The organism is Paenibacillus artemisiicola, from assembly GCF_017652985.1.
In the GTDB taxonomy this organism is placed as follows: Bacteria; Bacillota; Bacilli; order Paenibacillales; family Paenibacillaceae; genus Paenibacillus_Z; species Paenibacillus_Z artemisiicola.
Window position 1 is genome coordinate 1 of the sequence record NZ_JAGGDJ010000037.1, and the last position, 56,983, is coordinate 56,983.

Here is a 56,983-nt window from a genome sequence, read left to right on the forward strand (position 1 = left end):
TTAGGCGCGCCGGGTCCAGCGGCTCCGCCTGCCGGCCGCCCCGGCGCACGCCGGAGCCGAAATGCACGGCGCGGACGCCCGTCTCCCGCGCGAAGCCGGCCGCCGTCTCCGGCGTCAGCCCGCTGCCGGCCATGACGGCCGGTCCCGCGGCGCCCGCGAGCCGGACCAGCCGGGCGATCTCGCGCCCCGCCTCCAGGACGCTCGGCATGCCGCCGGACGTCAGCACCGCGCGGATCAACGGGTACCGCGCCAGCGTCTCGTAAGCCTCTTCCAAGTCGCGCGTCTCGTCGAACGCCCGATGGAACGTGACGGGCAGCCCGTCCGCCGCGTCGAGCAGCCGCTTCAGCTTCTCCTCGTCGACCGTGCGCGCCGGGGTCAGCGTCCCGAGCACGAACGCGCTTGCGCCCGCCAGCCGCAGCGACCGCATATCGCGCATCATGCGCTTCATGTCCGCTTCATCGTAGTCGAACGATCGGCTGTGGGAACGAATCATGACGTGCACGGGTATCCCCGCCTCAGCCGCGGCTTGCTCGACGTCCGCGGCCGCCGGCGTCAGCCCGCCTTCCTCCATCGCCGAGACGAACTCGACGCGGTCCGCCCCGTGCGCGGCGGCGATCGCCGCGTCTTCCGGCGTCAATGCAATCACTTCGAGCAGCATGCCGCAGCTCCTTTCGTCTCCGTCTCGCAATGCTCATTCCCTCTCATTATAGGGGACGGGGCCGGCGGCGCCAACGAACGAACGCGGCGCAGGATAGAATTTTTCCGATCCGGCCATTCTAAGGGAAATAAAGCCAAGGGAGGAAAACCGCGGTGTTCAGGCATGCGATCTCGGGGAAACGACAGCATCAGCCCTTCATAGACAGCGAGCCGATGCCGCCGCTCGGCAGCCGCGCCGAGGACAACGCCGCCGCCATCCGGCAGCTCCTCGGCGCGCCGTCGGATTTGGCCGTCCGCACGTTCTCGATCGGCGCCGGCAAGCATATCTGCGTCCTGCTGTGCCTCGACGGACTCGTCGATAAACAGCTAATCAACGAACAGGTGCTGAAGCCCCTCATGCGGCGCTTCGAGGGCGAGCCGACGCCCGAACCGGACGGGCTGACCGCGATGATCGAGCAGGAAGTGCTCTCCGTCATCGAGGTCCGCCGCGAAGACGCGATGGACGAGATCGTCCTCGGCATCCTGTCGGGCGACACCGCCCTGTTCGTCGACGGCAGCCGCACGGGCATCCTGCTCGACAGCAAAGGCTGGGAATGCCGGGGCGTCGAAGAGCCGCAAACGGAATCGATCATCCGCGGCTCCAGGGAAGGCTTCAACGAAATCATCCGGACCAACACCGCGCTCATCCGGCGCATCCTGCGCGACAGCCGCCTCCGGTTCGAGTCGTTCAAGCTGGGGCGCCGGACGAAGCGCGACGTCGTGCTCATCTATATCGAAGGCATCTGCAACCCGACGCTGAAGGATGAGGCGGTCCGGAGGCTTAAGAGCATCGACATCGACGACGTCGCCGGCTCCGGCACGGTCGAGCACCTCATCACGGACAGCTTTCTGTCGCCGTTTCCGCTCATGCTGAACAGCGAACGGCCGGACAAGGTGACGGGCGGCCTGCTGCAGGGGCGGCTCGCCATTCTGGTGGACGGAGACCCGTTCGCGCTGATCTTTCCGATCACGTTCGCCTCGAACATTCATTCGCCGGAAGATTATTACCAGCACTGGATCATCACGTCGGCCACGCGGATGCTTCGCATGCTCGCCACGTTCATCGCGACGTTCCTGCCGGCCATCTACATCGCGCTGCTGGAGTTCCATCACGGCATGATCCCGTCTACGCTCGCCTTCTCGATCGCCGGCGCGCGGGAGGGCGTGCCGTTCCCCGCCGTCGTCGAAGCGTTCGTGATGGAGAGCACCCTGGAGCTGCTGCGCGAAGCCGGCATCCGGCTGCCGAAGCCGATCGGCCAGACGATCGGCATCGTCGGCGGCCTTGTCATCGGCGAAGCGGCCGTGGCCGCGGGCATCGTCAGCCCGATCATGGTCATCGTCGTGGCGGTAACGGCCATCTCGTCGTTTTCGTTTCCGTCGTATTCGTTCGCGATCGCGCTGCGTCTCATCCGGTTCGCGACCATGCTGGCGGCCGCGTTCTTCGGTCTATACGGCATTATTCTCGCCTTCATCGCGATCAACATCCATTTCGTCAATCTGAAGAGCTTCGGCGTGCCGTATTCGGCGCCGCTCGCGCCGTTCTTCTCGCGCGATTGGAAAGACCTCTTCGTTCGGGCGCCCGCGAGCATGACGAGGGAGCGCCCCGAACATCTCAACCCGCTGGACCGCTACCTGGCGGACGACAGCCAAAGTGGTGACGACAATGAAATGGTTTGAGTACGGCAACGACCGCGCCGGCACGGTCGAGGTAGCCGCCAGCGTCGCGTCGATCGTCGTCGGCGTCGGCATCTTGACCTTGCCCCGGCTCGTCGCCCAGACGACCGAATCGTCGGACGGCTGGATCTCCATCGCGGCCGCCGGCGCGGTCGCCATCTTCCTGGGCTGGGTGATGGCCCGTTACTGCGGGCTCCTGCACGACCAAGGCTTCTACGCCTTCAACGCGAAGCTCGTGTCCGCGCCGGTGTCGGCGTGCTTCACGACCCTGATCGCGCTCTACTTTATCCTGTATACCGCCTACGAGGTCCGGGCGATCGCCAACATCTCGAAGCAATACTTGTTCGAACGCACGCCCGTGGAATTCATCGCGCTCGCCTTCCTGCTCGTCGTTGCCTACGCCGTCGCCGGCTCGCGGGAAGGCATTCTCCGGCTCAACTTGATCTTCCTGCCTCCGGTCATCGTCATCGCGGCGGCGGTGCTCGTGTTCAGCATCGGCATTTTCAATATTCACGACCTCCGGCCGTTCTTCGTCACGGATTGGAAAGGCCTCGCCGCCGGCACGAAAAACAGCATTTTCTCGCTGATCGGCTTCGAATCGATCCTGTTTTACAGCACCATGATGAAGTACCCCAAGGCGGCGCCGCGCGCGGTGGCGATCGGGCTCTCCATTCCGGTGATGTTCTATCTGCTCCTGTATCTCGTCTGCGTCGGCGTCTTCACGCAGCCGGCGCTTATGGAAATCACGTATCCGGCGGTCGAACTGGCGAAGGAAGCGCAAATTCCCGGCGAGTTCTTCGAACGGTTCGAATCGCTCTTCTTCGCGATCTGGATCATGACGATCTTCAATACCGCATCGATGTCCTTCGACGTCTGCGTGCACGCCTTGGACAGCATGATGCCGCGGACGGGACGGATCAAGTGGGTCATCGGGATCAGCCCGGTCATCTACCTCGTCTGCATGTATCCGAAAAATCCCGGCGAGGTCGGCAAGCTCGGCGATCTCATCAGCTACAGCGGCCTCACCGTGGCGATTCTGGTGCCGATCCTGCTGTACCTGTACGCGCTGATGCGAGGCGCGAGGGCGGCCGCATGAGCCGCCGCAAAGCCTTTCTTGCCGGCTTCTCCGCATTCGCCCTGCTTGCGCTGACCGGCTGCTGGGACCGGGTCGAGATCGACAAGCGGGGCTTCGTCGTCGGCGTCGCCATCGACAAGGCTAAGGGCGGCCAAAACAAGGATCGAAGCCGCAGCCCCGGCTCGCTGATCAGCGGGACATTCCAGTTCATCGTGCCCGCGGGGCTGAAATCCTCCTCCGGCAGCTCCGGCCGCGATTCGAATGCCGGCCGAAGCTACTTCAATATCGGCGTCGAGGAGAGCTCCGTGGCCGCGCTCACCGCCAAGACGGCGGCCAGGACCAGCCGTTCGCCCTATTACGAGCATTTGAAGCTGATCCTGATCTCCGAGGATATCGCGCGGGACGATTCGAAGTTCTCCGACGCGCTCGACTTCTTCCTGCGGGGCAAGGAAATGCGGCGCGACATGCACGTGCTCATCGCCGCCGGCAAGGCGCGCGAGATCTTGAACGTCCGCCCGTACAACGAGAACTACCCCGTCGCGTATCTCGAATCGACGATCGCCAACACGATGAAAACCAACTACATGCTCAAATCGTCCCGGCTCGGGGATATCCATGAGCATTTGCTGCGCGACCAGAGCTTCACCATCCAGCTCGTCCGCAAACGCGGAGACGGCATCGCGCTGACGGGCGCCGCGCTGTTCGACGGAACCGAACACCGGCTGATCGGCGAATTGAACGGCGAGACGACGCAAGGGCTTAATTTTCTGACCGGCCAAATCAAGGGCGGCGTGATCGAAACGGCGTACAAAAACACCGCGATCACCGCCGAACTCGAACGGGCCGTCCGCAAAATCAAGCTGACGGGCGGCGACGGACGGCGAATGAAGTTCACGATCGCGGTCGAAGCCGAAGGGACGATGGTCAAGTCGGTGAAAAACCTCGATTTGAACGACCCCGCCGTTTTCCGGGGCATCGAGCGGCAGTTCGAAGACGAAATCCGTCGGGTTGCCGGGAAGACGCTCCAAACGCTGCAGCATAAGTACAAGAAGGATGTCATCGGGCTGAACCGATTCCTGTACCAAAATCATTACCGCGCCTGGAAGCGCGTCGCGCCGGATTGGGAGCGGGGCGCGAATCTATTCGCGGCCGCCGACATTGAAGTCACGGTCCGCATGAACATCCGCCGCATCGGCGACATCAACGAATCGGAGAGGGGGTAGCGCGATGTGGAGCAAGCTCGCGGGGTCGGTTCCTTCGGGTACGATCTTGTTCTGCGCCTTCCTGTCCGCCGCGATCCCGTATCTGATCTATTCGATCAACCAGGCGCTGCATCGGCACGGCGATCCGCCGTGGATGCGGGCCGGCGCGCGGGCGGCGCAAGGTTCGCCGGGCAAGCCGGCCGCGAGCGGCGCGTCGGTAACGCGAGCGGCGCTAGGCGGTTCGGGCGCGTCGGGCAAGCAAGGCGGACAGACCGCGGAGCGCGCGAATAGGCAAGGCGGACAAGCTCCCGGGAACGCGCCGCAAACGCAAGGCGAGCCGCCTGCCTGGAGCGCCAACGCGCAAGGCGGGCAACCTGCCGATAACGCAAAGCCGCAAAACGCGCAGGCCGCGGGGAACGCAAACACCCAAGGCGGGCAGCCTGCGGGCAGCGCCAACGCGCAAGGCCATCAGGACGGTCAAAACCAGAACGGACCGGCGGACGCGCAAACGTCCGCGGCCGGCAATCCGCCCGGCGAAGCACCTCCTGCAGCATCCGGATCATCCGGATCATCCGGATCATCCGGATCAAACAACAAGCCTTGACGGCCGATGGGCCGCCAAGGCTTGTTTGGTCTTTTCGTTCCAAGAGGCTACGCCCGCTCCGCCAGCTTCGCGTTCACCCATTCCCGCTTGGCGAGCAGCCAGGCGGCGTCCCGCGGATAGCGGCTGAACGTAATCGGCTCGTCCAGCCCTTCCTCCAACCCCGCGATGACGAATTCCCGGCCATACTTCTCCTCCAGCAGCCGGAGCGCCCTCATATCCTGCAGCGCTTCGCGGAGCACTTCGAGCCGGATCGACTCCACCGGCCCGCCGTCCGCGCCCGGGTAGACGAGGAAGGCGTCGCCCGAAGGAAACGCGAGGCTCGCGTCCGTGACCCGGTACGGATCGATCGGGCCGACCGAGTACTGCGCGTACCAGAAGTTGAAGCCCCAGTGCAGGAAGCCCGCGAGATCGAATTTATACAGCTGGATGCCTAAGATCCGGTTGCGCGCGGAAGGCATGCTGAAGAAGCGATTCGCGACCTCCTTGTACTGCCCGCAGCAATAATACGTCCACAGGCCTTCGACCCCGTGATCCAGAAACGGCTCGATATGGTTGCTGGCCGGAATCGGGTTCTTGACCAGTCCTTTCTCGTAGAACGCGAAATCCGACAGCGCGTCGATGACCGGGTAGTCCCCCAGCAGCTCGCCGACCAGCCGGCTCGCGCGCGCATACGCGTCGATGTCCCGAAGCGACGGTTCGTCCGAGACATGGAACAGGCAGCGGTCCTGCAGGCCGTTCGCTTCGATCCATGCCAGCAGCGCGGGCACGAACTGCCGCAGGAACGCTTCGTACGCTTCGCCGCCCGCGTCCGTCTCCCAGCCGAAGATCCGCCGCTCCTCGCCGCCGACATCGGCCACGATCTTGGGCGCGTGCTTCGCCCCCCACTGCGTGAACAGATGCGAGAATTCGAAGCGCTCGATCCCTTCGCGCCGGCACAGCGCCACCCACCGCTCCAGCTTGGCGAAGCCGAACCGATAGCTTCCGTCCGCCTCGGCGCGGACGTCGACGAGCTGGACGGTCGGCCGTTCCCCGCCGACCCGCGTATCGAGCGGCGGCGTGAAGATCGGCGTCAGGATCACGTTCACGCCGTGCCTTGCCGCGGTGCGGACGTAGCGGCCGACGATCTCCCAGTGCCGCTCGCCGAACGCGTCGACGCCGTAATGGGTCGCCAGGCAATCGGCATGGAACCATTCCGTATGCAGCAGCTGCTGCTCCGGCAGCCGCAGCGGGACAATGTCGAGCTCGAAGTCCGTCTCCCCGAGCGGCTCGCCCTCCGCCGTCGCGAAGGCGACCGCGATCGCATGAACGCCCGGCCGCACGCCGGCGCGCGGCTCGACCGTCACCCAGACGGAGCGCCATTGCCCGGGAAGCGCAGCCGCGCCGGCCCCGTCCGGCAGCTCGAACAGCGGATCGGGATACAGGCCCGGGGCCGTTCGCAGGACGCCATCGTCGTGATCCGCGTAGACCGGCAGCTCGGACGGCGCCAAGCCGACCGCCCGGAGCGTAATATCGGCCTCGATATCCGCGCGGACGGATACCCGCATGCCTTTGATCAGCGCGTCCGCCCGGTAAGCGACCTGGAAGGACGCGACCTCGTTCTCCAGCGCGCTCGCCCGCCGATAAGGCGCTTCCCGCAAGGGCTCGTCGGCGAATACCTTCGCGAGCGAGCTGACGCACCGCAGTTCAAGCTTCGTTTCATTCTCGTTCATATCCGTTAGGCCTCCTCGTTCTTGTCCGGTCCGCCCGCGAACAGCAGCGTGCCGAAGCGCTGCGGGACGTGGTAGTCCACGGCTCCCGTCGGGCGCCAAGCCCAGTAGCGGCGCTCGCCCGACCGGTCTTCGTCGATCCGGTAGGCGTTCCAGCGCCAATACGTGCCGTCCGCGGGCAGCCGGCCGAAGTTCGCGAGCGGCAGCCGGATCTCGTAGATCCGGCGCGCGCCGTCTTCGCGGACGGCCGTTGCCATGCCGGCGGCATGCCACTCCGGCTCGATCGTCTTCGAGCCCCGCAAATCGTTGCGGATCCGCGCGTCGAACACGACGTTCCGCGGGCTGACCTCGAGCTCGTAATACATCGTGCCCGTCCCGTGCTCGTCCAGAAACAATTCCACGACGTCCTCTTCGTACAGCGGGTCGTCATGATTGCTCATCGTCGCGACGACATGGTCGTCCTCGCATTCGAACCGGAACCAGAGGTCGCTCCCGGTCCAGCAAGCCTGCACGGTCGTCCGCAGCGCCGGGGCGGCCCCCGTCACGACGTCCGTCAGCAAGGCGGGCGCGACGCCGTCCCATGGGACGGAGCCGTCGGGCGCCGGTTCGACGTACCCGCAGCGATAGAGGCCGAGCTCCGCATCCGAACGGTTCATCGCCTCGCCGCCCCTTTCGCACCCGCGGCCGCCTTCGCCTCTGAGCTCCGCGTTCGTTTGCCGCTTCGCCTTCCCGGCGGCCTGCGTTCGATTCGATGTTGCATGGCGCTCGCGCTCCTTCGCTCGGGGTCGCTTTCGGCTAATCGATTCTATTATAGAAGGCGGGCGGCGAAGAAGATTTACCGAATCGGCCGGATTATTTGCACGCGCCGGTCCGGCGCCGGGCGCCGATCGAAGACCGCTCGCCCCCGCGCGCGCCGCGGCGAAAAGCCCCCTATCCGCGTTCCGGATAGAGGGCTTTCGCTTGGCGCGGCAGGCCGATTATCGTCCGATCGGCAAGCCTCGCGTCAAATAAGGCTCGCGGCCGAAAGCAATTGGTAGAGCACTTTCGCGGCCGCTTCGCGCGTGGTCGGCTGAGCCGGGTCGAAGTAGAACCGTCCCTGCCGTTCGCTTCCCTGCATCAAGCCGGCCGCGGTCACGGCGTCGATGCTGGCTTGCGCGTACGCGCCGAACGACGAAGCGTCCGCGTAAGGACGATTCGGAGCGCCGTCCGCCGGCTCTACGCCAAGCAGCTTCATGGCTCTCGCCAGCATCACGGTCAGGTCTTGGCGCGACACCGCGTCGTTCGGACGGAACGCGCCGCCGCTGCCCGTGATCAGGCCGGCCGCATACGCCGCGGCCACGTCCCGCGCGAACCATTCCGTGCCTTTGACGTCGGCGAACGGCGCCTTCGGCGCGTCCTTGTCCAAGCCGGCCGCGTTGACCAGCATCGACGCCAGCTGCGCGCGCGTGACGGCGCTCTTCGGCGAGAACGCCGCCGCGGAGGTCCCGTTCAGCAGGAACTTGTCCGCGAGCGTCTGAATCGCTTCGGCCGCCCAGGACGTCTTCGCGTCCGCGAACGACGCGCGCCGTTCGGCGGCGGCATACGTCGAGAAGCCCGGACGCGCGACGGTCACGATCGTGCGTCCGTCCGCCGCCTTCTTGAACGCGGCCGGAACCGGATAAGCATGGCCCCCGTCCGCGTACAGCGCGCCGGCGCGGCCGGCGTCGATGCCCGCGTCCAGCGCGAACGCCTTGCGGATCGTCCGATCCGGAGCCGGCGCCAGCGGCGTCTCCTTGCCGTCCGCGAGCGAATACGCCGCGAACGAATACGGCGTGCCGAGCACGGCCGCTTCCGGATAGTCGGCGGCGAACAGCGCCTTGCCGTCCGCGGCGGGCGCGATGTCGACCGCAAGGCCGGCCTCGTCCTTCAGCGCCGCGAGCGGAATCGCGACCGACGCTCCGTTCCAGGCGAACGCGACGGCGCTGCCGGCCGGCGCGGACGCGAGCAGCTTCGTCTGCCCGGCGGTCAGCGTCAGGCGGGCGCCCGCTCCGCGCTCCGCGCCGTTCCCGGCGTCGATGCCGAAGACGGCCGGCTTGCCCTGCGCTTGGCTCAGCGCCTGCCGGAGCGCGTCGTCCGGGACGGTCACGACCGTCTTCCCGTCGCTTGCGGCGGCGCTGCCCGTCAAGGCAATGACGTTCTGGTGCGCCGCGGCAACGGCCGCCAGCGTAACCGGAGGCAGGGAATCGCCGTTATCCGGCCCGCCGGCCGGAGGCGCTCCGCCGCCTTGACCCGGATCGGACGGGTTGCCCGGATTGCCCGGATTGCCGGGGTTGCCCGGATCGCCCGGATCGCCCGGATCGCCCGGATCGCCCGGAGCAGACCCGTCGTCGTCCGCTTCTTCCTGCACGTACACCATCGAGCCGAGCGACTGGAAGGCATCGGCATCGTTCTGTTCGTTGATATGCGCGACCACCAGCGAAATCATGTACTGGCCTTCGGGCAGCTGCCTGACGACGTCGAACCCGTATTCGTCGACGTCTCCGTCCGCATGATAGCTGCCGTCCAGCTTCTCGAACTTGATCGGACCGGCTCCGAACGGCAGGCGCGTCTGTCCCGCTTCGTCGAGGCTGTTCGTGAAGGCCAGCGTGCCCACATAGTCCTGATCGAGGTTGAACACGTCGACCTCGGCGTAGTTCATGGAACCGTCGAGCAGGGTCGCCGTCGCGTCGATCGGCGCGCCCGGTACGATCCGCTGGCCCGACAACGCGAAATCCTTCAGGGCGAAATCGTTATCCCCGGCGTCGTCGCCGACGTGAACGACGAACGGCAGGTGCAGCGTCGGCAGCCCTTCGGCCGTCAGCCGGACTTCGCCTTCGTACACGCCTTGCGCCGCGCCGTCCGCGGCCGTCGCCGACAGCGAGAAGGCTTGGCTGGCTCCGGCTTCCGCCGTTACGGTATCGCCTTCGCCGAGCCCGCCCAGCGTCATGACGAGATTGCCGACGTCCGGCGTCGGCACCGGATCGTGCGGATCCGACGTGACGCTCGGATGGAGCACGACGGAGGCCGCGTACGTCACCGGCGCGTCCGACAAGTTCTTCACGCGAAGCGGCTTGACGACCGGCTCGCCCGCCGGTTCGATCGCGCCGAAGCTGACGCTGCTCGCCTCGCTCTCGATGATCTTCTCGTTCATCTTCTCGTCGTAGACCTTGATCGGATCCATCGCTTCGATGACGGCCGGGGTCAGGACGGCGTTCGCCGCGTTCGCCCGTCCGGCGCCTTGCGAGTAGACGTCGTACTGCGTCCCGCCGAGGTCGTGCAGCGTATCCGCCGTATTGGCAAGCGCCGCGCGCACGTCGCGCGGGGACCAGCCGGGATGCTCCTGCTTCATGAGCAGCGCGAGGCCCGCGACGTGCGGGGACGCCATGCTCGTGCCGCTGAGCCGGTAATAGGCGGTGTCGTAATCGGGCCGCGGCTCGATGCCGTAATCGATCTCGCCGTAAGCCGGCACGGTCGAGCGGATGTTCACGCCCGGGGCGCTGATATCGGGCTTAATGCCGTAGTTGCCGTCGGAGTTCGGGCCGCGGGAGCTGAATTCCGCGATCGTGTCGCCCGGCACGACGGTTTCCGGGAAATCCGCCCCGAACGTGAACCGCAGCGGCGCCCCCGCTCCGGCGGAATCGAGAATCCGCCGGGCCAGCGCGCGGCCTTCGGCGCCGGACATGTCGAACGCGGGAATATAGTCGCTGTTCTCGCCGAGGAAGGCGGCGGAGCCGATCTTGCCGTCCCGGTCCTCGACATGCTCGGACAGGTCGGCCGCGGCCGCGTCGTCCTTCAGCGCGTTGCCGTTGAAAATAATAATGGCTTTCGCCCCGCGCTGCATGGCGGTCTTGATCTTGTCCACGAACGCCAGCGTGCCCCGCGAGACGAGCACGACCTTGCCCGCTACGTCCGTCGTGTAATCCTCGTTCGCTCCGAGGCCGACGTACGCGGCATCCAGCGGTTCCGTGCCCAGCTCGGCGGCAAAATCGCTGCCGCCGAGCGGCCACGCCATAGCGTCTAGCGAATAGGCCGGATGCTCCGCCGTCAGCGAATCGGCGAAGCTGCCGCTGTAATGGCTGCTGACGCTCGTCGCCGCGGCGACGGAAATCGCCAGCTGCGCGCTTGCCGGCGAGCCCATGGAATAATAGTACGGCCCCGTATCGGCGGCATTGCCGCTCGCCACGACGGCGGTCACGCCCGCGAGCACGGCGTTGTTGACGGCGATGGAATCGGGCGAGGTCGGGCTCTTCTCGCCGTCCGACCCCAAGGACAGGTTAATGACGTCCATATGGTCCTCGATCGCGTGCTCGATGCCGTCGATGACCTGCGCGGAGGTGCCGGTAACGTCGACCTCGAGCGTCTGCGGGTTCATCTTGGCGCCGAGCACCTTGTACGCGTACAGGTCGGCTTCGTACGCGATCCCCTTCTGCACCGTCTCCGCGTTCGGATTGGCCGCGCGGCCAACGATCGTCCCGGAGACGTGGGTGCCGTGCTCGGAGCCCGCGAAGCCGAAGCTGGGGTTCGGCACGTCTTCGTACGGATCGTAATCCTTGTTGACGGAGTCGTATCCGCCCTTGTAGGCGCCTTTCAGGTCCGGGTGGTCGTAGTCGACGCCCGTATCGATGACGCCGACCTTCAGCCCTTTGCCCGTCAGTCCCTTCGCCCAGGCGGCGTCGGCCCCGATCTGGCGGATGGGATCGATATCGAAGTTCGGATCGGCCGCGATCTCTTCCGCGGAAGCGGCGGGCGGCAGCGGAATCGCGCGATACGTCAGGTTCTTGCTGATGGACTTCACGCCGCCCATGGCCGCGAGCTGCGGAATCCGGTCCGCGGGGACGGTCACTTCCATGCCGTTCAGCACCGTGTCGTACTTGTAGTTCACGTTAAGGTCGATGCCCTTGCCGGCCGCGGCGGACACGAAGGTCGACTGCTCCGCGTTCACCGCGCGCTCGGCCGATTCGGCCGAGAAGGAGCCGCGCGCCAGCTCGGAGGCGTGCCGGGCGGCGGCGACGGGCGGCTCGCTCAGCTGCACGATGACGTTGATGTCCGCCTTCGAAGACGTGTCGATGCCGGGGTCGACGACGGCGGGCTCCTTCGCGGCGCCCGCAGCCGCGCGGCCGCCGCCGGCGGCCATCAGCGCGAGCAGCTGCGCCGTTTCCGGCTTGCCGAGCGAAGGATTCGTCAGACCGGCGGACTGCGGTTCGCCGGCGGATCCGGCCGCGGAGCCGGCCGCTTCGCCGGTGCCGCCGAGCGGCGCCGTCAGAAGCATGGAGGCCGCGAGTAGAGCGGCCGTGCGTTGCAAGATAAGGGTGGATTTAGCCAAGTGCGATTCCTCTTTTCGTAAGATGGTCGGCTTCTATTCGGCGGCGATCGCCACGGCATCGAGCGAAACGACCGTTCCGCGCGACAGCGGGTTCTTCTGGCCCAAGTTGACGATTTTCAGCGTATGCTTGCCCGGAGACAGCGTCCCCGACTCGAAGACGACGGCGCGATCGCGGTCCGCGGCTTCGTACAGATCGATCGCGTCCGGCGTCGCCAGCTCGCCGTCGATATAGACGTTGGCCTTGCCCCGGTCTTTGCCGACGTTCGCGTAGACCGTCGCTTTCGTGCCCTCGAACGCCACCGTCGCGCTGCTGCCCGTTTGCGTCGAGTAGGCGGACTTGCCGCCGAAATGCTTCGCGCCGTACGTCATCGTCCACTGTCCCGCGAACGCGACGCCGTAATCGCTCTCCTGCAGCAGGCGCTTCACGTCGAAGGCGTCGACGTTGATGAACGTCGGGTCGGATTTTTTGGCCTTCGGATCGTGCTTGCCGGTCCACACGATCTTGACCGCGTGCCGCCCGTCCGGCAGCTGCTTCTCGAACACGGTCTGCTTGTCGAGCGGCTTGGCGGCGTACAGCGACGGCGATGCCGCCAGCTTGCCGTCCACGTACACGTCTGCGATGCCCTGCTGCGGATTCTTCGAGCCGATCCAGGCGAAATAGCTGCCGTCGAACGCGAATTCCACGCTGCCCTCCGCGTCGATCCGCTTCATGCTGCCGCCCGTGTAGGCGCCGCCCGTCATGGACGTCCAATTGCCGGCGAACGCCAGCGACTTGCTCGTATCCTCGTATCCGCCGATGCCGTTGTCCGTCGCGAACGTCAACGCGTACGCGCCTTTGCCTTTATGCGCATAGACGTCGACGTAATACGTTCCGCTTCGCGTCACCTTGTAGGCGATCGACTCCTTGGACGTCTTCTCGTTCTCCGAATACGCCAGCAGATTCGCGTTCGACTCGACGGTCGCCGCTTCCGGGGCATACAGATACAGATCGAAATCGGTGCCCGCGTCGCCCGTCAGCGCGAGGCTGACCTCCTCGCCGGCGTGGAGCTCCACCGCGAATACGTCGTTCCGGTCGGCCGCGTCGTCGAGCCGGTTGGATACGCTGCCCCCCGGGAAAGGCGTGCCCGGCACGTCGTCGTCGGTCAGCGCTTGATACGCGTCGATCAGGCGCCCGCTCGCCGTCTTGCCCGTGAGCGAGCTGAGGCGCGTGCCGCTGTTGACGACCCGCTGCTTCGCCGCGAGCGCGCTCAGCGATTCGTCCTGGCTCAGCACGAGCGCCGCCGCTCCCGCCGCTTGCGCGGCCGCGATGTCCGTGCCCCGCGCATAGGCATAGCTGCTGCCCTCGAAATCTTCCGCGATGCTCATCAAGTCGATTTTGGCAATCGAAGGATCGCGCGAAATGATCCAGTTGTAGCTGTCCTTGTCCTCGTCCAGCGGGTACTCCTTGTACGCGTAAATCGTATCCGGCAAGCCGACCGCTTTGTCGTAGAAGTACTGGTTCACGAACGCCAAATGCAGCACGTCCTTGACGAATGGGGTATCGATGATGCTCGAGGCCTCTTCGCCGCCCTCCTCCGTCGGGCCGTTCAAGACGTTGGTGCCCGTCAGCATCAGATGGCCGCCGCCTTGGATGAAATCGGTCAAGCTGCCGCGGTCGTTCTCGGTCAGATTGGAGACGTAGTACCGGTCCGCCATGCCCGTGAACCAAATGACCGCGTCATAGTCCCGCATCTGCCCCGCGGAAGGGCCGTCCCCGCCGTCCGGCGCGGACTGCACGACATCCACTTGACCGGCGTAATCCGCCAGCAGGTCCGTGTATTTCGCCAGCTTGCTGGAGCTCGGGATCTCCGTGTAGTTGGACAGATCGTCCTGCACGAGCAAGATCTTCTTGTCCGGGTCGTACTTGGACGCCCCGAGGTAATCCATGGCCGCGTCGAACGCGTCCTGGCGGTAGTCGTAGTCCGCGTCCTCGTCGTCGAGGATATTCTCGAACGCGATGCCGTTGAAGATCACCTTGGAGCCGTTCGCGGGGTCCGCGATCTCCGCGGCGAGGCCCGGATTCGACACCGGCACGGTCGCCGCGACCGCTTCGCCCGGAGCGGCGACGTCGACGGACTTGTAGCCGGTATTGGCGTAAGCCGCGAGGCGGCCTTCGTTGTCGATGCCGGTGACCGAGAGGATGTTCGGGCTGTCGAAGGACGCCGGGTAGGACGGAATGCCGTCCGTATTCACGCCGTAATCGCCGGAGCCGGCGACGAAGAGCATGGACGAGGCGTCGATGGCGTCCTTGAGCGCCTGGCTGTAGTCGTACGATTCCGCGTTCAGGTAGGCGATCTGCGCGCCGTTCGTCTCCGCGTAGGCGATGGCCTTGATCAGATCCGAGACGTAGCCGTATCCCCCGCCGACGTACTTCACGGGCATGATCGTCACGTCCGGCGCGACGCCCGCCAAGCCGGTGCCGTTATTCGCGGCGGCCGAGATGAGGCCGGCCACGGCCGTGCCGTGCGCGTCGCCGTCGATCTCGCTGTACGTCTCGTTGCTGCCGCCCGCGAAGTTCCAACCGTGGACGTCGTCGACGAATCCGTTGCCGTCGTCGTCGATCCCGTTGCCGGCCCGCTCCTTCGGATTGGTCCAGATGCTGCCCGTCAAGTCCGGATGGTCGGGCTGCACGCCGGTGTCGATGACGGCGACCGTGACGTCCGGGCTTCCCTGCGACACGGTCCAGGCTTCCGGAGCCTTGACGTCGAGTCCGGCCGGGCCGGGATGTCCCTCCAGCAGCGGATCGTTGTAGTTGAACGGCGGGACTTGCCCCGTGTTGCGGAGCGCCCACTGCAGCGGGAAGTATGTATCGTCGGGCGAGCCGGATTCCGGCGCTTTAACCGCCTTGGCCGCCTTGGCCGTCTTCGCGTCCTTCGCGTCTTTCGATTCTTTCGCGTCCTTCGCCGGTGCGGACGCCTGCGCGCCTTCCGTCCGCAAGCGCGAAGCGTTGATTCGGAAGTCGGGCTCGGCGAAGAGGACGTTCGGATCCTTGTTCAGCGCTTCGAGCACCTGCGCCGTATCGGCCGGGTTCGCGAGCTGGACGAGCGAGGCGCCCGCCTCCGGAAGCGCGAGGCTGCTCTTCGTCTTGGCGGACGGAAGGATCGATGCCGAAGCCGCGCGGAAGCCGGGCTTGTACTTCACGATGATCCGGCCGCCGGACGCGGCCGGGTCGGCCTTTCCGGGCAGGACGGGCTTCTCGGCGGCGTTCGGCTCGCCGGCGCGGGGCGCGACCTGCACCGCGTTTTCTTTCGGCGCCGTTTCGGCGGTCCAGGCGCTTTTCCTCGCGTCCGTTCCGGCCGCCCGCACGAGCGCGGGACTTGCCGATCCGATCAGCAGCGACGAGAACGCCGCGATCGCGATCGACTTCTTTACCAGTTCTCTTTTCAAGTTGTCACCCTCCAGATAAGCCGTAATGAGACGTTTGCGTGCATGGGACGAGCGGGTTCCGGCTGCGGGCTCACCTGCCTTTCGCGGCGAATCTATCAAAAGCGATAATTTTCGAGAGAATTGTAACATAGTACAAATTTACTGACAATAAATAATTACTAGTTTCTGTTAAAATGCTTACATGGTGATAAGAAAATAGGACTAGAATCCGATTAAAAAATGCCATATACATGTCATTGGTATGATATGTTTTGTCGTTTTTTATCGTTCCAACCGAATACATTCTCTTGACTCTTGTAATTATTCAGGTAAAGCGTTAATTAATTAAAGCAATTTATCGATATTAGTAACGTATCATGTCATAATTAGTGATTTATACCCTCTTTTTTATAGGAATTCTGCCTCCGCTTCGTGAATAGATTTCAGGCGGGAAACAGATAGGACGGCATTCGAATTCAAGAGAAAATTATACAAATAGTGCAAATTTATTTCCGCCTTATTCTAGTTAATTTGAATCTCTTCCCCCTCCGCCGACGCCTTCCGGAGAACGCAAAAAAGCCCAAGCCTCGGCTTGGGCCCGCCGCCCGTTTCGGACGGCACGGATATCGATTATACGGCGATGATGCGCGGCCTCTCTCCCGATTCGCGAGAAAGTCCCGGAAGCGCTTGCACGACGCCGCGCGGTCAGTCCGAATACGCGATGACCTGCACCAGCTCGTTGAGCGTATCCAAGCTTCTTCTGGAATCGTCCACGTGATCGGCCAAGGAATCCAGCCGTTTGCTGATCACGCCCAGCTCGGATTTGATTTCTTTCAGCACGGCAATCAAGCGTTCCTCGAAGTCGGTCATGGTCATCCCCTCTTTTCGGGCGGTATACAGAAGTATATGACCGAAGACGCGAGAGTTGCCCAAAATTTCGTCCGGCGCGGACGATGGCCCGCGCCTGCCTTAACCGCCATCGGAAACCGGAATCAGGCTTCTTCCCACAGCGCGCGGAGGTTGTCCATCGCGATGCGCGAGGCCCGCTTGCATTCCTCCATGCCCTCGAACTCGATCGTGATATTCCCGTCGTAGCCGGACTGCTTGATCAGCTTGACGATGCGGCGCAGCGGGATGTCGCCGTGCCCGACGATCGCGCCGCGCAGGTAGTTGCCGTTGCTCGTGCGGAACCAGTCCCCGCCGCCCGGCGGCTCGTCGAACGGCCGGAAGTAGAAGTCCTTGAAGTGGACCAGCGACGCGTACGGCAGGTTCTTCATGACGCCGATGACCGGATTCTCGTCCACGCACATGAAATTGCCGACGTCGAGCGTCGTCTTGAAGTTCGGGCGGTCCACCGCCTGCAGCACCCGCTGCACGCGATCGCTCGCTTGCACGCTGAAGCCGTGGTTCTCGATCGTCGTCGTGATGCCGAACTCCGCCGCGTAATCGGCGATGATCCGGCTGCCCTTGACGATGAGCGGCAGGCTTTCCTCGAACCAGCGGATCGTCATCTGCGCCGGCTCGATCGTGAAGGCCGTCACGTCGTGGCGCATATGCGTCATGCCGAGCCGGCGCACGAGATCGACGTGCGTCTTCACGCGGGCCATCTCCGCCTCGAAGGCATCTTCGTCCGGCTGCACGAAGTTTGCCGGCATGGAGTAGTTCGACAGCTCGATGCCGGCCGCCTTCGCCCGCTCGCGGACCGCGTCGGCCAATTCAGGGTTGTCGACGAGGGTGAAGCCGTACGGCACCATCTCCATATGCTCCCCGCCGTTCTCGGCGATCCAGCCGATCGCGTCCAGCACGGTCATCTCCCCGGCCTTCAGCGCATTCAGCAGACTGTACGTGCTCAATCCGATTTTCATCCCGTTCCCGCCTTTCCTCCTATGGATTCGCCTCTTATTCTAGCATGCGCTCGTCCGCCGTCCCACTGCAAAATGCCGCCGCGCCGTCCCGCTTGCCCGAACCGGAAAAATCCGACGAAAAATCCAACGAAATCGTAACTTTACGGCATCGCCCCCGGCGCCGCGGTTCACTAAGATGGAGAGGGAAACGGGAATCCATCGTCCAAAGGGGGAATCCATGCATGAACGAACAAACGTACGAAGAAACGCTGGCGCACGTGAGCGGGCATTCGAAGCCGTCGGAGCTCCGCATCACCGATATCCGGTTCGCCGACATCGTCGGCGCGCCGTTCCACAGCAGCCTGATCAAGGTGTACACGAACCAAGGCCTGGTCGGCTTCGGCGAAGTGCGCGACGGCGCGGACAAGGTGTACGCCCAGCTGCTCAAGGGCCGGCTGATCGGGGAAAACCCGTGCAACGTCGACAAGCTGTTCCGCCGCATCAAGCAGTTCGGCGGCCATGCGCGCCAAGGCGGCGGCGTGAGCGGCATCGAGATCGCGCTGTGGGACCTCGCGGGCAAGGCCTACGGCGTGCCCGTCTATCAAATGCTCGGCGGCCGGTTCCGCGACCGGATCCGCATGTACTGCGACACGGACGTCGTCGACAAGGCGACGGGCACGGCGATGGGCGCGGCGCTGAAGAAGCGGATGGACGCCGGCTTCACGTTCCTGAAGATGGACCTCGGCATCGGCCAGCTGATCCACGAGCCCGGCACGCTGAGCGCGCCGCTCGGCTTCCTCGAGGAGATGCGCGCGAAGTCCCGCGACCGGTACCGGCAAAATTACGACGGCCTGACCGACGCCGAGCTCCGGCACATCGCCAACCGCCATTACGATATTTACAACATTCCGCATCCCTTTACCGGCATTCACGTGACGGAGAAGGGGCTGGACATGCTGGAGCAGTACGTGGCGGACGTGCGCGCGGTCATCGGCGATCAGGTGCCGCTCGCCATCGACCATTTCGGCCATATCGGCCTGGAGGACTGCATCAAGCTCGGCCGCCGCGTCGACAAGTTCAACCTGGCGTGGATGGAAGACATGATTCCGTGGCAGTACACGGAGCAGTACGCGAGGCTGGCGCGCGCGGTGACGACGCCGGTCTGCACGGGCGAGGACATTTACCTGAAGGAAAACTTCCGGCCGCTGCTCGAAGCCGGCGGCGTCTCCGTCATCCATCCCGACGTTCTGACCGCGGGCGGCATCCTGGAGACGAAGAAAATCGGCGACATGGCGCAGGACTACGGCGTCGCGATGGCCATTCACATGGCGGAAAGCCCCATCGCCTGCCTGGCGGCCGCGCACGTGGCGGCCGCGACGGAAAATTTCCTGGCCCTCGAATACCATTCCTGCGAGGTGGACTGGTGGGACGACATCGTCGTCGGAAGCAAGCTCCCGAAGAAGCTGGTGCAGCAGGGCTTCATCGAGATGACCGACGCGCCCGGCCTCGGCATCGACGACTTGAACGACGAGGTGCTCGCGGCGCATCTGCACCCCGACCTTCCGGGCTTGTGGGAGTCGACCGATCAGTGGAACAAGTTCCACTCCAACGACCGGCTCTGGAGCTAGGCCGGCGCGCGGACGCAAGGCCAGCAGGCAAGAACCCCCTTCCGGTTCGGAAAGGGGTTCTTGCCTTTGGCGGTCCGCAACAGCCGCATCGGCCGCATCGGCCGCCCGGCCGCTGCCGGTCCGGGGTCCGGCCATTCGGCGCCCTCAAGCGGCGGCAACCGTCCGGCGCGGATAACCGACTATTGACCGCGGCAGGTCCCATGCGATACGATTTACAGGAATTGGAAGTCAATGGGGAGGCGTGAGTTCGATATGACGGGTTCGAAAGCGTTGAAGTGGACGACGGGGGTTTGCGAGCTGCTGCTGGCGATTCCCTTATTGGGCGCCGTGATCATCATCGGAACGAGCTACGCGCCGCTCTTCATCATGTTCGTGCTGCATCTGGTCGCGCTGGTGCTCTCGATTCAGAACCGCGAAGCCAAGTACGGCTCGGTCATGGGTCTGATTACGTGCGCCTTGGGGTGGATCCCGTTCCTTGGCTGGCTCCTGCATCTGGTAACCGGCATCCTGCTCCTGGTCAGCGCGGCGAAACGCGACGCGTAGCGCGCGCCGCCCGGGATGGGCCGCGGCCGCGCGCTCCTCGCCAAAAGAAGACGATTCCCGGATCGCCCGCGTCATTCGCGCCGATCCTGGAATCGCCCCCCGTTTGCCTATTGCCCATTGCTCCGCTTACCGCTTACCGCTTGCCTCTTGCCGCGCTTACCGCTCGCCGCTCTCGTCGCCTCAGCCGGCCGAGGCGGCTTCCATCAAGCCGTTGATGTACCCGATGCCGTAGAGCCGGCCGAGCAGCTCGTAGCCCGGGTTGCCGTTGTCCTCGCCGGCCATCGTCGGCACGTGGTCCGGCCGCGCGGGTCCGCGATAGCCGACCTCGTAGTACGTCCGCATCGCTTCGAGCATGTTCGTTTTCCCGTCGTCGTGGAACGTCTCCTCGAACTTCTCCGGCGTGCCCTTCACGTCGCGGAAGTGGACGAAGAACAGCTTGTCCTGCTTGGCGAAATCGCGGATGACCCGCGGGATGTCGTCGCCGGCCGTCGCCAGCGTCCCTTGGCACAGCGTGATGCCGTTATACGGGCTCGGCACGAGGTCGATCGCGCGCTGCAGGGCGGCCGCGCTGCGCAGAATGCGCGAGACCCCGCGAATCGGCGTGATCGGCGGATCGTCCGGGTGCAGCGCCAGCTTCACCTTCGCTTCCTCGGCGACGGGCACGATCCGCTCCATGAAGTAATGCAGATTTTCCCACAGCTGCTCCTCCGATACGACGCCCGCTTCCGTGAGCGGCGCGTTCTTCATCAGGCTGTGATCGTAGCTCGAGACCAGCGCCCCGCCGCGCGACATCGTCGTCGTGGACGTGCGGAACCAGTTGAACTGCGCCATGAAATTGTAGCAAAGCACCGGGATGCCGGCCGCCCCCATGTTGACCAGGAACTGTTGGAATTGCTCGATCTCTTCGTCGCGGCCCGCCGTGCCGAGCTTGATCCGGTTGCTCGGCGGCATCGATTCGATGACGAGCAGCTCAAGGCCGTGATCGGCGTACCGCTGCTTCATCCGAACGAGCGGCATCAGATCCCAAGGCTTCTCGTTCGTCTCCTCCCAGGGCAAGCCCCCGACCGCGTAATTCACGTTCATCTGCTTCGCCAGCTGCCACAGCCGGGACGGCTGCGACGAGAAAAATTCCGCAAGCTGCATAGACGCAAGCTCCTTCCGTTAGGTATCCGCCATCTATCAATTTCCATATTTCATCTTCCATCTTTTATCTTCCATCTTTTATCTTCCATCTTTTATCTTCCATCAGCCTTTCGCCATCTTCCTTCCGCCATGAAGGCGCGGCGGCGGACGGACGCCCGGACCGGCATGCCGGCCGGCGGGCGCCGATCGTGCCGCCGCTCCCGGCCCTGCGGATCTACGAGCCGGCCTTCGCCGCCAGCTCCGTGCCCATCTTGTTGATTTTGTCGTACGCGGCTTCGATCGACTGCTGCCCGTACGTCACCGCCTGCATTTCCTTGTTGTACGTGTCCACCCACTCCGAGAAGCCCGCCGCGGCGGAATAGAACGGCAGCGCCTTCTCCACCGAGAGGTCGTAGATCTCCTTGCCGAGCTTGTCCTTCTCCGCCAGCGTCGGTTCGAGCTCCTTGTAGATCTCCGGATTGATCGGAATGCCGCGCGTCAGTCCGAGCGTCTGGCCGGCATCCTTGTCGGTGATGAACCATCTCACGAAGCGCTTGGCGTCGTCCTTATGCTTCGAGTTCGCGCTGACGCTCAGGAAGATCGTCGACTGCGCCCAGCCGCCGCCGGAAGGGCCCGTCGGCATGTTCACGACGCCGACCTTGCCGGGCATGAGCTGCTCCAGGGCGCTGACCGAGCCCGTCGTGGCGCCGCGGGTCATGACCACGCCGGACGCCATCGGATCGGCCTGCGGGTCGTTCTCGAGGAAGGCGGCGGCCTTCTCCGCCGGCGGCACGATCTTGTCCTTGCGGAAGTCCGCGTACGTCTCGTAGAACTTCATGAACAGCTCCTTGTCGAGCGTGAACGTCTTGCCCCCGTCGGCCATGACCGGCGGCTTGCCCATCGACGTCTGGTACATATTGAAGCCGTCCCAGGACGTCGTGTCGCCGATCGGATATTTGCCCTCCGGCAGCTTCGCGCGGGCATCCCTGGCCCATTGGAAATACTCGTCGTACGTCCAGTTCTGCTGCGGAAGCGGAATGCCGTACTGCTCCAGCTCCGTCTTGTTGAACGCGATGCCTTGCGCGTTCTGGCTGAGCGGAATGCCGTATAGCTTGCCGCCGATTTTCAAGTTCTCCACGACTTTCGGATCGACGATGCCGCTCAGGTCGACGTCGGACAGATCCTCGAGCTGCCCGCGCGCCACGTACTCCTGAATGTACGCCGCGTCCATCTGCAGGACGTCCGGAATCGACTTGGACGCCGCCAGCGTCGGCAGCTTCTGCCAATACGCGTCCCAGGCCATGAACTCGGGCTTGAAGGTCACGTTCGGATTCTGCTTCGTATACAGCTCGAGCGCGCTCTTCGTGGCCGTGTGGCGCTCGTCCGGCCCCCACCACATCATGCCCAGCGCGGCCGGCTCCGCGGCCTTCGTCTCCTCGCCGTTGCCGGAGGCGCCGGCATTGCCGTTCGCCGCGCCGTTCCCGCCGTCGTTCCCCCCTCCGCTGCTGCACGCCGTCGCCGCAAGCAGCAGCGTCAACCCCGTTAGTAGCAGTGCCGCCGGCTTTCCTCTTCTCATCACTCGCAATCCCCTCTCTGGATTCGTGTATTGGACCGCTAGCCTTTCAGCCCGGTCGTGGCGATGCCCTCGACGAAATACTTCTGCGCGAACAGAAAGATCAGGACGGAAGGCAAAATGGACAACAGCGACATCGCGAGCAGCTGGCCCCATTGGATGTCGAATTGGTCGATGAACATGCGCAGCGCGAGGCCGACGGTGAACTTGTCGACGGAGCTGATATACAGCACCTGCGCGAAGAAGTCGTCCCAGCTCCAGATGAAGGTGAAGATCGCGACCGTCACGAGCGCGGGCTTGATGAGCGGCAGCACGATCCGGAAGAAGATGCCGTACACCGACGTGCCGTCGATCTTCGCCGCCTCGTCCAGATCGCGGGGGATGCCGCGGATGAACTGCACGAGCAGGAAGATGAAGAACGCCCCGCCGCCGAAGAAATGCGGCAGCACCAGCGGCACGTAGCTGTCCACCCAGCCCAGCTTGTTGAACAGGATGTACTGCGGCACCACCGTCACTTGGCCGGGGAGCATCATGGTGAGCAGCAGAATCGAGAACCAGAAGCCCCGCAGCTTGAACCGCAGCCGGCTGAAGCCGTAGGCGACGAGCGCGGCCGTGAAGACGCCGCCGGCGACGTTGCCGAGCTCCATCAGCAGCGTGTTGCCGAAGAAGTGCGCGAATGTGTAGTCCCCGGAGAAATGCCAGCCTTTGCTGTAGTTCTCCCACATCGGCGTCGCCGGCCAGATCGTCGGCAGGCTGAGCTCCGCCGTCTTCTTCAGCGACGCCCCGACCCACCAGATGACCGGGTACAGCATCAAGAGGGAGAACAGCGCCAGGAACAGATGATGGGTTAGCTTGACGCGCGATGCGTTCATCCGGTCTTCCCTCCCGCTCCGTCCGACTCGTAGAACACCCAGTAGCGCGAGGCCAAGAAATTCAGCACGGTCAGCGCGGCCACGATGAAGAGCAGAATCCAGGCCAGCGCGGAGGCGTAGCCCATCTGGTAATGCTTGAACGCTTTGTCGTACAGGTACAGCGCATAGACGTACGTGGAATTGATCGGGCCGCCCTTCGTGATGATGAACGCCGAGGTGAAGGTCTGGAACGAGCCGATGACGCCGAGCACCAGGTTGAAGAACATGACCGGCGACAGCATCGGCAGCGTGATGGAGACGAACTTGCGGAAGCGGCCGGCGCCGTCGACCGCGGCGGATTCGTACAGCTCCTGGGGAATCTGCTTGAGGCCCGCCAGGAAGATGACCATCGTCGAGCCGAACTGCCATGTGTTGAGCAGAATCAGCGTGCCGAGCGAGGTGTCGGGGTTCGAGATCCAGCCGACGCCTTCAATGCCGAACCAGGCGAGCACCTGGTTGACGTAGCCGTCGAGGCCGAACATGTTGCGCCAGAGCGCGGCCACCGCGATGCTGCCCCCGATCAGGGACGGGAAGTAGATCGCCGTCCGGTAGACGTTCATGCCCCGGATGTTCTTGCTGAGCGCCATCGCCACGAGCAGCGAGAAGAACAGCTTGAGCGGAACCGAGACGAGCACGAACGTGAACGTCACGCCGAGCGATTGCACGAAGGTCGCGTCGTTCGTGAAGATGTTCTTGTAATTGGCCGTTCCCGTCCACACGGGCGCTTCGAGCAGCGAATACTCCGTGAACGACAAATAGAAGGATTGCGCGATGGGCCAGAGCGTCAGCAGAAAAAAGCCGAGCAGCCACGGGGAAATGAACGCATAACCCGCCAGATTGGTTTCGCCCTTGTTCCTGCGACGTTTCCCGGGCGCCTTCATCGCCTCCGCGCCGGGTGCTAGGGATAACGCGTCAGAAGCCACCCTGTATCTCCTCCTCCGATAATCGAATGAATCGCCCGTGCCTGGGCGCTTCTTAACTTTACCGAAAGCGGTTTCATCGCAAAAGGCGAAGAAATTACGAATTTGTTGGATTATTTTAGCGATCTTTTTCAACCGGCTTTCGCCCCCGCCCGGCCGGCAGGGAAGGGGGGAATAATTATGCGTTTCGCGCGAAATGCCGTAAAAATGCCGCATCGACAAACGCCGGGTTCTCCCTAACAATAAAAGCGAGAACCGGCGGCGCCCGCGACCGGCATGGCCGCATGCGCTGTCAAATCGAGGGAATGAGGTGCGCCAGATGAAATTCGACAATCCGGAAGACATCGTCCAGCTTACGCCGCTCTGGGAAGGGGAACGGTTTCCGAACGGCCGGCCGAAGGTGCCCGCGGACGTGCTGCGGCGGATGCGGAAGATTACGCTCGAGGAAGCGTGGGGCCCGTTATGGAACCGGGGCTATGCCTTTCAATTCGAGGGGGATTTCAAAATCGTCCATCCCGACCAAGTCATGGTCGGCCGGGCGGTGACGGCCGTCATGGTGCCGCAGCGTCCCGATCTGCACGAGACGCTGCTGCGCTACGGGCATGAACAGGAAGGCCGCAAGGGCTTCTTCAACCAATGGGTCATCGACTCGCTCGTCGAGGACGACGTCGCCGTCGTCGACATGTTCGACAAGGTACACCTCGGCACGTACGTCGGGGGCAACCTGTCGACCGCGATATCGACCCGGACGAAGCGCGGCGGCGCCGTGATCTGGGGCGGCATCCGGGACAATCAGCAGGTGTCCCAGATCGACAACATCAATATTTATTACCGGGGAAGCGACCCGACCGCCATCGCGGAGGTCACGATGACGGGCATGAACGTGCCCGCGCGCATCGGCAAGGCGATCTGCCTGCCCGGCGACGTCGTGCTCGGCACGCCGGCCGGCGTGATCTTCATCCCGCCGCACCTGGCGGAGCTGACGGTCGCGCAGGCGGAGAAATCGCAGGTGCGCGACGTCTTCGGCTTCGTCCGGCTCCGGGAAGGCGTCTATTCGACCGCCCAAATCGACGCGCCGTGGACGACCGCCTTGATGCGGGATTTCGTGACCTGGTTCGAGAACGATCCGGCCGCGCGGGACTATCGGCATTTGACGTGGGAACACGAGCTGGCCGAAGCGGCGAAGCGGGACGCCGAGGGCGGCAGCCGGCACGACGTGCGGCTGTAACGGGCGCCTCGGGCCGGACCGCGGCGATCGTGCCGCACGGGCAAAAGGACTTTGGAGCGCGGCCGGGGCCGCGCTCCAAAGTCCTTTATGTCGTTGCCGCGTTTACGCCATGCCGGCCGATTCCCGGTACTCCGTCGGGGACAGGCCGACCTTGCGCTTGAAGATCTGGCTAAAGTAGCGCGGATCGTGGTACCCGACCAGCTCGGCGACCTCGTAATTTTTGTAATGCGTGCCCACTAGCAGGCTCTTGGCCTTCTCGATGCGGATCTGCGTCAGATGCTCGATGAACGTCGTGCCGGTGTTCAGCTTGAAGAGCAGGCTGAGGTACGTCGGCGTCATGTAGACCTTCTGCGCCATCCGCTGCAGCGACGCGCCCCGGTAATCCTGCTCCATGTGCTGGATCGTCTTCTTGATGATGCTGCGGTGGCTCTCCTTCCGCTCGGGCAGCAGCGCGCTTCGGACGCCGGAGAGGAAGCTCGCGACGTACGCCTTGATCTCCCGCAGCGTCCGCAGCTTGACGACGGACAGGATCTCGCAGCGGTTGCAAGCGCTCTCATAATTCGCGTTGGGAAGCAGCTTCCTCTCGGTGCCGACCAAGAGGCGCGCCGTCAGCTCGTACATGGCCCGGATCTCGATCGGTCCCTCCGCGAGCAGCGCGTCGTAATACGCGTCCACGGCCGCCTCGATGTCCGCGTCGGCGTCCGCCGCCTTCAAGCTTTCGAGCAGCGCCTGCTCCAGCTCCGGCGTATCGTCGCGCGGCGCCGCGTACCGGGGCAGCTCCCCGTGCCGGATGACGTTGCCGGTTCCGCGGTAAAACGTATCCTGCAGCGCCCGCGACGCCTGCCGGTACGATTGATGGACGTCGCCGAGCAGGGCGCATGGCGCGCCGACGCCGACGCTCACCGGCACGCCGAACCGCTCGGCGACCAGCGACTGGACGGCTTCCAGCTGATCCGCGGACGCCCACGAGAACAGCAGCCCGATCCGGTGCCGGCCGTCCATGAACACGGCGCTCCCGCGGAATGCGCGCTGCTGCAAGTCGTCCCGCATGCGCTCGATGCGCTGCGCCTTCTCTTCCTCGTCGTCGCCTTGCGGCGGACACGGCTCGAACAGCGCGATCGCGGGGTAAGTGAAATACGGATTCAGCCCCAGGCGGGACAAGCCGTCCTTCGCGTTCGCGCTCTTCGGCTTGCGTCCCAGCGCGAGATCCTGCAGAAACCGGTCCCGCATCCACGTCAAAATAACGTCCTCTTCATACGGCAGCCCTTCAGGAAGCATCGTCATGTCCCCTTTTCGCGAAAGGATGTATGCCGGCCGGCTCGCCGCCGCCCCCTCTAAGATGCCGCTATTCCAACTCGATCTGCTTGTAGGCGTGCATATGCTCGACGAACGCCGCCTCCGCCGCGTCCGCGTCTCCCGAACGGAGGGCGTCGACGAGCAGCTGATGCCATTCGGCCAGCACGTTGGTCGTGTAGTGGCGGTTGGAGAAAGCCATGAACCGCATGACCTTGGTGCGCATGTGATTCCATAGCTCCAGAATCGCCTGGTTGTCGCAGCGCACGTAGAAGAAACCGTGAAAATCCATGTCCAGCTCGAGGATGCGCAGCATCTCGTTCTGCCGGTGGGCGGCTTCCATGTCCGCGATGAGGCGATGGAGATAGCGGTAATCCTCCTCCGTCAGCGTTGTCATCGCCTGCCGGACGGCGAAGCCTTCGATAATCTCGCGCAGGACGAAAATATCCCGGATCTCCTTGGCGGTAATCGTCGAGACGACCGAGCCCTTATTCGGCACGCCGGTGATCAAGCCTTCCTGCTTCAGCCGCTCCAGCGCTTCGCGCACCGGCGCCTGGCTGATTTGATGCCTGCCCGCGATGTCCATGACGATCAGGCGCGTGCCCGGCTGCAGCGTTCCGGCGAGAATGTCCCGCTTCAGACCGGCGTACACGTGCTCGCTGATCGAATTGGTCGGATAGTCCGTCCGGTCGTGGATGATGGCGTTCACGGCTCCTTTATGAATTATGAATTATCGATTATCGATAATCGATAATGCTGATGTAGCTCTATTATAGGGGCTGTCTCCGTTCGGGACAACCGCTAATATTGCCGAAATTTGTCGGATGCGGCGGCTTTATGCGCGTACGGCGTCGGACGGTTTGGAAAAAAGGAACCGGACCGAACAGCGCCGCCGTTCGGTCCGGTTCTCGAAATCGCTATCTATGGCCCGCCGTGCGCATGCTGCCGACCGCTGCGGCGAGGCCTCCCTCTAAGCGCCTCCCGGTTTTGATCGCCGGCCTCGCGCTGCCGGTGCCGGCCGCTCCCTTCCTACTCCAGGTCCGTGTTCGGCGGCTCGTACCCGAGCAGCCGCGCCATCGCCGCGATTTGCCCTTTGTGATGGAATTCGTGGGTCTCGGTATGGGTGAGCAGCCAAAGCGGCGTCGTGCTCCACTCCGGCTGCCACTTCACCTCGTTCGTAACGCTCTCCAGCATCCGCCCGTCGTACCGGTCCAGGAACCGGTCCGCCGTTTCGTCCGCGCGCTTGAACCGGTCGCGAACCGCGCGAACGTCGGCTTCCGCGATCTCCTCCTTCGTCGCGAACGCGAAATCCGCCCGCTTCTGCCCGAAGGCGAACGAACCGAGCCAATACCGGTAACAATCGGCCACGTGAATATGCGTGCGAATGATGCTGCCGCTGCCGAAGCCCGGCACGTCGGCCCGCAGCTTCTCCGGCGGCAGCTCCCCGAGGAACGCGAACAAGGTTTCCCGCGTGATTCGAATGAGTCCGTATTGCGTCTTCAGCAGTTCCTTCATGCTTGATGCTCCCCTTCGGCAAAAGACAGCCGGGCGCTCTGCCCGGCTGTTTTCCGTAAAATGTGGGTTGACGCGGTTCCGCCGCTCGTCGTTGTCGGCGACGAAGAAGAACGGCGAGCTCCGGCTCCCTTTAGCGGTAGGCCCGCATCGCCTTGAACAGCTCTTTCATCGACGGCTTCTTGCCGTACATCAGCACGCCCGCGCGGTAGATCTTGGCGGACAGCCAACCGGACGCCAGAATCGTGACGACCAGCACCGCGATCGACAGCCATACCTGCCAGATCGGCGGGTCGGACAGTCCGAGCCGGACGACCATCGCGTACGGCGAGAAGAACGGGATGAACGACGAGACCTTGATCAGCATCGAGCCCGGCGCGTTCAGCCCGCCGAACATGCAGATGTAGAAGCCCGCGAGCGACAGCATCGTGATCGGCAGCACCGCCTGGCCGAGATCCTCCGTCCGGCTGACGATGGAGCCGACGGCCGCGAACAGCGTCGCGAACAGGAAGAAGCCGGTCAGGAAGAACAGAATCGCGTAGACGAGCAGGACCGGATCGATCTTGTCGAGCGAGATGCCGAGGTCGCCGAGCTTGTCGGCGTTCTGCGGCAGCGTCATGTTGATGACGATGACGACGATGTAGACGGCCAGCTGCGTCAGCACGACGAGGAACATGCCGAGGATTTTGCCGAACATCGCCTTCAGCGGCGCCACGCTCGTGATGAGGATTTCCATGACGCGGGAGCTCTTCTCCGCCGTGATCTCGCTCGCGATCATCTGGCCGCTGATCATGATCGCCATGAACAGCATGAAGAGGATGACGTACACGGTCACCATGTCCATGGCCTGCTGCTCCTTCGTCTTGCCCGTGCCGATGGAGCCCGCGCCTTCGGCCGTGGAGATCTGGACGGTGTCGAACTGAATCGGCTTCGTCAGCAGCGTCTTCAGCTCGTCGCTCAGCCCGCCGCCGTTAATGACGGCGTCCATCTTGACCGCCTGCAGCGCCGTCGTGAGCGACTGCGACACCTTGGACTCCATCAGGCTCTCGGACTTGTACGTGACGGCAGGGAAGCCGCCGCCCGCCGGATCCGGCGCGAATGCCACGTAGCCGTCGACGGCGCCGTCCGCGACCGCCCGCTTCAGCGCCTTCTCGTTCGCCTCCGCCGAGCCGGCGTCCGCGATCGGCACGAGCTTCAGCTCCGGCTTCTCCTGCGCCGCGTAATACTTGCCGAGACTGTCGGCGATGCGCGCCGGCGTGAATAGCTGCGACTGCGACTGTTCCGCCGCGACGGCCGCATAGCCGACCGCCGTCGGCTTGCCTTCGCCGCTGAACTTGGAAATAATATAGGGCAAATTGATGCCGATGCTCATGATAATGGCGATGATGATCGTCGTGATGAGAAACGCCTTGCCCCGAAGCTTGTTTTTGGCCGTGAATCCGACCACCGTCCAGAAGCCGTTATTCATGGTTCTCACCTACCGTCTTAATAAAGATTTCGTTCAGCGTCGGTTCCATGATCTCGAAGCGCTGCACCCCGGTCTGCGCCATCGCCAGCTCCAGGATTTCCCTGCCCGCCGCTTCGTCGTCGACGAACAGCTCGTAGCCGTACTCGTGGCGCGTGACGCTTCGCACGCCGCCTGCGTTCTCCAGCCCGGTCACGTCGCCGTCCGTCGCCAGAATGACGCGCTCCCGCGGAAACTGCTTTTTGATCGCCTTCAGATTGCCCTGCAGCACGGGATTGGATTTGTGCAAAATCGTGATGTTGCGGCACAGCTCCTCGACGTGCTCCATCCGGTGCGTCGAGAACAGGATGCACGAGCCCGCGTCGCGCAGCTCCTTGACCGTCGACTTCAGCAGCTCGACGTTGACGGGATCGAGGCCGCTGAACGCTTCGTCCATGATGACGATGCGCGGGTGATGAATGACCGCGGCGATGAACTGGATCTTCTGCTGGTTCCCCTTGGACAGCTCCTCGACCTTCTTGCCGTAATACTCCGGCACGCCGAACCGGTCGAGCCAGCGCTTCAAGTTCACGTCGGCGTCCTTGCGGGACATGCCGCGCAGCTGCGCGAGGTACAGAATTTGGTCGCTTACCTTCACTTTCGGATAGAGGCCGCGCTCCTCGGGCAGGTAGCCGAGCCCCTGCAGCTGCTCCTTGCCGTAAGCCTTGCCGTCGTACAGGATCTTGCCGGAATCGGGATAAATAAGGCCGAGCACCATGCGCATCGTCGTCGTTTTGCCCGCGCCGTTCGCGCCGAGCAGGCCGTAAATCTCGCCGGGCGCGACGTCGAAGCTGATGCCGTTCACGGCGGTCTTGTCGCCGTACTGCTTGAAGACGTGGTTGAGCGATAAAGCATTCATTTACATAACTCCTCTCGCATGTTCGGTGAGATGAATCAGGATATCGTCCAGCTCCAGCTTTTGCTTGCTGACGAGCGTTGCGCCGGCTTCGGCCAGCCAGCGCTCCGCCGCATGCGCCGAATCCGTCACGATCCGGTACGTCGTGCCTCCGGCCGCCTCGAAGCCGCGCAAGCCGGGCATCGCCTTCCAGTCGGTCGACCTTCCCGCGTCGTCGACGTACATCGTCTGCCACGACTCCAGCAGCGCGTCCTTCTCGTACATTCCGAGCACCCGGCCGTGGACGACGAAGACGATGTAATCGGCCAGCCGCCGGACCTCGTCCACGATGTGGGACGCCATCACGATCGTCCGGTCGCCCCGCTCCATGTAGCGGTGCAGGACGTCGATCATCGTTTTCCACGCGATGGGGTCGAGGCCCGAGGACGGTTCGTCGAGCAGCAGCAAATCCGGATGATGCGCCATCGCGAGCGACAGGTCGTACTTGCGCCGCATCCCTTTGGACATTTTGCCGAGCTTCAGTCCGGCGTCGATCTCGAAGCGCCGCAGCAGCTCGCGGTAGTAATTAACGTCCCAGCCGGGGTACCACGGCCGCACGAACGCCGCCTTCTGGTCGCCGGATATCTTGTCCTCGAGGTCGATCGCTTCCTCCGGCACGTACCCGATGCGCGTCTTGTACGCCGTGTCGTCGCCGTCGCCGACCCGCCGCCCGAGCAGGCTGACGCGTCCCGCGTCCGGCCGCGCCAAGCCCAGCATCAGCCGGAACAGCGAGCTTTTGCCGGAGCCGTTCGGCCCGACGATCGCCGTCACGTACCCCGCCGGGATGGCCAGCTCGACCGGTCCCAGCTCGAAATGCGCCCTTCGCTGCACCAGCGCTTCGATCGCCACAGCCGCTTCCGTCATGTCGATTCCCCCTCCTCGCCCGAAGGCGTCTTCGCTTGTCCCGTCTCGTACGCCGCCCGTTTCCGCCGCAGCGCTTCGAGCAGCATCTCCACCAATTCGCCGTCCGTAAACTGCACCCGAACGCCCGCGTCCGCCGCCGTCTCGATCGCCTCCATGACCGCGCCTCGCCGCTGGTTGTCCCGCAGCGCGTCGTCGACCTTGGCCACGAACGTGCCCGTTCCCTGGCGGGTGCGCAGCAGGCCTTCGTTCTCGAGGTCCTGGTACACCCGGCGGATCGTAATGACGCTGCATTTCGTCTGCTGCGCCAGCTCGCGGATCGAAGGCAGGAGCGTGCCCTCCGGCATCTGCCCGCTGACGATGAACGCGCGGAGCTGCACTTCGATTTGGCGGTACAGCGGTTCCGCGCTCTGTTCATTCAATTGGATCGGTATCCACACCGCTGCCACCCCTTTCCCGGCCCCTAGAGCAGCAGATTGCGCTTCGCAAGCTGCCTTCGGGCCAACCGCGCGACTAGGCACGTGGCAAGCGCGCCCGCCAGCAGCGCGACGGCCGGCCAGACGGCCCGATGATCGCGGGCCGCTTCGATCGAAGCGAACATCAGGCTCGTATGCGTCAGCCACAGCACGATGCCGACGAGCACGTAGACCGCCACGTAGCTGAGACAGACCGCGAAGTAGACCTTGCCGTGCAGCGTCTGCTCGAAAAACACGTACGTGGCGCCCGCCGCCATCGCGTAGCCGTACCACGTCAGCGCGTACAGCGCGTAAGCGCCGGGCGAGAGCAGCTCGCGCACGCCGCTCATGACGGCATACTGCAGGGTGAAGAAATACGCGGCCACGACCGTCAGAACGACGACGTGCTGCACCATCCGCGAGAGCACGATCGCATTCCAGCTGATCGGGAGCGTGCGCCAGTAAGCCAGCTTGCGGGAGAACGGATCGCGGCTCCAGTAATGCATCATGTTGCGGTTCATGACGAACGCCATGTTCGGCAGGATGGTCAGGTAGAGGAAATCGCCCAGCCAGCCGAAGCGGCTCGCCGTCCCTTTCTCCCACATGTCCTGAAACACCGGCATCATGACCACCGCGACGTAGGTGAAAAACACGAACGTAAAAATCAATCCGCCCCAGGAACGCCGCCCTTCGGAACGAAGCAGCGTCATCGCGCCTTGCCAAGTCGTCATCGTCGCTTCAGCTCCTTCGGTTTATATACTGTATATATTCATATACACAGTATAATCACTGCTGAATCGGATTGTCAATGGCTGGGAAAGGGAAATTTCGGAAGTTTGCGGCGAGGGAGGCGGAGCGTCGTTAGTCGTTATGGCAGACGAGGTGCACGGGGCGATGCGTGGGGCGGGTTATGGGGTAGGCGGGTGATGCCGTGGGCGGGTGATGCCGTGGGCGGGTGAGTGGCGAATGTGCGGTACGACGTACCGTTCTTGCGGCGATTTCGCCTCCTTTTGACGAATATGCGGTACTAGATACCGCACCAGTGGCGTTTTGCCGCCGCGCGGCCTCTACGTACACCTTTCACCGCGCCGGACGCATCCCCGCGCCAAAATAAAAAAACCGCCAACCCTGCGCCATGCGCTTGGTTGGCGGTTTAAGCTCAATGGATGCGTTCCTGCGGCGCCGGCGAGCAGCCGGCGCACGTGCAGCCGGCGGCATGCCGGGCACGAAGCGTCACGTTCGGTCCGGCGCCCGCTCCGGCGCCCGGATTGGCGACGGGTGCCCGCCGCCGTTCGCCGCCGGCCTCCGGACTACCGTCCATCGCCTTCAGCATGTGCAGCAGCTCCTCGTCCTCCTTCATCCGGGCCGCGAGATCGAAGTAGATGTCGCTTAGCTGCGGCGGGGACGCCTCTCGGTCATATTCCCCGGGAAATCGGCTCAACGCCCGGACGGCTGGCCGTTTTCGGCCGAACGGACGCATCCGCCCGCGGGGGACCGCCGGAAGGGCGGCCGCTTCCCGTTTTAGCACGAACAGCAGCAGCAGCGCCGAGATGAGCATCACGACGCCGGATTTCCAGGAGGCCGTAAAGCCGAGCACCAGGAAGGCGAGCAGAATCGCCGGGTAAATGAACACGGCGGTAAACAGAAAGATCAGCAGCCTGGCCAGGAACGATGTGAACGCGTTCATTGATGCGCAACCCCCTTGCACCCGATGTTACTCATACTTATGCGGCGAGGGGTTATCCGTATTTTGAGCATTCGGTGGCGGGCAGCCGACTATCCGCATCGACATTCGCTCGGCATCAACGAAGCGGCCCGGAACGTCATCGTTCCGGGCTGCTGGCTTCGCGACGCCTAGGCGTCCTTCCCGCACATCCGTTCATGCAGAAAATCGACCAAATGAACGGCCTTCATTTGCCCGCTCATGCCGTGCTTCTCGATGCCGTGCTTCATCTGCAGCAGGCAGCCGGGATTGCTGGTCAGCAAATAATGGGCGTCGGTGCGCCTCACGTGCTCCATCTTGTGATCGAGGATCTGACCCGCCATTCGCGGCTCCGTCAGGTTGTAAATGCCGGCCGAGCCGCAGCAGCGCTCCGCTTCGAACAGCTCGACGAACTCGGCGTTCGCCACGCTGCGCATCAGCTTCCGCGGCGCGTCCGAGGAACGCATCACGTTGCGCAAATGGCACGAATCCTGGTACGTGATGCGGACCTGCTCGCCCGACGCGAAGCCGACGCCGCCGCTGCACGAACCGCCGCAGCCGCCGCTTTCCGCGGCATGGCCGCCGTTAGGCGCCGCAGTCGCGCCGCCGACGACGGAGCCGGCACCGGCCGCGACCGCCGCCTGCGCCGCGGCCCGCAGCCGCCCGTGCTCGACGAGCAGCTTGCTCACGTCGACCGCGCGCTTCGCGAACCACGCCGCGTCGTCCGCCCATTGCGGATCGTCGTGCAGCAGATGATCGTACTCGACGAGCAAGGCCCCGCAGCCGCCCGCGTTGGAGACGATCCACTCGACGCCGGCCGCCTTGAACGCCGCGATGTTGCGCTTCGCCAGCGCCTTCGCGCCGTCCTGCTCGCCGCTGTGCGCGTGCAGCGCGCCGCAGCAATTTTGCGACTCGGGGATGACGACGTCGAAGCCCGCTTCGTTCAGCAGCTCGACCGTGTGCTTGTTCGTCTCCGTGAACAGCACGTCCATGATGCAGCCCCGGAACAAGCCGACCGTCGCGATCCGCTCGCCCTTCGCCGGATGGAACGCGCCGATCTGCTCCGCGACGCCCTTGTACGAAGCATCCGGCAGGATCGCTTCCATCTCGCGCATATGCGCCGGGAACAGCTTCATCAACCCCGCGCCGCGCGCGAGCTTGCGCAGGCCGGTCCGCTGGTACAGCATCAGCGCGCCGCCGAGCAGGCGCATCCGGTTCTGGTGCGGAAACAGGCCGTCGAACGCGGTCCTCCGCGCGGCCTTCACCCACCGGCGGTGCGTCGTCGTATGCCGCTCGACGGAGTCGCGCGCCTGCTCCAGCAGCTGGCCGTACTTGACGTCGGCCGGACAGGCCGGCTCGCACGCGCGGCAGCCGAGGCAGTGGTTCATCTGCGTCTCGAACGCCTCGTCCGGATCCAGGATGCCGTCGGCGACCGCCTTCATCAGCGCGATGCGTCCGCGCGGCGATTCCGCCTCGATGCCCGTCTCGCGGAACGTCGGGCAGGCCGGCAGGCAGAAGCCGCAGCGCATGCAGTTCGTCAGCTGGTCGTAATCCAGCGTCCGCTTCAGCGTCGCCGCGAGCTCGCCGCAGCCGCCGGCTTCCGCCGGAAGGAGATCGCTCAGCGTCTTAGCCACGGTGCAGCACCACCCTTTTGCGCGCCGATTTGGCGAACATTTTGCCCGGATTCAGGATGTTATGCGGGTCGAACGCCTTCTTGATCGCCTGCATGACCTCGATGCCGGCCGCGCCTACCTTCCATTCCAGGTACGGCGCCTTCACGAGCCCGACGCCGTGCTCGCCGGTAATCGTGCCGCCGAGGCGGATGGCCGCTTCGAAAATCTCCGCGAACGCCTCTTCCACGCGGTGGATCTCGTTCGCGTCGCGGGCGTCCGTCGTCGCCGTCGGATGCAGATTGCCGTCGCCGGCGTGGCCGAACGTGCAGATCGTTACGCGGTGGCGCTTCGCGATCTCGTTGATCGCGAGCACCATGTCGGCGATCTTGGAGCGGGGCACCGTCGCGTCCTCGAGGATCGTCGTCGGCCGAAGGCGGGCCAGCGCGGTGAACGCGCTGCGGCGCGCCGTCAGCAGCTTCAGCGCCTCCGCTTCGTCGGCGGCGATGCTGACGCGTTCGGCATTCTCGCCGCGGCAGATCTCCGCGATCCGCGCGATGTCGCGCTCGACCGTCTCCGCCTCGCCGTCCTGCTCGATCAGCAGAATCGCGTCCATGTCGAGCGGCAGGCCCAGCTTCGCGAAATCGTCCACGACGCGGATCGTCGGGTTGTCGAGAAACTCCAGCGTCGCCGGGATGATGCGGCTCTCGATGATTTTGGACACGGTCCGCGCGGCGCCGTACAGATCCTTGTACATCGCGAGCATCGTCTTCTTCGTCTTCGGCGGCGGAACGAGCTTCAGCGTCGCTTCCGTGATGACGGCGAGCGTGCCTTCGGAGCCGACGAGCAGCTTCGTCAGGTCGTAGCCCGCGACGTCCTTCATCAGCTTGCCGCCGGTGCGGATGATTTCGCCGCTGGCCAGCACCGCTTCCAGGCCGATGACGTAGTCCTTCGTCGTGCCGTACTTGAGGCCGCGCAGGCCGCCGGAGCATTCGGCGATGTTGCCGCCGATCGTCGAGATCGCCATGCTGCTCGGGTCCGGGGGATAAAACAGGCCGAGGCTTTCCACGTGCGTAATGAACGCTTTCGTGTTCAGGCCGGGCTGGACGGTAGCGGTCAAGTTCTCGAGGTCGATCTCCAATATGCGATTCATCCGGTGCATGACCATGACGACGCCGCCTTGAACGGGCACGGTGCCGCCGCACAAATTCGTCCCGGAGCCGCGGCTGATCAGCGGAACCCGGTGCTCCTGGAGCACCTTGACGATCTCGGATACCTGGGCGGTCGTCTCGGGATAGACGACGCCGTCCGGCAGCGATTGCAGCATCGGCGTGCCGTCGTACGAATGGGTAACGAGCGATTCCGGATCGTCCTTGAACCAGCCCGGGCCGACGATGGCGCGCAGCTTGCCGGCGACTGCTTCTTGCAGCATGGATAACTCCCCTTTGATGAAGGTATAATGGAAAATAGATCAGGTCGTCTGATGACTTTGTTTTGAAAGTAGTATAGCATAAGATGGGAGAATGCTAAACCCCGAAAATGCCGGTTTCGCACCTGCATCCGCCATGCATTCACCATCGACGCGCCAAGGAGGCCCGCTTCATGTCCAATCACGAACGCCCGCTCAAGAGCAACGAGTGGGTCGCCCGGCAGCTGCTGCTCAAGCTGACCTCCGGCGAGCTGTCGCCCGGCGACAAGCTGCCGTCGGTCGTCGACCTCGCCGCCGAATACGGCGTCGGCCGCTCCACGATCCGCGAAGCGCAGAGCGCGCTGAAAGCGAAAGGGCTGCTCGATATCCGCCAGGGCGGCGGCACGTACGTCAAGTCCCCGCCGGAGGAGCCCGCGTTCGCGCAGGAAGCGTGGCTGGACCGCGCGGATTCGCTGCTTCAGCTGCTCGAGGTGCGCAAGGTGCTCGAGACCGGCTGCGCCGGCCTCGCCGCGAAGCACCGCACCGACGACGACCTGGCCGCTATGAACGCGACGCTGCGGGAGATGGAAGAGCGCCTGGGCGACGAAGCGTTCGGCGAGCAGGCCGACGTGCGGCTGCACGAGCAGCTCGCGAAGGCGACGCATAATCCGATGCTGGCGGAGCTCATGAAGTCGCTGTCGGAGCGGCTGCACGAGAGCATGCGCGACACGCGGTCGCTCTGGTTCTACGCGGAGCATCGGTCCGCGAGCCGGCTGCTCGAGGAGCACCGGTCGATCGTATCCGCCGTCGCGAGCCGCGACGAGGCGCTCGCCGCCTCCCTCATGGAGCGGCATCTCGCCAAGGTCGAGCAAGTGCTGCGCGAAAAAACCGGCATCCGCTAGGGGATGCCGGTTTTGCTTATTACGGTTTGCTATTACGGTTTGCTGATACGGTTTGCTTCTACGGTTTGCTTTTACGGTCTGCTGTTGCGGGTTGTTGTTACGATTCGGTCAGTCCTCCGTGACGACGGGAATCCGCACCACGTTCGGATCCGTGAAAATATCGAATTCGTCCCGGCTCGTGCTCGAGAACTCCGAAACGATCGCGCCCGTCTCCCCCGCCTGGAACCAATGCTTCGTGCCCGGCGGAATCGTGTACTGCTGGCCGGGATGCAGCTCGATCTCGTGGAACACCGTGTAGAACGACTCGCTTCCGGCCGGCACTTCGGCCTGGATCGTGCCGCCGTTGCCGCCTTCGACGTACAAATAGACGACGCCGTGCCGGCAGCGGAACGTTTCCGTCTTGCCGGGATCGTCCCCGACCGGCGGATGCAGGTGCTCCGGACAGGTTTGGTTCGGGAACAAGACAAGCTCCTTCGCGCAATAACGGTCCGTATTGATATACGTGACGAGCTGCAGGCCCTGAAGCTCCAACTTGCCGAGCCCGAACTCCGCCACCTCGACGTGTTCTCTCTCCTGCGGCGTCAAAATAATGCCGATCGCGTCCAACATATCCGCGGCGCGATGCTGCGCCGCGACGACTTCGCTGCGTTTCATGCCGTCACCCTCCTGGTATTATAGTATCCGCATAATGATTTCCAGTCATCCCTGCCGAAATCCTTTTTCTGCCGGTCCGTGCCATATCCCTTGTTCGTCCTCCCGCCAGCCCGGCAGCGACAGCCTCACGCCGCGTTTGCGCCAGCCCGCGGCCATGCGCGCCTGCACGGCTTCCCACGACGGGACGCCGCTCGTCGCGTCCGCCTGCTCCACGTTGCAGGCCCCGACGGCAACCGCGCCGCCGACGCACGCCTCCGGGCCGAGCCCCTTCAACAGGCCGGCGAGAAAGCCCGCGATCGTGCAGTCGCCGGCGCCCGTCGTGCCGGCCTCCGCGACTTCGAAGCACGGCGCCAGCAGCTCCCGGCCGCTCCACGATTCGAGCGGCGCCGTGGACGTCACGGCGCCCATCGCGGCCAGCCGGGCGGCGTCGTCCGTCGTCCGCAGATAGAGGCCGTGCTCGCCGAGCTTCAGCGCGACGACGGCGGCCCCGAGCGCCAGCAGCTCCTCCGCCAGCTCGCGCAGCAGCGGCCCGTCGGCGAAAGGCAGCAGGTCGCTGCCATGCGCCGCGGCCAAGGCGTCGTAACGTTCCCGCCGCAGCATGTAGAGAATCTCTTCGAAGCTCGGCAGGAACACGTCAACGTACGGGAGCGCTTTCACAAAAATGCCGCGCCAATCGGCTTCTCCCGCCGGCGACGCCGGGTCCGGCTTCGCGAGGTCGAGCGACACCGTCAGCCCGCGCCCCTTCGCCTTGGCGAGCAGCCCGGCGAGCTCGCCGCCGCCGTCCGCGTACATTCGCCGCATGAGCGGCGGATAGCCGAAATGGAACAGCCGCGCCCCTTCCAGCGCTTCCTCCCGCAGGTCGTCCGCGGCGAACGTGTCGTTCGCGCCGGTGCAGTGCAGAAAGATGCGGTCGATGTTCGGCGGGCTCACCACGAGCGTATAGGACGTCGGCTCGCCCGGCGAGACGATCATGCCGTCCGCGAGCTCCTGCCCGTAGTCCCGCAGCACGCGCGCGATCGCGCCGCCGAACAGATCGTCGCCGATCTTGCCCATCAGCTTCGCCGGCACGCCGAGCCGGTGCAGCGCGAGCCCCGTGTTGGAGACGGCGCCTCCGGCGGCGATGCGCGCCGAGCCGATGTCGACCAGCTTGCCCGGGACGAGCATCGTCCCCATCCCGTCCTTCATCTCCGGCATCGCCGGAATGACGTCCAGGCAAATATGCCCCGCGACGACGACCTCGGCCGCTCCGCGCCTAGCCGTTCCGCTCACGGTCAATTCCCCCAATCGATCGCCACGGTACTGCCGTCGCGCTCCGAGGCCAGCGCCGCCGTGAAGACGCGGTGGCTGCCGAGCGCTTCCTCCGGCGTCGCGCAGCGGAACGGCTGCGACATGCCGTCCGCGCCGTGGGCCAGCTCGTCGCAGAACGCCGCCCACATTTGCAGGATGGAGTCGGAGAAGCCGAATTCGAAGATGCCGCCGGTAATCGTGCCGTACGCCGACTTATACGGCGCGTCGACGATATGCCATGCCTGCGGCCGGCCCGGCGAATACGGCAGGGACGCCACCTGCTTCGGATGCTTCGTGCTGAATTCCGCCGACAGCTCCGTGCCCTGGATGCGAATGAACCACGTGTTGGCATGCCCCGGCGCGATCCGCTTCGTCGAGAGCACCATCGGGAACCGCTGGTCCTCCGTCCGGACGTCGCAAGCGAGAATCGCGTTGTCCCACGTCTCGCACGGCACGGTGCCGCCTTTGCCGTCCGGGCGTTCCGGCACGATTTTGCTCAGCAGCGCGCGCACGTTCGCCGGCCGCCAGCCAAAGCGCAGCGGCAGATGCAGCACGTGCATGCCGAGATCGCCCATGCAGCCGTATTCGCCGTTCGTCGCGATGCGGCGCTTCCAGTTGATCGGCTTCGCCGGATCGAGGTCGCTGGCATGCCAGAAGCCGGCCTCCACCTCGATGATGCGGCCGAACCGGCCTTCGTTCACCCACTGAACGACCTGCTGCGCGCCGGGGTAAAACGGAAATTCCGACGAGCAGCGCACGACGACGCCGGGATGGGCCGCCAGCGCGGCGCCGATGCGCGCGTTCGCGGCCGCGTCGATGCCGAACGGCTTCTCGCCGAGCAGATGCTTGCCGGCTTCGATGATGTCGACGTAGAGCTGCGCGTGCAGGTGATGCGGCACCGCGCAGTAGACCGCTTCGACCGCGTCGTCCGCAAGCAGCTCCTTGTAGTCGCCGTACGCGCGCTCCACGCTCGGCACCTGGCGCGTGAACCATTCCGTCGCCGCGGGATTCGCGTCGCACACCGCCACGATGCGAGGCTCGAAGCCGACGCCTTCGAGATGCAGCCATCTGGCGGCGGCGCTTGCGAATTCTTTACCCATCAAGCCGCAGCCGATAACCCCGAAACGGATCATTCGTTTGCTCATGGCTACCGCGCCTCCCCGCCGGCCAGCATCGCCAGCGCCTGTTCCGCCGGCGCGCCGTGGTGCACGATCGCCATGAGTGCGTTCGTCATGCCCGCAGGATCCGGGTGCTGGATGACGTTACGGCCGTACACGATGCCGGAAGCGCCTTGCCGCATCAATTCGACCGTCCGGGCGACGATCTCTTCGTCGCTTGCCCGGCCGCCCCCGCGCACGAGCACCGGCACGCCGGACGCGACCTCGATCACGCGATGGTACTCCGACACGTCGTCGCACGGATCCGCCTTGATGACGTCGGCGCCCAGCTCGACGCCCTGACGTACGAGCGGCATGATTTTGCGGATGTCCCCGTCAACCATGTACCCGCCCTTCGCTTCGTTCGGCAGCATGACGAGCGGCTCCACCATGAGCGGCATGCCGTATTTCTCGCATTCGCTCTTCAGCAGCGAGATGTTGCGCACGCATTGGCGATGCAGCTCCGGCTGGTTCGGCAGCAGCAGCAGGTTGACGCATACCGCGACGGCGTCGAGCGCTACGGCCTTCTCGATCGCTCGGTCGATCAGCTCGCTGAACAGGAAGCTCGGCAGCTCCGTGCCGTAGATATTCGCGGCGTCCGTGCGCAGCACGAGCCCCGGCTTCCGCTTGCCCGGCACCTCCTGCAGCCATTTCGCCTGCCCGATGCTCAGCTGGATGCAGTCCGGGTTCGCCTCCACGATCGCGCGCACGGCCTCCCGCATGTTTTCGATGCCGTTCAAGAACGAGATTTCGTTGAAAAACCCGTGATCCACCGCCACGTCGAAACATTTCCCCTGCTCGCTGAACATCCGGTTAAGCCTTGGTTTGACCGACATCCGCATCCATCTCCCTCAGTTCCGTTAGAACAAACAATGTTCGTTTATAACATTATCTTAATTCACGAGTTGGAATCTGTCTATTCAAACGTTCGATTCAAACATGGTGGCTGGCGACCCATATCTCGACGCCCTGGTCCCGGCAAGCCTGCAGCAGTTCCCCGTCCGGCTGCGCGTCGGCGATGATCCGGTGCGCTTCGCCGAGCGCGGCAAACGAGAACAGCTCCTTCGCCCCGTACTTCGTATGGTCGAGGACGACGTTCACCTCCGCCGCCTGCGCGATCGCCATCCGCTTGATCTCGGCCTCGTACAGATTGGAATTGCTGAAGCCGTGCTTCGCCGTCAGTCCGGTCGCGCCGAGAAACACGCGGTCGAACGCCATTTTGCCGATCGCCTCGACCGTTCCCGGCCCGACCAGCGTCGACGTGGCCTCGAGCGCCATTCCCCCGGTCACCACCGTCGTGATCCTCCGCTCCAGCAGCTCCATCGCGATATTGAGCGCGTTCGTCACGACCGTGCCGTTCTGCTCCGCCTTCAAGTAGCGAGCCACGTAGAGCGTCGTCGTTCCGCCGTCGATGAAGACGGCTTCGTTCTCCTTCACCAGCGACGCGGCGGCGCGGCCGACGGCCTGCTTCTCGTCGGTCATTACGCCGGTCCGGTCGCCGATCGCGACGTCCTTCGACGCCAAGATCGCGCCGCCGAACGTCCGTTTCACGTAGCCGGCCTGCTCCAGCTTCTCGAGATCCCGGCGGATCGTCATCTCCGTCACGCCGAAATGCTCCTTCAACCCGCCGACCTTCACTTCGCCGGCGCTCTCCAGCATGCCGAGCAGCTGCCGCTGCCTATCGTTCAAGCTCATTGCCTATCCTCCTCGCCGATCGTCATTCGATCGACAGCTTCAATTCGTAGCGCGCGGTCTCGCCCGGTTCCATTAATCGCAGCGTGCCGCGTTCCCGTTCGACCGCCATGCCTTCCACGCCGCAGTTCGCCGGCTCGATGCCGAGCGCATGCACGCCCGCCCCCGGCATCTTCCACTGCACGAGGCGCGCCAGCGTGTCCGTCTTCCACGCCAGCCTGACGGTCACGGGCGCCGATCGCCCTGCGCCAAGCGGAAACTGCGGCTGATGCAGCGCGACCTCCGCCCGGCCGTCCGCCGTCTTCGGCAGCTCGTGATAATAGACGCGTTCCTCGTACTCCGGCGACGGCGCTTCCCACCGATCGTACCCGTCAAGCGGGACATTCGGATCCCGCGGCGTAACGCGACTGCCCGGAAACGCGATCCGCGTCGCCTCCGTCAGGAGCGGATACCCGAAATTGAAATGGTACAGCATCATATGCGGACAAGGCCGGAAGCCGGCGTTCTCCACCTCGTCGCGGATTTCGATCGCGTTCTCGCCGAGGCGGCTCCGAATCTCGCGCCGCAGGCGCAAGTGACCGCCGAATATCGACGTCTCCTCCACGACCCCTCGTACGCGGAGCTCCAGCTCGTCGCCGACCCAGACGGCTTCCGCGGCCACCTGCTTCGCCGGCGTATGATGCGCGCGGCCGTGCTGTCCATAGGCGACGCCGTCCACGGTGCTCGGCGATCCCGCGCTGATCAAGCCGCAGCTCATGAACAGCCCGCCGGCGGCCGTTCGCAGCCAGCCGGTTCCGTGATCGTCATAGTAGGACGGATGCGCGTCGCCGTTCGCCGACTGCCAGGTTAGCGATTCGCCCGCGAACGAAGCCGCCGATATATCCAGCCCCTTATCCGGCGTGACGTCGTACGCGAGTCCCGCACCGGTCCGCACCGCGAGGATCGACGTTCCCGACTCGTTCCCCTCCGCCAGCGTCATTTTTCGAATGCCGCCGATCTGCTCGATCCTTCCCACGCGCGCCTCGATTTCCCTTCTCGTGTACCGCTTGCCGTGCAGCAGCATCGGCTCTCCCTCCCTGTTCGAAACAAACAAGAGATGTTGCTAACTAACATTTATTGTACAAAAAAGCGGTAAACCTCACAAGGAGATTTACCGCTAGTTACGCGATGGCGTTGTCTATTGCGGATTAGCCGCCGAACAGCACGTCCAGCACCGGCTTCGTATGGCCGCCCGGGTACATCAGATAGAGCAGCACATAGACGATGACGCCCGTAATGGCCGTGAAAAACCAGACGACCGATGTGATCCGTCCCCATTTTCGGTGCTTGTTGAAGCTCTTGCGGAATGCGAGCGTTAAGGTCGTGATGCCGAAGATCGCGCCGACCGTCGCGAGAACGATATGAAAGAAGAGAAACGTCAGATAATACGGCTTCATTTCGTCCGAGCCGCCCCAGTCGGTGTTGCCGACGAACACCGTGCGAGACATATAAATCAGGAAGAAAAGCAGCGCGGAGACGGCGCCGGCAAGCATCACTTTCTTATGCGCTTCCAGTTTGCGTTTGATGGCGAGATTCCAGCCGATCGCGACCAGAATCGCGCTGATGACGATGAAAGAGGTACTGATTGTAGGCAAAATATCGTACTTTGACAAGATGCATCCCGTCCGTTTCTGCACAAATATGCGTTTAATTCAAAGCGCCGTTGTCGGGAATTTCGTCATCCGCCGAATCTCCGTGCTCTTTTTTATACCATTGAAAGAAGACATAGGCCAGGATGCAGCCGTACATGACTTCTTGAACGAGCTTCATAATGACGCCGCCAAGCTGTTGATCGTCCTTCGGGGACAATAGATTGAAGAAGCTGGGGCCGGAAAACTTCGACAATAGAATCGTCGGATCGCCCGCTACGCAATAGCCCATGGCTTTCGCCCACACTGCCGGATCGTTGTACGTCGCGTACATGGACTGACCCGAGAAGATAATGAGCGCGCAGGCCGGCGTAAGCAGCAACCCGTTCGCGAAGATATAAGCCATTTTCCGCACGTCCGTCAAGCGATGCCATTCCGGCACCGGACAAGCGATCTGCCACCACATCATAAACGAAGTGACAAGCAATACCAAATAGTAGATTCGATGCACGGTGAAATGCGTCATAACGTAATCATGCACCACCGGGACGTGGTAGAGCGAGAACAGCATATTAAACAGCACGAGCGTGAAGATCGGATGCATCGCCCAATCCAGCTTGGACCAGAAGGACGCCCGGAACGCCCGGCGCCAAATAAACGCGGGAATGCCGAGCAGCAGCAGCGGGGGCGCGATCAAATACGATAACGACATGTCGACCATATGGAACGTAAACATCAAATGGCCTAGCAGCTCGAGCGGTCCGCCTTGGGCCATGTAATAACACACCATGCCCGACACGAACAACGTCTTCTGTACGCCGGTGACTTTCGGCTCCGACGGCGCATGCTTTTCCTTCCAAGGTCCAGCTAAGTAGAAATAAAGGATGACTAACGCTGTCATCAAGAAGAAAAACCATGGGCTCCACAACTCTTCAAAGCTGAAATATTGCAATCCGAGCATGTTGGTACCCCTTTCCAAGGCAACACTCATTTACAACAAAAGAGGGGTCGGCAAGGACCTCCCCCTCTTCAATTTATGGACGTTTTACCACCAAGCCCAGTATTCGGCCATGATGACAATCGTGAATACGACGAACACACCCATCAGAATGCCGATAATCGGGAACGCGTGACCGCGATCCTTCATGTGCATCCAGAAGCCCATTTGGACGAAGACCTGGATGCCAGCCATAAGAACCAGGAACATATAGATGAACGTGGTATTGATTTCGCCCGCCGCAACCATCGCGAACGCGATGATTGTCAGAAGGATGGACATGATGAACGCGACGATGTGTTTCTTTGGACCTTCGTGTTTGTGATGCTTTTGCTCTTCGACTGCGGAATGTTGTTCGGACATTCTTTAGCCCACCTTTCCCATCAAATACACGACGGTGAAGATGAATACCCACACGACGTCGATAAAGTGCCAGTAAATACCGGCTACATATATCTTCGGAGCCGTTACCACCGTCAAGCCTTTTTTGAAGATCTGCAGGATCAGAAGCAGGATCCAGAGAACCCCGAACAAGACGTGCGCGCCGTGGAAGCCGACTAGCGTATAGAAGGACGTACTGAACGCGCTAGTCGAGAACTTGTGGCCTTCATCCACGTAGTTCGCGAACTCGTATACCTCGAGACCGAGGAATGCCGCGCCGAGCAGAATCGTGACGACCAGCCACGTAATCATCGCCTTCACTTTGTTCATGTGCATCGCCTGAATCGCGAACACGCTCGTCAAGGAAGACGTAAGGAGAATGAACGTCGCCCAAGCCGTAATGGAAAGCTCGAACAGCTCTTGCGAAGTCGGGTTGCCGTCGCCGACTTGATGGCGAAGCGCAAGGAACGCGGAGAAGAGCGTACCGAACAATACGGTTTCGGCGCCAAGGAACAGCCAGAAGCCGAGTACCTTGTTGCGCGCCTCGAGCGTCGCTTTCTCGGGCTCGTGCGGCAATTTGCCGTCTACGTGCGAATGTGCGCTCATGCTTTTACCCCCTTATCCCCAGTAATTTCATCCGGTTCGATATGGAAGCCATGATCGTCGTAAACCGAACGCAGGAACATGCAGGCCAGCGTAATCGCCAAGCCGAGAATCGCTACGATATGGTTATTGAACAGGAACGCCTTGAAGCCGTCGCCGTAATCGCCTTTGCCGTACATGAAGCCCAGACCGGCGATAAACAGGCCGACTGCCATGATGAGCGGAAGAATCGAAGGCGATGGCATGTGGATCGAGCCAAGCGGCTCGGCCGGCAGCATTTCCTTCTTGCCGTCCATCTTTTCTTTCCAGAATGCGTCGTAACCGCGAACCAGCGGCGTCTGCGCGAAGTTGTACTCCGGAGCCGGGGACGGAATCGACCATTCCAGCGTGCGGCCGTCTTCCCACGGATCGTTCACCGCGTTGCGCGGCTTGAGCGACGTGATGACGATGTTCAGCAGGAAGAAGATCGTGCCGAGGCCCATCAGGAACGCCCCGATCGTACTGATCATATTCAAGTTATTGAAGCCTTGGCCGTCCAGATACGTCCATACGCGGCGCGGCATCCCCATCAGGCCGAGGAAGTGCTGCACGAAGAACGTCAGGTGGAAGCCGATGAAGAAGGTCCAGAAGCAAAGCTTGCCGAGCCCTTCGTTCAGCACGCGGCCGAACATTTTCGGCCACCAGTAGAACAGGCCGGAGAACAAGCCCAGAATCAAGCCGCCTACGATTACGTAGTGGAAGTGGGCAACGACGAAGTAGGAATCGTGATACTGGAAGTCCGCCGGTGCGGCAGCGAGCATGACGCCGGTAACGCCGCCCATGACGAACGTCGGAACGAAGCCGACGGCGAACAGGTTGGCGGTCGTAAACCGGATGGAACCGCCCCACATCGTGAACAGCCAGTTGAAGATTTTGATCCCCGTCGGCACGGCGATCAGCATCGTGGCGATGGAGAACAGCGCGTTCGCGACCGGCCCGAGGCCCGTCGTGAACATATGGTGCGCCCATACCATGAAGCCCAAGAAGCCGATCAGCACCGTTGCGAAGACCATGGAGCTGTAACCGAACAACCGTTTGCGCGAGAACGTGCTGATGACTTCGGAGATGACGCCGAAGGCCGGAAGGATCAGGATGTATACCTCAGGATGTCCGAAAATCCAGAAGATATGCTCCCAGAGAACGGCGTTGCCGCCGTTAGTCGGTTCGAAGAAGTTGCCGCCGAACAGCCGATCGAACATCATCGCGACCAGACCTACCGTCAGCGCAGGGAAAGCGAACAGGATCAGCGCGGAAGTAATGAACGCCGTCCAGGTAAACATCGGCATCCGCATGAAGCTCATGCCCGGCGCGCGCATGTTGATGATCGTGGCCAGGAAGTTGATGCCGCCGACCAAGGTTCCGATACCGGCGATTTGAAGACCGATGACGTAGTAGTCGACGCCGTGTCCGCCGCTGAATGTCGGCGTGGCGAGCGGCGCGTACGACGTCCAGCCCGCATCCGGCGCTCCGCCGGCGAACCAGCTGACGTTCAGCAGGACGCCGCCCGCGAAGAACGTCCAGAAGCCGATGGCGTTGACGAACGGGAACGCGACGTCGCGCGCGCCGATCTGTAGCGGCACGATCGCGTTCATCAGCGCGAAGATGATCGGCATCGCCGCGAGGAAGATCATGGTCGTACCGTGCATCGTCAGCAATTCGTTAAACGTATGCGCCGCTACGAAATCGTTGAGCGGTTTCCATAATTGAATCCGGATCATCAGCGCTTCCAGGCCGCCGACGAGGAAGAAGAAGCCGCCGGCGATCAAGTACAGAATGCCGATCTTTTTATGGTCAACGGTCGTTAGCCAGTCCATCAGGCCGCTATACCGTTTAACCGTATGTGCGTGAGCCAAAGTAGGTACCTCCTTCATTCCGTCACTGTTTAATAGTCTAGTTTCAATCCCGCCAAGTACTTAGCGATGGCTTTCACTTGATCCTGGGTCAGATCGACCTTCGGCATGAGCGTGCCTGGTTTAACCGCTTGCGGATCCGAGATCCACTTTTCGAGGTTATGCTCGACCGTGCCTTCGTTTTTGTATTTCGGGTCGTCCGTGTTGACCAGGATGCCGGCTACCGTTTGGCGACCGCCGATGCCCGTCAGGTTTGGGAACGCAGGTCCGCCGTTGCCGCCGATGGCGTGGCAGGACAGACATTGTTTATTGAGCAAGTCCGCGACTTCTTGATCTTGCGGAAGCGCAACCGGATTTTTCATTGCCGCTACCCAGCGATCGAACGAAGCTTTGTCCACGACTTTCACTTTGAAATCCATCAGGGAGTGCGAAGGACCGCAAAGCTCTGCGCACTTGCCGAGGAATACGCCGGTATGGTCGGCTTTGAAGTACATCGTGTTAACGTTTCCGCCCGGGTTCGTGTCGGTCTTGCCGGCCAGGGACGGAATCCAGAAGGAGTGAAGAACGTCCGCCGTCTTCGCTTCCACCGAGATGATCGTGCCTTCCGGAATCAAGAGCTCTTGGGCGGTTTTGACGCCGAGCTTCGGATATTCGAATTCCCACCAGTATTGGTGCGCGGTTACGTTAATTTGAATGGCATTCGGGTCTTTCGTGTAGTCTTTAGCCAGACCGAATACCGAATTGACCGTTGGAATCCCGATAATGATCAGGAGCACAATCGGAATAACCGTCCAGATAATCTCCAGCTTGTGATTGCCTTCCACTTGAACCGGGATCGACTTATCCCCCGGGCGGCGGCGATAACGAAGAATTACGTATCCAGCGATTGCAAATACGACCAGAACGACGATAACCATGATCGTGATCGTAAGTTTCATTAGTCCGAACTGTTCTTCGGCTACCGGCCCTTGCGGTCTCAGCGTCGACAGGTCAGCTCGTCCGCAAGCTGACAGCAGCAACACCATTCCGGCCAGAAGCGGCAATAGCCGTTTTAGAACGTGCCACCGATTCATCATCAATCAACCCCACTTTTTACGTTTTGACAGCAGCCGTAGACGGTGCAAAAAGCGGCTCTGCTGCTTGCAAATCCTGATGTTTAGACAACTTCCGCAATCTAATCACTTTAATAAATATAAAGTTGCAGGTGCTTTTTGTCAATCTTCCCAGAGATGTTCACAAAATGTTCTCATAGCCTGAAAATCCTTGATTTTCGGCGTTTTTCCCCTTGCCAATTCACGGTATTGAGGCTCCATGTCTATCCTTCATTGTGTGCCTAAACCATGGTTCTTTATGTATCGCTCCCCCATGCATATTTGAAGTTTCGTCGCCCATTCTAAGGATAGGCTGACGAAAGGAGCGACCTTTTGATGAAGAAGCAAGCACGATTCATGACCCTGCTGGCCGCCGCGGCGTTATGCCTCGCCGTCATCGGCGGCTGCAATTATCAACGCTATGTACAGAACAGCACCTACGACTACGGCAGTCAGAACAAAGGGGATCCGAAGATGCTGGGCAGCCGCATGTACGGCTCGATGAGCAGCATGCCGGGCCAGCACGACAACGCCTGGTTCGAATACAGCTCCCTGCTGTCCAACGACGTCTCCAATATCAACGGCGTGGCGGGCGCGCTTGTCATGCTGACGGACAAGAACGCCTACGTCGGCATCACGACCGATTGGACCGCGACGCACACGCACCGTGCCGGAGGCAAGCGCGAGCAGGATAACACCGGCTCGACCGAGGGCGTGTACAATAACGATACGGGCAGCCCCTATTGGAATAACCAGCGGATCGCGACGCCTTATAACTCCTACTTCACCGTCAACGACCATAACCAGTTGTCCGGCGAGCTGAAGCAGACGATCGCGATCCATATCCGCAAGCTGGCGCCCGAAGTGCAGGAAGTGCATATCTCGGCGAACAAGGAATTCAACAACCACTTGGTGCAGTACGCCCAGGAAGCTTGGGCCGGCCGTTCGCTGAAGCCGTGGCTTGCCTCCTTCAACCAGCTCGTGAAGCATCAATTCGCCGGCGGCAACGATGTACCGGCTCCGCTCGACGTTCAGCAAGGACGAGCCGCGCCGAAGAAATAAAGCCCACGGTTTCGATAAGGGATATGGCCGGGGTGCGCGAATAGAACGCTCCGGTCTTCTTGTTTTCCTATATATAATGAAGAAAAAAATTCGTTTTCCTGGTAATGTCAGGCCCGGCCCGCGGATTTTATCCGTTTCGGCAGAAATCCCCGATTCTAAGATACACGCTGCGCCGCCGACCATGCGGTTCGAATCGTCTGCAATCGCTATTCTCTCCTCCTCTTACTCTTCTCGTTAGAACCATCCTCTGCAGCGTCCCGCGGTTCATCCTGTCCTTCGCTTTCTTCCGTGATATCGTCGCTGCCGCAGCGCCTTCATCTACGAGACAACGTTTTTGCCTGCTTTCGAGCCGCATTCGCACACGCGGTCATGCTTTCTTTTACCCGTTTCTTCATTAATATATCCGCTGCATCGGTTGGTCGGCGAATCCCCCCGGCCCGAGACTTCCGGATGACGCTGACTCGCTTTGAATGAACGATAGCCTCCCCCCGCGAACCGGCTTGACTTTTCGACCGAAAAGATTTATCTTTAAATAAAGATAATGAATATTGAGAAAACGAAGCGAGCGAGGTGGCATCACATGACGGCAACCGACCGAGAGAACGAACTCCGGTTGTTTATTACGCTTTCCCGGGCGCATCAATGGGTCACCGCCCACGTGCATCAGGATATCCGCAAACGCGGGCTGAACCCGACGGAATTCGCAGTTCTGGAGCTGTTGTACCATAAAGGGGAGCAGCCTCTGCAGCAAATCGGCGAGAAGATCCTTATGACGAGCGGCAATATTACGTACGTGATCGACAAGCTGGCCGACAAGGGGCTCGCCAAGCGGAAAGCGTGCCCGACCGACCGGCGCGTCACGTTCGCGGAAATCACGGAGGAAGGGAAACGGTTCATCGAAGAAGCGTTCCCGCCCCATACCGAGGCGATCGCGAAAGCGGTGCACGGCCTGACGCCGGACGAACAGCGCCAAGCGATCGAACTGCTAAAAAAGTTGGGGATCGCCGCGCAGAACAGTTTTACGTAGCGATCGCCCGCCGGCATTGAGAAGCGAGAACGGCCGGCAGCATGAACGGACACGAAAACATTCGGGATGCGCGCATCCCCTCGGAGGAGATCGCAATCGGTATCGCGCTTGGATTATTGATCATTCGGCTGGCGGTCGGGTTGACGCTGGCCGGACACGGCACGCAGAAGCTGTTCGGGTGGTTCGGGGGCTACGGCCTGAAGAGCACCGGCGGCTGGATGAGTTCCATTGGCTTAAAGCCCGGACTCGCGATCGCGCTGCTGGCGGGATTGGCCGAACTGTTCGGCGGCCTGCTGTTCGCGCTCGGCTTATGGGTGGTCGTCGCCGCCGTGCTCATCGTGCTGACGATGCTCGGCGCGATCGCGTCCATCCACTTCCGGCACGGCTACTGGGTCAGGCAGAACGGCATGGAATATAACGTCATTCTAATCGCCGTCGCCATCGGCGTCGCGCTCGTCGGGCCCGGCGAATACGCGATTCCTTAAAAATTAACGCAAACAAACGCGATGGACGAAAGCCACAACAAACAGGAGGCATGCAACATGCAAACGCTCGTATACGGTCCGACTTTACAGGCGAAAGGCGCTTTCGACGGCGGGAAAATCACCGAGCAGAAGCCGATCGGCTTCTCCGGCGAAGGCTCCGTCGTGAAACGGGTCAGCACGCTGTTCTACTGGGCTTGGGCGCATGCCCAAAACGACGGCTATATTCCGCTTCATCCGCATCAAGCCTTCGAAATCATGACGTACGTCGTGGCCGGCAAAGCGGAGCACGGCGATACGCTCGGCACGAAGAGCTCCATCGGCGCCGGCGGGGTGCAGCTCATGCAAACCGGCTCCGGCGTCAGCCACGAAGAACGCTTCATCGGCCCGGACATGGAAGGCTTCCAAATCTGGTTCGAGCCGTCGATCCAAGAAGCGCTCAAAACGACGCCGACCTATCATCAGTACGAGCATGAGGATTTCCCGATTCGCGCGGGCGAAGGCTTCACGCAGAAAACCGTCATCGGCGAAGGCTCGCCGATCGCCATCGTCGCCGACGCCCGCATGTGGGACGTCGAGCTCGCGCCGGGCGCCGTATATCGTCATTCGGTCGAGGATGGCCGCACGCTGACGGCGCTTGCCATTCGCGGCGACGGCACATGGTCCTACGAAGGACAGCCGGACAACCGGACCGACGTTAAGCACAAGGATTTCGTCCTCGTGCGGGCGGACCGCTCGGACGAGATCGTCCTCTCCGCCAAGCCCGACGCGCCGCTGCGTCTCATTCTGATCGATGTGCCGACTTCGGTCGATTATGCCCTTTATCCGAAACGTTAATCCGCCGCTTATGGTAAAAAGGCTCCGCATGCCCGGTGTTACCCACCGTAGCGTGCGGAGCCTTTTGGTTAGGAGGTACGATTTCAGTGCGCGGCTGCCGGACGTTCCTTCGCCTTGTCGGACTCGCCGGCATTGCGGGTCGCCGCTTCGCGGTCCTGCATCAGCTCTTCGACCGTCTTGGTCTTGAGGCGCGCCGCCCCTTGGTACCCTTCGCGCGTCGGGACGCGGTCGCCCGACGCCAGCCGCTGTTCCGCCGCTTCGATCGCGGCCGTATACTGCGGCAGCCATTTCGCCTGCGCGACCAGCATCTCGTCGACCATCTGCCAGATCTCCTTCGGATTGCAGACCGCGCCTACGAGCGGATCCATCATCATCGCCTGGCGCAGCAGCTTGTCGTCGCCGCGAACGGCGGCTTCCACGGCCAGCCGCTGGACGGAGATGCTGACGTTGCACACGGCGGCGCAGCCGAGCGGCAGGTCCCCGACGACCGGCATGTTGATGCCGTTGCGGTCGACGTAGCCCGGCGCTTCGATGATGGCGTCATCCGGCAGGTTCGTAATGACGCCGTTATTCACGACGTTGAAGTGCCCGCGATAGACGCGGCCGGTTTCCAGCCCTTCGATAATGTAGGAACCGTGCTCTTCGCCGCGCTTCTCGGCCGAGTAGACGTACGGGTCGGACTTCATCCAGTTCGGGAAATCCGTCTCGAACCAGTTGCGGCCCTCCGTGCAGACGCGCAGGTAGCCGCCGGTCTCGCCGTTGATCCAGCTGCCGAGGTCGATCCAGTCTTTGATCTCGTCCGGACGCTTGCGGTACCACGGCACGTATTCGCTTAAGTGGCCGTTCGATTCCGTGGAATAGTAGCCGAACCGGCGCAGCATGTCGATGCGCACCTTCTCCGTCTGTTTGAATTCCGGATGATTCTCGAACGCTTCCAGCAGGTCGCCGGTGCGATCGACGCCGTTCGTCTTGACGGACACGTACCATGTCTGGTGGTTGATGCCCGCGCAGATGATGTCGACGTCCTTCTTCTCGAGGCCGAGGGCGCGCGCGATCTGGTGATGGCCGCCCTGCACGCCGTGGCACAGGCCGATCGTGCGGACGCCGCCGTACTTGTTGCAGGCCCACGTCAGCATGGCCATCGGATTGGCGTAGTTGAGCAGCAGCGCATTCGGCTCGGCCACTTCGCGGATGTCCTTGCAGATCTCGAGCATCGCCGCGATGCCGCGCTGGCCGTACATGATGCCCCCGGCGCACAGCGTGTCGCCGACGCATTGGTCGACGCCGTACTTGAGCGGAATGTCGACGTCATGCTGGAACGCTTCCAGACCGCCGATCCGCACGACGCAGAACACATACCGCGCGTCCTTCAGCGCTTCGCGCCGGTCCGTCGTCGCCTGAATCTCGATGGACAAGCCGTTCTCGTTAATATCCCGCTGGACGAGCTGCGTCACCATGTCGAGATTATGCGCGTTAATGTCTGTAAACGCAACTTGAATATCCTTGAACTCCGGCACCGCGAGCAAATCGCGCATCAAGCCGCGCGTAAATCCGATGCTGCCCGCGCCGACAAACGCTACTTTAAAAGACATGAAAAAAGCCTCCTCTTCGCCGTTTGGGGGTGGTGAATCTCACTACCCTCATTGTAGCAGGCAAGAAAAGAAGGCGTTTCCACATTTGCAACGGGTTTGCGGGCGGGATGTCAACTATCTCAACTTCCGGTGCTCCCGGCTTCGGGCTCTCCGGAGAACGCTTGAATGGACGCTTGCGACTTGCGGTACGCGGCTGGCGACAGGCCGGTCATCTTTTTGAACAGCATGCTGAAATATTGGCGGCTGTTCAAGCCGACGTAATCGGCGATATCGATGATCGGCACGTCGGTGCGGGCCAGCAGCATCTTCGCTTTCTCCACGCGCAGCTCCGCCAAGTATTCCGTTAGGGACACGCCCATGTTCGCCTTGAAAATCCGCTGCAGGTAGACCGGGTGCAGATTGACCGCCGCCGCGATGTCCTTCGCCTGAATGTCGCAGTCGTAATGCTGGTGGATGTACTCCGCCGCGATGCGGACGTAGCGGTGAATCTGCCGGTCCGGGCCGTCCTCGGCGCCTTCCGCCGTCAAGCGCGCGACGCGGAGGAGCAGCTGGGAGATGAGCAGGTTCGTCATGTTCTCCTTGCCCACGCCCGCGCCGACGATATCGAGCTCCAGCACGAGGCTCTTCAGAATCTGCTGCACGTCCGCGGAATCCCGCAGCACGATCGTGCCGAGCCCGCGCGCCAAGAACGCCGCGAATCCGGCGTCGCTGTCGGCCAGCTGCTTCATGGACGGAAATATGCCGTCGCAGGGCTTGAACGAGAATTCGACGTTCAGCATCCGGCACGGACTGTCCTTGCCGACGATCAGCTTGTGGGACACCCCCGCATCCAGCAGGATGAGATCGCCCTTGCGCATCGCCATCGCGCCGCCGGGCGTCTCGACCGTGCACGTTCCGGAGAGGACGTACATGAATTCCGTCCAGTCGTGCGTATGGAACGCCATGTGAAAGTCGTCCCACTGCTTATAATAGTACGCGACGATTTTCGGACGGTAATCTCCGTTCGTCCGCCACCGCGTCTCGTAAAGGCCGCCGCCCGGCATCCGCATCCCTACCCTTCGATCGCGCGGTTCCGCTCCCGTCTCCGGGATCGGCGCAGTATCAGCGTGAAGATGCCGCTCGCGACGACGCCGACGATGACGCCGACCGCCAGGTCATGCGTCACGACGACCGCCGCGACGGTAAGGACCATGACCGCGGTTTCCGCTACGGGCACGTCGCGCACCTTGAAGATCGACTTCCAATCGAAGATCGCCGCGCACACCATCAGCATGATGCCGACGAGCGCGGCCATCGGCACGAGCGACAGCAGATCGCCCAGCACGACGACGAGCAGCAGCAGGAACAGCGCGGCGACGAGCGTGGACAACCGGTTCCGGCCCCCCATGCGCACGTTCAGCACGGATTCCGCCACGAGGGCGCAGCCGGCCATGCCGCCGAAGAAGCCGGCGACGAAGTTCGCGATGCCTTGGCCGCGCATCTCGCGGTTCTTGTCCGTCCGCTCCCCCGTCGTCTCGTCGAGCAAATTCTGCGTCAGCATCGTCTCCGTGAAGCCGACGACGGCCAGCGACAGCGAATACGGCAAAATGATGCCCAGCGTCTCCCACGTGAACGGCACGTCCGGCAGCAGGAACGACGGCAGCGACACGTCGATCGCCGCGATGTCGCCGATCCGGTTCACGTCGTGAATGCCGAACGCCCAGACGGCGATCGTCAGCAGGACGACGGCCGCGAGCGGCGACGGCACGGCTTTAAAGAAGCGCGGCAGCACGTAGATGATGAGCAGCGCCGCGGCCGCCAGCGCGTACATGGTCCAGTTCGCGTGATCGAAATACCGCAGCTGCGACATGAAGATCAGAATCGCCAGGGCGTTGACGAAGCCCGTCAGCACCGGTTTCGGCACGTAGTTCACCAGCTTGCCGAGCTTGAAGACGCCCATCAAATATTGCAAGACGCCCGTCAGCACCGTCGCCGCGAACAAGTAGGCGATGCCGTGCTCCTTCACGAGCGTCAGCATCAGCACCGCCATCGAACCCGCGGCGGCGGAGATCATGCCGGGCCGCCCGCCGAGAAACGTTATGACGAGCAGGATGCAGATCGATGCGTAAATGCCGACCGTCGGCGGGACGCCCGCCATGAACGAGAATGCCAGCGAGTCCGGAATCAGGGCCAGCGTGGCCGTAATGCCCGCGAGCACGTTCAATTTCACGTCCGACGTCCATTGTTTGCGCCAAGAACCGTTCAAATCGTCACCTCTAACCGTTGAATTTTCCGAGCGCCGGCAGGGACCGGCTCGTAAACTGCTTCAACGGTTAGCATAACCCCGTACCCGGGGCAGGTCAACGCTCAATTTTTGCGTTCTCGGGGCGATTTGCGCGCCTTCCGCTTGGCGCGGCCGAAACAAGCCGGCCGCGCATGAGGGGGCGCCGCCGCCGGAGCGGCGCTTAGAACGTGCTCGCCTTGTGCGTGTCCGGACACCACCGGGCGGTACGGTAGCAGCGAATAAGCCAGTCGACCGCTTCCGGCGTGCGAATCGCCGTCAGCGCTTCGAACGCGTACGCCCGGGTATAGCGGTCGCGGCTGTCGAGGCCGGCCCGCAAGCCGGAGACGACCAGCGCGGGATCGCCCAGCCTGCCGATGCGCAGCAGCGACAACGCCGCCGTGTAGCCGAGCTTATTGGCGATGTAGTCTTGGTTCGCGACGTACTGGTTCGGATTGGCGACCGCGCCGCCCTCCTCGGCCTGCGCTTCCTCCTCGACCGACGCCGTCAAGAGCGCGACGAGCGCCGGCACCGTCAACTCGGCCGGCTCGCCGATCATGCCGAGCGCCTCCGCGGCGTTGCGGCGCACCCATTCGCTCGCGTCGCCGAGCGCCTCGATCAGCGCCGGCACCGCCGGCGCGGCGGCCGCGCCGTTCATGCCGAGCGCGAACGCGGCAAGCCCCCGCGCGTGCTCGCCGGCCTCGCGGAGCGCGTCCGCCAGGCCGGGCAG

General features: G+C 63.0%; 50 protein-coding genes. 12 read left to right on the top strand and 38 right to left on the bottom strand.

Going from position 1 to position 56,983, the window contains the following annotated elements; genetic code table 11:
* Positions 1–658: copper homeostasis protein CutC (locus I8J29_RS25905; RefSeq protein ID WP_208850272.1), on the bottom strand; the 658-nt coding region annotated here is incomplete at its 3' end.
* Positions 659–810: 152 nt separating this feature from the next.
* On the opposite strand from I8J29_RS25905, the gene I8J29_RS25910 reads away from it, so the two are divergent.
* Genes I8J29_RS25910 through I8J29_RS25925 form a run of 4 tightly spaced genes read left to right on the top strand, consistent with a single transcriptional unit; the run spans position 811 to position 5,251 of the window.
* Complete coding sequence (locus I8J29_RS25910) at positions 811–2,373, top strand: spore germination protein (protein ID WP_338113285.1); 1,563 nt, start codon at positions 811–813, stop codon at positions 2,371–2,373.
* Positions 2,360–3,466, top strand: a complete 1,107-nt coding sequence (locus I8J29_RS25915) for a GerAB/ArcD/ProY family transporter (RefSeq protein ID WP_208850273.1) — start codon at positions 2,360–2,362, stop codon at positions 3,464–3,466. The genes I8J29_RS25910 and I8J29_RS25915 overlap by 14 nt, the downstream gene beginning before the upstream one ends.
* The gene (locus I8J29_RS25920) at positions 3,463–4,668 is read left to right on the top strand and encodes a Ger(x)C family spore germination protein (RefSeq protein ID WP_208850274.1); all 1,206 of its coding nucleotides are present in this window, start codon (positions 3,463–3,465) and stop codon (positions 4,666–4,668) included. The genes I8J29_RS25915 and I8J29_RS25920 overlap by 4 nt, the downstream gene beginning before the upstream one ends.
* Before the next feature lie 4 nt (positions 4,669–4,672).
* Positions 4,673–5,251, top strand: coding sequence for a hypothetical protein (locus I8J29_RS25925; RefSeq protein WP_208850275.1), 579 nt, complete (start codon positions 4,673–4,675; stop codon positions 5,249–5,251).
* A gap of 47 nt (positions 5,252–5,298) precedes the next feature.
* Here I8J29_RS25925 and I8J29_RS25930 read toward each other — a convergent pair whose 3' ends face one another.
* The 6 genes from I8J29_RS25930 to I8J29_RS25955 form a co-directional block, all read right to left on the bottom strand.
* The gene (locus I8J29_RS25930; protein ID WP_208850276.1) at positions 5,299–6,960 is read right to left on the bottom strand and encodes a DUF4091 domain-containing protein; all 1,662 of its coding nucleotides are present in this window, start codon (positions 6,958–6,960) and stop codon (positions 5,299–5,301) included.
* 5 nt (positions 6,961–6,965) lie between these two features.
* A complete protein-coding gene (locus tag I8J29_RS25935; protein ID WP_208850277.1) occupies positions 6,966–7,613 on the bottom strand; it encodes a carbohydrate-binding family 9-like protein in 648 nt (215 codons plus the stop codon).
* A 347-nt stretch (positions 7,614–7,960) separates the two neighbouring features.
* Positions 7,961–12,298 carry a S8 family serine peptidase gene (locus tag I8J29_RS34290; protein WP_208850278.1) on the bottom strand — a complete coding sequence of 1,446 codons (4,338 nt, stop codon included), beginning with the start codon at positions 12,296–12,298 and terminating at the stop codon, positions 7,961–7,963.
* A 33-nt stretch (positions 12,299–12,331) separates the two neighbouring features.
* Positions 12,332–15,724, bottom strand: coding sequence for a S8 family serine peptidase (locus I8J29_RS25945; RefSeq protein WP_208850279.1), 3,393 nt, complete (start codon positions 15,722–15,724; stop codon positions 12,332–12,334).
* Between the two features lie 684 nt (positions 15,725–16,408).
* Positions 16,409–16,573 (bottom strand): hypothetical protein, encoded by a 165-nt coding sequence (locus I8J29_RS25950; protein ID WP_177222296.1) that lies wholly within the window; start codon positions 16,571–16,573, stop codon positions 16,409–16,411.
* A 122-nt stretch (positions 16,574–16,695) separates the two neighbouring features.
* A complete protein-coding gene (locus tag I8J29_RS25955) occupies positions 16,696–17,568 on the bottom strand; it encodes a sugar phosphate isomerase/epimerase family protein (protein WP_208850280.1) in 873 nt (290 codons plus the stop codon).
* A gap of 221 nt (positions 17,569–17,789) precedes the next feature.
* On the opposite strand from I8J29_RS25955, the gene I8J29_RS25960 reads away from it, so the two are divergent.
* A complete protein-coding gene (locus tag I8J29_RS25960; protein WP_208850281.1) occupies positions 17,790–19,175 on the top strand; it encodes a mandelate racemase/muconate lactonizing enzyme family protein in 1,386 nt (461 codons plus the stop codon).
* Between the two features lie 252 nt (positions 19,176–19,427).
* Positions 19,428–19,718: a hypothetical protein gene (locus I8J29_RS25965; protein WP_090644833.1), complete on the top strand. Its 291-nt coding sequence runs from the start codon at positions 19,428–19,430 to the stop codon at positions 19,716–19,718.
* 180 nt (positions 19,719–19,898) lie between these two features.
* On the opposite strand, the gene I8J29_RS25970 is transcribed toward I8J29_RS25965, so the two are convergent.
* The 4 genes from I8J29_RS25970 to I8J29_RS25985 form a co-directional block, all read right to left on the bottom strand.
* A complete protein-coding gene (locus I8J29_RS25970) occupies positions 19,899–20,861 on the bottom strand; it encodes a mannonate dehydratase (protein ID WP_208850282.1) in 963 nt (320 codons plus the stop codon).
* Between the two features lie 214 nt (positions 20,862–21,075).
* Positions 21,076–22,416 carry an ABC transporter substrate-binding protein gene (locus I8J29_RS25975; RefSeq protein ID WP_208850283.1) on the bottom strand — a complete coding sequence of 447 codons (1,341 nt, stop codon included), beginning with the start codon at positions 22,414–22,416 and terminating at the stop codon, positions 21,076–21,078.
* A gap of 38 nt (positions 22,417–22,454) precedes the next feature.
* Positions 22,455–23,285, bottom strand: coding sequence for a carbohydrate ABC transporter permease (locus tag I8J29_RS25980; protein WP_090644843.1), 831 nt, complete (start codon positions 23,283–23,285; stop codon positions 22,455–22,457).
* Positions 23,282–24,205, bottom strand: coding sequence for a carbohydrate ABC transporter permease (locus I8J29_RS25985; protein ID WP_208850309.1), 924 nt, complete (start codon positions 24,203–24,205; stop codon positions 23,282–23,284). The genes I8J29_RS25980 and I8J29_RS25985 overlap by 4 nt, the downstream gene beginning before the upstream one ends.
* 358 nt (positions 24,206–24,563) lie before the next feature.
* Between I8J29_RS25985 and I8J29_RS25990 the strand changes: the two genes are divergently transcribed.
* The gene (locus I8J29_RS25990; protein WP_208850284.1) at positions 24,564–25,472 is read left to right on the top strand and encodes an RraA family protein; all 909 of its coding nucleotides are present in this window, start codon (positions 24,564–24,566) and stop codon (positions 25,470–25,472) included.
* A gap of 102 nt (positions 25,473–25,574) precedes the next feature.
* On the opposite strand, the gene I8J29_RS25995 is transcribed toward I8J29_RS25990, so the two are convergent.
* The 11 genes from I8J29_RS25995 to I8J29_RS26045 form a co-directional block, all read right to left on the bottom strand.
* The gene (locus I8J29_RS25995; RefSeq protein WP_208850285.1) at positions 25,575–26,756 is read right to left on the bottom strand and encodes a helix-turn-helix domain-containing protein; all 1,182 of its coding nucleotides are present in this window, start codon (positions 26,754–26,756) and stop codon (positions 25,575–25,577) included.
* 61 nt (positions 26,757–26,817) lie between these two features.
* Positions 26,818–27,474, bottom strand: coding sequence for a GntR family transcriptional regulator (locus I8J29_RS26000; RefSeq protein WP_338113286.1), 657 nt, complete (start codon positions 27,472–27,474; stop codon positions 26,818–26,820).
* A gap of 320 nt (positions 27,475–27,794) precedes the next feature.
* Positions 27,795–28,280, bottom strand: coding sequence for a DinB family protein (locus I8J29_RS26005; RefSeq protein ID WP_208850286.1), 486 nt, complete (start codon positions 28,278–28,280; stop codon positions 27,795–27,797).
* A gap of 130 nt (positions 28,281–28,410) precedes the next feature.
* Complete coding sequence (locus tag I8J29_RS26010; RefSeq protein WP_208850287.1) at positions 28,411–29,745, bottom strand: ABC transporter permease; 1,335 nt, start codon at positions 29,743–29,745, stop codon at positions 28,411–28,413.
* Positions 29,738–30,640, bottom strand: coding sequence for an ABC transporter ATP-binding protein (locus tag I8J29_RS26015; RefSeq protein ID WP_208850288.1), 903 nt, complete (start codon positions 30,638–30,640; stop codon positions 29,738–29,740). Before I8J29_RS26015 ends, I8J29_RS26010 begins: the two co-directional genes overlap by 8 nt.
* On the bottom strand, positions 30,641–31,540 hold the full coding sequence (locus I8J29_RS26020; protein ID WP_208850289.1) for an ABC transporter ATP-binding protein: 900 nt from the start codon (positions 31,538–31,540) through the stop codon (positions 30,641–30,643). It abuts the gene before it with no gap.
* Positions 31,537–31,977: a GntR family transcriptional regulator gene (locus I8J29_RS26025; RefSeq protein WP_208850310.1), complete on the bottom strand. Its 441-nt coding sequence runs from the start codon at positions 31,975–31,977 to the stop codon at positions 31,537–31,539. Before I8J29_RS26025 ends, I8J29_RS26020 begins: the two co-directional genes overlap by 4 nt.
* Before the next feature lie 23 nt (positions 31,978–32,000).
* Complete coding sequence (locus tag I8J29_RS26030) at positions 32,001–32,723, bottom strand: hypothetical protein (RefSeq protein ID WP_208850290.1); 723 nt, start codon at positions 32,721–32,723, stop codon at positions 32,001–32,003.
* 428 nt (positions 32,724–33,151) lie between these two features.
* Entirely contained in the window at positions 33,152–33,679 is a 528-nt protein-coding gene (locus I8J29_RS26035; protein WP_208850291.1) for a hypothetical protein, read from the bottom strand.
* A gap of 167 nt (positions 33,680–33,846) precedes the next feature.
* Positions 33,847–35,328 carry a (Fe-S)-binding protein gene (locus I8J29_RS26040; RefSeq protein WP_420831163.1) on the bottom strand — a complete coding sequence of 494 codons (1,482 nt, stop codon included), beginning with the start codon at positions 35,326–35,328 and terminating at the stop codon, positions 33,847–33,849.
* Positions 35,321–36,736, bottom strand: coding sequence for an FAD-linked oxidase C-terminal domain-containing protein (locus I8J29_RS26045; RefSeq protein ID WP_208850292.1), 1,416 nt, complete (start codon positions 36,734–36,736; stop codon positions 35,321–35,323). The genes I8J29_RS26040 and I8J29_RS26045 overlap by 8 nt, the downstream gene beginning before the upstream one ends.
* A gap of 170 nt (positions 36,737–36,906) precedes the next feature.
* Here I8J29_RS26045 and I8J29_RS26050 point away from each other — a divergent pair, with 170 nt between their 5' ends.
* Positions 36,907–37,614 carry a FadR/GntR family transcriptional regulator gene (locus I8J29_RS26050; RefSeq protein ID WP_208850293.1) on the top strand — a complete coding sequence of 236 codons (708 nt, stop codon included), beginning with the start codon at positions 36,907–36,909 and terminating at the stop codon, positions 37,612–37,614.
* A gap of 108 nt (positions 37,615–37,722) precedes the next feature.
* Here the strand turns inward: I8J29_RS26050 and I8J29_RS26055 are convergent, their stop codons facing one another.
* The 12 genes from I8J29_RS26055 to coxB form a co-directional block, all read right to left on the bottom strand.
* A complete protein-coding gene (locus tag I8J29_RS26055; protein WP_208850294.1) occupies positions 37,723–38,268 on the bottom strand; it encodes a D-lyxose/D-mannose family sugar isomerase in 546 nt (181 codons plus the stop codon).
* Positions 38,269–38,313: 45 nt separating this feature from the next.
* On the bottom strand, positions 38,314–39,537 hold the full coding sequence (locus I8J29_RS26060) for a carbohydrate kinase family protein (RefSeq protein ID WP_338113287.1): 1,224 nt from the start codon (positions 39,535–39,537) through the stop codon (positions 38,314–38,316).
* Positions 39,538–39,539: 2 nt separating this feature from the next.
* On the bottom strand, positions 39,540–40,700 hold the full coding sequence (locus I8J29_RS26065) for a Gfo/Idh/MocA family protein (RefSeq protein WP_208850295.1): 1,161 nt from the start codon (positions 40,698–40,700) through the stop codon (positions 39,540–39,542).
* Positions 40,701–40,702: 2 nt separating this feature from the next.
* Entirely contained in the window at positions 40,703–41,548 is an 846-nt protein-coding gene (locus tag I8J29_RS26070) for a class I fructose-bisphosphate aldolase (RefSeq protein ID WP_208850296.1), read from the bottom strand.
* A gap of 97 nt (positions 41,549–41,645) precedes the next feature.
* On the bottom strand, positions 41,646–42,407 hold the full coding sequence (locus tag I8J29_RS26075) for a DeoR/GlpR family DNA-binding transcription regulator (protein ID WP_208850297.1): 762 nt from the start codon (positions 42,405–42,407) through the stop codon (positions 41,646–41,648).
* Between the two features lie 22 nt (positions 42,408–42,429).
* Positions 42,430–43,467 carry an aldose 1-epimerase family protein gene (locus I8J29_RS26080; RefSeq protein WP_208850298.1) on the bottom strand — a complete coding sequence of 346 codons (1,038 nt, stop codon included), beginning with the start codon at positions 43,465–43,467 and terminating at the stop codon, positions 42,430–42,432.
* 124 nt (positions 43,468–43,591) lie between these two features.
* Positions 43,592–44,056 (bottom strand): DUF420 domain-containing protein, encoded by a 465-nt coding sequence (locus I8J29_RS26085; RefSeq protein ID WP_208850299.1) that lies wholly within the window; start codon positions 44,054–44,056, stop codon positions 43,592–43,594.
* Between the two features lie 34 nt (positions 44,057–44,090).
* Positions 44,091–44,993 carry a cytochrome c oxidase assembly factor CtaG gene (ctaG, locus tag I8J29_RS26090; protein WP_208850300.1) on the bottom strand — a complete coding sequence of 301 codons (903 nt, stop codon included), beginning with the start codon at positions 44,991–44,993 and terminating at the stop codon, positions 44,091–44,093.
* 84 nt (positions 44,994–45,077) lie between these two features.
* Positions 45,078–45,392, bottom strand: a complete 315-nt coding sequence (locus tag I8J29_RS26095; protein WP_208850301.1) for a cytochrome C oxidase subunit IV family protein — start codon at positions 45,390–45,392, stop codon at positions 45,078–45,080.
* A gap of 3 nt (positions 45,393–45,395) precedes the next feature.
* On the bottom strand, positions 45,396–46,016 hold the full coding sequence (locus tag I8J29_RS26100; protein ID WP_090644906.1) for a cytochrome c oxidase subunit 3: 621 nt from the start codon (positions 46,014–46,016) through the stop codon (positions 45,396–45,398).
* Positions 46,013–47,866: a cytochrome c oxidase subunit I gene (gene ctaD / locus I8J29_RS26105; protein WP_177222306.1), complete on the bottom strand. Its 1,854-nt coding sequence runs from the start codon at positions 47,864–47,866 to the stop codon at positions 46,013–46,015. The genes I8J29_RS26100 and ctaD overlap by 4 nt, the downstream gene beginning before the upstream one ends.
* Positions 47,867–47,934: 68 nt before the next feature.
* Positions 47,935–48,978 (bottom strand): cytochrome c oxidase subunit II, encoded by a 1,044-nt coding sequence (gene coxB, locus I8J29_RS26110; protein WP_090644912.1) that lies wholly within the window; start codon positions 48,976–48,978, stop codon positions 47,935–47,937.
* Positions 48,979–49,329: 351 nt separating this feature from the next.
* Between coxB and I8J29_RS26115 the strand changes: the two genes are divergently transcribed.
* The 4 genes from I8J29_RS26115 to I8J29_RS26130 all read left to right on the top strand — a co-directional run bounded on the left by I8J29_RS26115 (position 49,330) and on the right by I8J29_RS26130 (position 52,401).
* Positions 49,330–50,055: a hypothetical protein gene (locus I8J29_RS26115; protein WP_240546501.1), complete on the top strand. Its 726-nt coding sequence runs from the start codon at positions 49,330–49,332 to the stop codon at positions 50,053–50,055.
* A 580-nt stretch (positions 50,056–50,635) separates the two neighbouring features.
* Positions 50,636–51,082 carry a MarR family winged helix-turn-helix transcriptional regulator gene (locus I8J29_RS26120; protein WP_208850302.1) on the top strand — a complete coding sequence of 149 codons (447 nt, stop codon included), beginning with the start codon at positions 50,636–50,638 and terminating at the stop codon, positions 51,080–51,082.
* A 41-nt stretch (positions 51,083–51,123) separates the two neighbouring features.
* Positions 51,124–51,567, top strand: coding sequence for a DoxX family protein (locus tag I8J29_RS26125; RefSeq protein ID WP_208850303.1), 444 nt, complete (start codon positions 51,124–51,126; stop codon positions 51,565–51,567).
* A 57-nt stretch (positions 51,568–51,624) separates the two neighbouring features.
* Entirely contained in the window at positions 51,625–52,401 is a 777-nt protein-coding gene (locus I8J29_RS26130; RefSeq protein ID WP_208850304.1) for a pirin family protein, read from the top strand.
* Positions 52,402–52,484: 83 nt separating this feature from the next.
* Here the strand turns inward: I8J29_RS26130 and melA are convergent, their stop codons facing one another.
* The 4 genes from melA to I8J29_RS26150 form a co-directional block, all read right to left on the bottom strand.
* The gene (melA, locus tag I8J29_RS26135) at positions 52,485–53,993 is read right to left on the bottom strand and encodes an alpha-glucosidase/alpha-galactosidase (protein ID WP_208850305.1); all 1,509 of its coding nucleotides are present in this window, start codon (positions 53,991–53,993) and stop codon (positions 52,485–52,487) included.
* 119 nt (positions 53,994–54,112) lie between these two features.
* Positions 54,113–55,042 (bottom strand): AraC family transcriptional regulator, encoded by a 930-nt coding sequence (locus I8J29_RS26140; RefSeq protein ID WP_240546502.1) that lies wholly within the window; start codon positions 55,040–55,042, stop codon positions 54,113–54,115.
* Positions 55,043–55,044: 2 nt separating this feature from the next.
* On the bottom strand, positions 55,045–56,238 hold the full coding sequence (locus I8J29_RS26145) for a SulP family inorganic anion transporter (RefSeq protein ID WP_208850306.1): 1,194 nt from the start codon (positions 56,236–56,238) through the stop codon (positions 55,045–55,047).
* Between the two features lie 199 nt (positions 56,239–56,437).
* The coding region (locus I8J29_RS26150; RefSeq protein WP_208850307.1) for a HEAT repeat domain-containing protein at positions 56,438–56,983 on the bottom strand (546 nt) is incomplete at its 5' end.

Bases quoted from the DNA above. Each gene is read 5' to 3' on its own strand.
- I8J29_RS26005 (WP_208850286.1), bottom strand. From the start codon at position 28,280: ATGAAGGAACTGCTGAAGACGCAATACGGACTCATTCGAATCACGCGG.
- I8J29_RS26115 (WP_240546501.1), top strand. From the start codon at position 49,330: ATGAAGAAGCAAGCACGATTCATGACCCTGCTGGCCGCCGCGGCGTTA.
- I8J29_RS25990 (WP_208850284.1), top strand. From the start codon at position 24,564: ATGAAATTCGACAATCCGGAAGACATCGTCCAGCTTACGCCGCTCTGG.
- I8J29_RS26070 (WP_208850296.1), bottom strand. From the start codon at position 41,548: ATGTCGGTCAAACCAAGGCTTAACCGGATGTTCAGCGAGCAGGGGAAA.
- I8J29_RS26075 (WP_208850297.1), bottom strand. From the start codon at position 42,407: ATGAGCTTGAACGATAGGCAGCGGCAGCTGCTCGGCATGCTGGAGAGC.
- I8J29_RS25955 (WP_208850280.1), bottom strand. From the start codon at position 17,568: ATGAAAATCGGATTGAGCACGTACAGTCTGCTGAATGCGCTGAAGGCC.
- I8J29_RS25965 (WP_090644833.1), top strand. From the start codon at position 19,428: ATGACGGGTTCGAAAGCGTTGAAGTGGACGACGGGGGTTTGCGAGCTG.
- I8J29_RS26125 (WP_208850303.1), top strand. From the start codon at position 51,124: ATGAACGGACACGAAAACATTCGGGATGCGCGCATCCCCTCGGAGGAG.
- I8J29_RS26045 (WP_208850292.1), bottom strand. From the start codon at position 36,736: ATGCTGCAAGAAGCAGTCGCCGGCAAGCTGCGCGCCATCGTCGGCCCG.
- I8J29_RS25985 (WP_208850309.1), bottom strand. From the start codon at position 24,205: ATGAAGGCGCCCGGGAAACGTCGCAGGAACAAGGGCGAAACCAATCTG.
- I8J29_RS26020 (WP_208850289.1), bottom strand. From the start codon at position 31,540: ATGACGGAAGCGGCTGTGGCGATCGAAGCGCTGGTGCAGCGAAGGGCG.
- I8J29_RS25975 (WP_208850283.1), bottom strand. From the start codon at position 22,416: ATGAGAAGAGGAAAGCCGGCGGCACTGCTACTAACGGGGTTGACGCTG.
- I8J29_RS25935 (WP_208850277.1), bottom strand. From the start codon at position 7,613: ATGAACCGTTCGGATGCGGAGCTCGGCCTCTATCGCTGCGGGTACGTC.
- I8J29_RS26065 (WP_208850295.1), bottom strand. From the start codon at position 40,700: ATGAGCAAACGAATGATCCGTTTCGGGGTTATCGGCTGCGGCTTGATG.
- melA (WP_208850305.1), bottom strand. From the start codon at position 53,993: ATGTCTTTTAAAGTAGCGTTTGTCGGCGCGGGCAGCATCGGATTTACG.
- I8J29_RS25920 (WP_208850274.1), top strand. From the start codon at position 3,463: ATGAGCCGCCGCAAAGCCTTTCTTGCCGGCTTCTCCGCATTCGCCCTG.
- I8J29_RS26010 (WP_208850287.1), bottom strand. From the start codon at position 29,745: ATGAATAACGGCTTCTGGACGGTGGTCGGATTCACGGCCAAAAACAAG.
- I8J29_RS25915 (WP_208850273.1), top strand. From the start codon at position 2,360: ATGAAATGGTTTGAGTACGGCAACGACCGCGCCGGCACGGTCGAGGTA.
- I8J29_RS25930 (WP_208850276.1), bottom strand. From the start codon at position 6,960: ATGAACGAGAATGAAACGAAGCTTGAACTGCGGTGCGTCAGCTCGCTC.
- I8J29_RS25980 (WP_090644843.1), bottom strand. From the start codon at position 23,285: ATGAACGCATCGCGCGTCAAGCTAACCCATCATCTGTTCCTGGCGCTG.
- I8J29_RS26130 (WP_208850304.1), top strand. From the start codon at position 51,625: ATGCAAACGCTCGTATACGGTCCGACTTTACAGGCGAAAGGCGCTTTC.
- I8J29_RS25925 (WP_208850275.1), top strand. From the start codon at position 4,673: ATGTGGAGCAAGCTCGCGGGGTCGGTTCCTTCGGGTACGATCTTGTTC.
- I8J29_RS26140 (WP_240546502.1), bottom strand. From the start codon at position 55,042: ATGCGGATGCCGGGCGGCGGCCTTTACGAGACGCGGTGGCGGACGAAC.
- I8J29_RS26120 (WP_208850302.1), top strand. From the start codon at position 50,636: ATGACGGCAACCGACCGAGAGAACGAACTCCGGTTGTTTATTACGCTT.
- I8J29_RS26080 (WP_208850298.1), bottom strand. From the start codon at position 43,467: ATGCTGCTGCACGGCAAGCGGTACACGAGAAGGGAAATCGAGGCGCGC.
- I8J29_RS25960 (WP_208850281.1), top strand. From the start codon at position 17,790: ATGAACGAACAAACGTACGAAGAAACGCTGGCGCACGTGAGCGGGCAT.
- I8J29_RS26095 (WP_208850301.1), bottom strand. From the start codon at position 45,392: ATGTCCGAACAACATTCCGCAGTCGAAGAGCAAAAGCATCACAAACAC.
- I8J29_RS26050 (WP_208850293.1), top strand. From the start codon at position 36,907: ATGTCCAATCACGAACGCCCGCTCAAGAGCAACGAGTGGGTCGCCCGG.
- I8J29_RS26100 (WP_090644906.1), bottom strand. From the start codon at position 46,016: ATGAGCGCACATTCGCACGTAGACGGCAAATTGCCGCACGAGCCCGAG.
- I8J29_RS26055 (WP_208850294.1), bottom strand. From the start codon at position 38,268: ATGAAACGCAGCGAAGTCGTCGCGGCGCAGCATCGCGCCGCGGATATG.
- I8J29_RS25995 (WP_208850285.1), bottom strand. From the start codon at position 26,756: ATGACGATGCTTCCTGAAGGGCTGCCGTATGAAGAGGACGTTATTTTG.
- I8J29_RS26035 (WP_208850291.1), bottom strand. From the start codon at position 33,679: ATGAACGCGTTCACATCGTTCCTGGCCAGGCTGCTGATCTTTCTGTTT.
- I8J29_RS26030 (WP_208850290.1), bottom strand. From the start codon at position 32,723: ATGACGACTTGGCAAGGCGCGATGACGCTGCTTCGTTCCGAAGGGCGG.
- ctaD (WP_177222306.1), bottom strand. From the start codon at position 47,866: ATGGACTGGCTAACGACCGTTGACCATAAAAAGATCGGCATTCTGTAC.
- I8J29_RS25950 (WP_177222296.1), bottom strand. From the start codon at position 16,573: ATGACCGACTTCGAGGAACGCTTGATTGCCGTGCTGAAAGAAATCAAA.
- I8J29_RS25970 (WP_208850282.1), bottom strand. From the start codon at position 20,861: ATGCAGCTTGCGGAATTTTTCTCGTCGCAGCCGTCCCGGCTGTGGCAG.
- coxB (WP_090644912.1), bottom strand. From the start codon at position 48,978: ATGATGAATCGGTGGCACGTTCTAAAACGGCTATTGCCGCTTCTGGCC.
- I8J29_RS26015 (WP_208850288.1), bottom strand. From the start codon at position 30,640: ATGAATGCTTTATCGCTCAACCACGTCTTCAAGCAGTACGGCGACAAG.
- ctaG (WP_208850300.1), bottom strand. From the start codon at position 44,993: ATGCTCGGATTGCAATATTTCAGCTTTGAAGAGTTGTGGAGCCCATGG.